This window comes from Fibrisoma montanum (genome assembly GCF_003583365.1).
GTDB lineage: Bacteria > Bacteroidota > Bacteroidia > Cytophagales > Spirosomataceae > Fibrisoma > Fibrisoma montanum.
Window position 1 is genome coordinate 1 of the sequence record NZ_QXED01000013.1, and the last position, 57,671, is coordinate 57,671.

The 57,671-nt window shown below is 55.4% G+C and carries 51 protein-coding genes (1 of these 51 running past the window's edge); 25 read left to right on the top strand and 26 right to left on the bottom strand.

Annotated features, from left to right (window positions below):
- The first annotated feature begins 24 nt into the window (after positions 1 to 24).
- Positions 25 to 753, top strand: coding sequence for a 6-phosphogluconolactonase (gene pgl / locus DYU11_RS29310; protein WP_119671305.1), 729 nt, complete (start codon positions 25 to 27; stop codon positions 751 to 753).
- Positions 754 to 762: 9 nt separating this feature from the next.
- Here pgl and DYU11_RS29315 read toward each other — a convergent pair whose 3' ends face one another.
- From DYU11_RS29315 to DYU11_RS29335, 5 genes are all read right to left on the bottom strand, one after another.
- Complete coding sequence (locus DYU11_RS29315; protein WP_119671407.1) at positions 763 to 1,626, bottom strand: glycosyltransferase family 2 protein; 864 nt, start codon at positions 1,624 to 1,626, stop codon at positions 763 to 765.
- A 108-nt stretch (positions 1,627 to 1,734) separates the two neighbouring features.
- Positions 1,735 to 2,841, bottom strand: coding sequence for a dipeptidase (locus tag DYU11_RS29320; protein ID WP_119671306.1), 1,107 nt, complete (start codon positions 2,839 to 2,841; stop codon positions 1,735 to 1,737).
- Between the two features lie 8 nt (positions 2,842 to 2,849).
- Entirely contained in the window at positions 2,850 to 3,239 is a 390-nt protein-coding gene (locus tag DYU11_RS29325; protein ID WP_119671307.1) for a RidA family protein, read from the bottom strand.
- Positions 3,240 to 3,312: 73 nt separating this feature from the next.
- A complete protein-coding gene (locus DYU11_RS29330) occupies positions 3,313 to 4,929 on the bottom strand; it encodes an FAD-binding protein (protein WP_119671308.1) in 1,617 nt (538 codons plus the stop codon).
- A 31-nt stretch (positions 4,930 to 4,960) separates the two neighbouring features.
- Positions 4,961 to 5,347 (bottom strand): hypothetical protein, encoded by a 387-nt coding sequence (locus DYU11_RS29335; RefSeq protein WP_158600387.1) that lies wholly within the window; start codon positions 5,345 to 5,347, stop codon positions 4,961 to 4,963.
- Positions 5,348 to 5,507: 160 nt separating this feature from the next.
- Between DYU11_RS29335 and DYU11_RS29340 the strand changes: the two genes are divergently transcribed.
- Both DYU11_RS29340 and DYU11_RS29345 read left to right on the top strand, forming a co-directional pair.
- Entirely contained in the window at positions 5,508 to 6,257 is a 750-nt protein-coding gene (locus tag DYU11_RS29340; protein ID WP_158600388.1) for an AraC family transcriptional regulator, read from the top strand.
- A 91-nt stretch (positions 6,258 to 6,348) separates the two neighbouring features.
- Positions 6,349 to 6,699, top strand: coding sequence for a VOC family protein (locus DYU11_RS29345; RefSeq protein ID WP_119671311.1), 351 nt, complete (start codon positions 6,349 to 6,351; stop codon positions 6,697 to 6,699).
- Here the strand turns inward: DYU11_RS29345 and DYU11_RS29350 are convergent, their stop codons facing one another.
- The 7 genes from DYU11_RS29350 to DYU11_RS29380 all read right to left on the bottom strand — a co-directional run bounded on the left by DYU11_RS29350 (position 6,700) and on the right by DYU11_RS29380 (position 15,935).
- Complete coding sequence (locus DYU11_RS29350) at positions 6,700 to 7,689, bottom strand: glycoside hydrolase family 43 protein (RefSeq protein WP_119671312.1); 990 nt, start codon at positions 7,687 to 7,689, stop codon at positions 6,700 to 6,702.
- A gap of 109 nt (positions 7,690 to 7,798) precedes the next feature.
- A complete protein-coding gene (locus DYU11_RS33090; protein WP_147368070.1) occupies positions 7,799 to 8,842 on the bottom strand; it encodes an alpha/beta fold hydrolase in 1,044 nt (347 codons plus the stop codon).
- Between the two features lie 59 nt (positions 8,843 to 8,901).
- Positions 8,902 to 10,011: a hypothetical protein gene (locus DYU11_RS29360; RefSeq protein WP_158600389.1), complete on the bottom strand. Its 1,110-nt coding sequence runs from the start codon at positions 10,009 to 10,011 to the stop codon at positions 8,902 to 8,904.
- A 42-nt stretch (positions 10,012 to 10,053) separates the two neighbouring features.
- On the bottom strand, positions 10,054 to 11,463 hold the full coding sequence (gene glmM / locus DYU11_RS29365) for a phosphoglucosamine mutase (RefSeq protein WP_119671315.1): 1,410 nt from the start codon (positions 11,461 to 11,463) through the stop codon (positions 10,054 to 10,056).
- 151 nt (positions 11,464 to 11,614) lie between these two features.
- Positions 11,615 to 12,472 (bottom strand): transglutaminase family protein, encoded by an 858-nt coding sequence (locus tag DYU11_RS29370; RefSeq protein WP_119671316.1) that lies wholly within the window; start codon positions 12,470 to 12,472, stop codon positions 11,615 to 11,617.
- Between the two features lie 24 nt (positions 12,473 to 12,496).
- The gene (locus tag DYU11_RS29375; RefSeq protein WP_119671317.1) at positions 12,497 to 13,234 is read right to left on the bottom strand and encodes a proteasome-type protease; all 738 of its coding nucleotides are present in this window, start codon (positions 13,232 to 13,234) and stop codon (positions 12,497 to 12,499) included.
- Positions 13,235 to 13,328: 94 nt separating this feature from the next.
- Positions 13,329 to 15,935, bottom strand: a complete 2,607-nt coding sequence (locus DYU11_RS29380; protein WP_119671318.1) for a DUF11 domain-containing protein — start codon at positions 15,933 to 15,935, stop codon at positions 13,329 to 13,331.
- Between the two features lie 511 nt (positions 15,936 to 16,446).
- Here DYU11_RS29380 and DYU11_RS29385 point away from each other — a divergent pair.
- Both DYU11_RS29385 and DYU11_RS29390 read left to right on the top strand, forming a co-directional pair.
- A complete protein-coding gene (locus DYU11_RS29385) occupies positions 16,447 to 16,941 on the top strand; it encodes a hypothetical protein (RefSeq protein ID WP_119671319.1) in 495 nt (164 codons plus the stop codon).
- A 178-nt stretch (positions 16,942 to 17,119) separates the two neighbouring features.
- Positions 17,120 to 19,429, top strand: a complete 2,310-nt coding sequence (locus DYU11_RS29390) for a T9SS type A sorting domain-containing protein (protein WP_119671320.1) — start codon at positions 17,120 to 17,122, stop codon at positions 19,427 to 19,429.
- A gap of 148 nt (positions 19,430 to 19,577) precedes the next feature.
- On the opposite strand, the gene DYU11_RS29395 is transcribed toward DYU11_RS29390, so the two are convergent.
- The 6 genes from DYU11_RS29395 to DYU11_RS29420 all read right to left on the bottom strand — a co-directional run bounded on the left by DYU11_RS29395 (position 19,578) and on the right by DYU11_RS29420 (position 27,001).
- On the bottom strand, positions 19,578 to 22,085 hold the full coding sequence (locus DYU11_RS29395) for an alpha/beta fold hydrolase (protein WP_119671321.1): 2,508 nt from the start codon (positions 22,083 to 22,085) through the stop codon (positions 19,578 to 19,580).
- A 112-nt stretch (positions 22,086 to 22,197) separates the two neighbouring features.
- Positions 22,198 to 22,731: a hypothetical protein gene (locus tag DYU11_RS29400; protein ID WP_119671322.1), complete on the bottom strand. Its 534-nt coding sequence runs from the start codon at positions 22,729 to 22,731 to the stop codon at positions 22,198 to 22,200.
- 34 nt (positions 22,732 to 22,765) lie between these two features.
- Positions 22,766 to 23,338 carry a hypothetical protein gene (locus DYU11_RS29405; RefSeq protein ID WP_119671323.1) on the bottom strand — a complete coding sequence of 191 codons (573 nt, stop codon included), beginning with the start codon at positions 23,336 to 23,338 and terminating at the stop codon, positions 22,766 to 22,768.
- 226 nt (positions 23,339 to 23,564) lie between these two features.
- A complete protein-coding gene (locus tag DYU11_RS29410; protein ID WP_119671324.1) occupies positions 23,565 to 24,683 on the bottom strand; it encodes a sensor histidine kinase in 1,119 nt (372 codons plus the stop codon).
- 63 nt (positions 24,684 to 24,746) lie between these two features.
- Positions 24,747 to 25,571, bottom strand: a complete 825-nt coding sequence (locus tag DYU11_RS29415) for a CPBP family intramembrane glutamic endopeptidase (RefSeq protein WP_158600390.1) — start codon at positions 25,569 to 25,571, stop codon at positions 24,747 to 24,749.
- Positions 25,572 to 25,696: 125 nt separating this feature from the next.
- The gene (locus DYU11_RS29420) at positions 25,697 to 27,001 is read right to left on the bottom strand and encodes a hypothetical protein (protein ID WP_119671326.1); all 1,305 of its coding nucleotides are present in this window, start codon (positions 26,999 to 27,001) and stop codon (positions 25,697 to 25,699) included.
- Between the two features lie 91 nt (positions 27,002 to 27,092).
- On the opposite strand from DYU11_RS29420, the gene DYU11_RS29425 reads away from it, so the two are divergent.
- The 4 genes from DYU11_RS29425 to DYU11_RS29440 all read left to right on the top strand — a co-directional run bounded on the left by DYU11_RS29425 (position 27,093) and on the right by DYU11_RS29440 (position 32,731).
- Positions 27,093 to 27,380 carry a YciI family protein gene (locus DYU11_RS29425; RefSeq protein WP_119671327.1) on the top strand — a complete coding sequence of 96 codons (288 nt, stop codon included), beginning with the start codon at positions 27,093 to 27,095 and terminating at the stop codon, positions 27,378 to 27,380.
- Between the two features lie 68 nt (positions 27,381 to 27,448).
- The gene (gene hxpB, locus DYU11_RS29430) at positions 27,449 to 28,114 is read left to right on the top strand and encodes a hexitol phosphatase HxpB (RefSeq protein ID WP_119671328.1); all 666 of its coding nucleotides are present in this window, start codon (positions 27,449 to 27,451) and stop codon (positions 28,112 to 28,114) included.
- A gap of 10 nt (positions 28,115 to 28,124) precedes the next feature.
- Positions 28,125 to 28,931, top strand: a complete 807-nt coding sequence (locus DYU11_RS29435) for a PhzF family protein (protein WP_119671329.1) — start codon at positions 28,125 to 28,127, stop codon at positions 28,929 to 28,931.
- 422 nt (positions 28,932 to 29,353) lie between these two features.
- A complete protein-coding gene (locus DYU11_RS29440; protein WP_229366111.1) occupies positions 29,354 to 32,731 on the top strand; it encodes an ATP-binding response regulator in 3,378 nt (1,125 codons plus the stop codon).
- 6 nt (positions 32,732 to 32,737) lie between these two features.
- On the opposite strand, the gene DYU11_RS29445 is transcribed toward DYU11_RS29440, so the two are convergent.
- The 4 genes from DYU11_RS29445 to DYU11_RS29460 form a co-directional block, all read right to left on the bottom strand.
- Positions 32,738 to 34,003, bottom strand: a complete 1,266-nt coding sequence (locus DYU11_RS29445; RefSeq protein WP_119671331.1) for an N-acetylmuramoyl-L-alanine amidase — start codon at positions 34,001 to 34,003, stop codon at positions 32,738 to 32,740.
- Complete coding sequence (locus DYU11_RS29450) at positions 33,990 to 34,400, bottom strand: DoxX family protein (RefSeq protein ID WP_119671332.1); 411 nt, start codon at positions 34,398 to 34,400, stop codon at positions 33,990 to 33,992. The genes DYU11_RS29445 and DYU11_RS29450 overlap by 14 nt, the downstream gene beginning before the upstream one ends.
- The gene (locus tag DYU11_RS29455; protein ID WP_229366112.1) at positions 34,397 to 35,200 is read right to left on the bottom strand and encodes a DUF4198 domain-containing protein; all 804 of its coding nucleotides are present in this window, start codon (positions 35,198 to 35,200) and stop codon (positions 34,397 to 34,399) included. Before DYU11_RS29455 ends, DYU11_RS29450 begins: the two co-directional genes overlap by 4 nt.
- A 211-nt stretch (positions 35,201 to 35,411) precedes the next feature.
- Positions 35,412 to 36,797: a hypothetical protein gene (locus tag DYU11_RS29460; RefSeq protein WP_229366114.1), complete on the bottom strand. Its 1,386-nt coding sequence runs from the start codon at positions 36,795 to 36,797 to the stop codon at positions 35,412 to 35,414.
- Between the two features lie 53 nt (positions 36,798 to 36,850).
- Between DYU11_RS29460 and DYU11_RS29465 the strand changes: the two genes are divergently transcribed.
- From DYU11_RS29465 to DYU11_RS29500, 8 genes are all read left to right on the top strand, one after another.
- Positions 36,851 to 37,303, top strand: coding sequence for a GNAT family N-acetyltransferase (locus DYU11_RS29465; RefSeq protein WP_119671335.1), 453 nt, complete (start codon positions 36,851 to 36,853; stop codon positions 37,301 to 37,303).
- Positions 37,304 to 37,407: 104 nt separating this feature from the next.
- The gene (locus tag DYU11_RS29470; protein ID WP_147368071.1) at positions 37,408 to 37,794 is read left to right on the top strand and encodes a hypothetical protein; all 387 of its coding nucleotides are present in this window, start codon (positions 37,408 to 37,410) and stop codon (positions 37,792 to 37,794) included.
- A gap of 242 nt (positions 37,795 to 38,036) precedes the next feature.
- Positions 38,037 to 38,927 (top strand): YitT family protein, encoded by an 891-nt coding sequence (locus DYU11_RS29475; protein ID WP_119671408.1) that lies wholly within the window; start codon positions 38,037 to 38,039, stop codon positions 38,925 to 38,927.
- Between the two features lie 22 nt (positions 38,928 to 38,949).
- The gene (locus tag DYU11_RS29480; protein WP_119671337.1) at positions 38,950 to 39,489 is read left to right on the top strand and encodes a hypothetical protein; all 540 of its coding nucleotides are present in this window, start codon (positions 38,950 to 38,952) and stop codon (positions 39,487 to 39,489) included.
- Positions 39,490 to 39,592: 103 nt separating this feature from the next.
- On the top strand, positions 39,593 to 40,846 hold the full coding sequence (locus DYU11_RS29485; protein WP_119671338.1) for a cation:proton antiporter: 1,254 nt from the start codon (positions 39,593 to 39,595) through the stop codon (positions 40,844 to 40,846).
- A gap of 37 nt (positions 40,847 to 40,883) precedes the next feature.
- Complete coding sequence (hemW, locus tag DYU11_RS29490; protein ID WP_119671339.1) at positions 40,884 to 42,020, top strand: radical SAM family heme chaperone HemW; 1,137 nt, start codon at positions 40,884 to 40,886, stop codon at positions 42,018 to 42,020.
- 104 nt (positions 42,021 to 42,124) lie between these two features.
- Positions 42,125 to 42,946 (top strand): monofunctional biosynthetic peptidoglycan transglycosylase, encoded by an 822-nt coding sequence (gene mtgA, locus DYU11_RS29495; protein WP_199736828.1) that lies wholly within the window; start codon positions 42,125 to 42,127, stop codon positions 42,944 to 42,946.
- Positions 42,947 to 43,203: 257 nt separating this feature from the next.
- Positions 43,204 to 43,800, top strand: coding sequence for a YceI family protein (locus tag DYU11_RS29500; RefSeq protein ID WP_119671340.1), 597 nt, complete (start codon positions 43,204 to 43,206; stop codon positions 43,798 to 43,800).
- Positions 43,801 to 43,891: 91 nt separating this feature from the next.
- Here DYU11_RS29500 and DYU11_RS29505 read toward each other — a convergent pair whose 3' ends face one another.
- Positions 43,892 to 45,418, bottom strand: a complete 1,527-nt coding sequence (locus tag DYU11_RS29505) for a PKD domain-containing protein (RefSeq protein ID WP_119671341.1) — start codon at positions 45,416 to 45,418, stop codon at positions 43,892 to 43,894.
- A gap of 265 nt (positions 45,419 to 45,683) precedes the next feature.
- Between DYU11_RS29505 and DYU11_RS29510 the strand changes: the two genes are divergently transcribed.
- Complete coding sequence (locus DYU11_RS29510) at positions 45,684 to 46,445, top strand: M48 family metallopeptidase (RefSeq protein WP_119671342.1); 762 nt, start codon at positions 45,684 to 45,686, stop codon at positions 46,443 to 46,445.
- Between the two features lie 81 nt (positions 46,446 to 46,526).
- Here the strand turns inward: DYU11_RS29510 and DYU11_RS29515 are convergent, their stop codons facing one another.
- Together DYU11_RS29515 and DYU11_RS33390 are read right to left on the bottom strand one after the other, a co-directional pair.
- Entirely contained in the window at positions 46,527 to 46,730 is a 204-nt protein-coding gene (locus DYU11_RS29515; RefSeq protein WP_119671343.1) for a hypothetical protein, read from the bottom strand.
- 74 nt (positions 46,731 to 46,804) lie between these two features.
- On the bottom strand, positions 46,805 to 46,960 hold the full coding sequence (locus DYU11_RS33390) for a hypothetical protein (RefSeq protein ID WP_158600391.1): 156 nt from the start codon (positions 46,958 to 46,960) through the stop codon (positions 46,805 to 46,807).
- A 309-nt stretch (positions 46,961 to 47,269) separates the two neighbouring features.
- Here DYU11_RS33390 and DYU11_RS29525 point away from each other — a divergent pair, with 309 nt between their 5' ends.
- The 5 genes from DYU11_RS29525 (at position 47,270) to DYU11_RS29545 (ending at position 55,298) form a co-directional block, all read left to right on the top strand.
- The gene (locus DYU11_RS29525; protein ID WP_119671345.1) at positions 47,270 to 49,255 is read left to right on the top strand and encodes a hybrid sensor histidine kinase/response regulator transcription factor; all 1,986 of its coding nucleotides are present in this window, start codon (positions 47,270 to 47,272) and stop codon (positions 49,253 to 49,255) included.
- A 161-nt stretch (positions 49,256 to 49,416) separates the two neighbouring features.
- Complete coding sequence (locus DYU11_RS29530; protein WP_147368073.1) at positions 49,417 to 50,466, top strand: DUF6089 family protein; 1,050 nt, start codon at positions 49,417 to 49,419, stop codon at positions 50,464 to 50,466.
- A 17-nt stretch (positions 50,467 to 50,483) separates the two neighbouring features.
- On the top strand, positions 50,484 to 51,887 hold the full coding sequence (locus DYU11_RS29535; protein WP_119671347.1) for an SIR2 family protein: 1,404 nt from the start codon (positions 50,484 to 50,486) through the stop codon (positions 51,885 to 51,887).
- A 1-nt stretch (position 51,888) separates the two neighbouring features.
- Complete coding sequence (locus DYU11_RS29540) at positions 51,889 to 53,835, top strand: nSTAND1 domain-containing NTPase (RefSeq protein WP_119671348.1); 1,947 nt, start codon at positions 51,889 to 51,891, stop codon at positions 53,833 to 53,835.
- 2 nt (positions 53,836 to 53,837) lie between these two features.
- Positions 53,838 to 55,298, top strand: coding sequence for a hypothetical protein (locus DYU11_RS29545; RefSeq protein ID WP_119671349.1), 1,461 nt, complete (start codon positions 53,838 to 53,840; stop codon positions 55,296 to 55,298).
- 2 nt (positions 55,299 to 55,300) lie between these two features.
- On the opposite strand, the gene DYU11_RS29550 is transcribed toward DYU11_RS29545, so the two are convergent.
- Positions 55,301 to 56,488, bottom strand: coding sequence for a CHAT domain-containing protein (locus tag DYU11_RS29550; RefSeq protein WP_119671350.1), 1,188 nt, complete (start codon positions 56,486 to 56,488; stop codon positions 55,301 to 55,303).
- Between the two features lie 203 nt (positions 56,489 to 56,691).
- Between DYU11_RS29550 and DYU11_RS29555 the strand changes: the two genes are divergently transcribed.
- Together DYU11_RS29555 and DYU11_RS29560 are read left to right on the top strand one after the other, a co-directional pair.
- The gene (locus DYU11_RS29555) at positions 56,692 to 57,303 is read left to right on the top strand and encodes a glycoside hydrolase family 19 protein (protein ID WP_119671351.1); all 612 of its coding nucleotides are present in this window, start codon (positions 56,692 to 56,694) and stop codon (positions 57,301 to 57,303) included.
- 44 nt (positions 57,304 to 57,347) lie between these two features.
- A protein-coding gene (locus DYU11_RS29560) for a gasdermin (protein ID WP_119671352.1) crosses the window boundary here: on the top strand, positions 57,348 to 57,671 show its start. Its footprint extends 522 nt past the window's final position; the window shows 324 of its 846 coding nt (coding positions 1-324); its start codon is at positions 57,348 to 57,350; its stop codon lies off the right edge, out of view.

Sequence of the window (57,671 nt, forward strand, 5' to 3'; positions counted from 1 at the left end):
CCACGCCCCCAACCCCCTGCCCCTATGCAGTTAATCATCAAAAAAGACTCCGACGAACTCGCTCGGGCCGTAGCCGACTGGCTCGTTACGTACATCAATGACGTGTTGCAGCGTCAGGAGCGGTTCACCATTGCCCTGTCGGGTGGCAGCACGCCCGAAGCCCTGTTCAAACTCCTGGCCGAATTGCCGTACCGGGAAGTGATTCCCTGGGATAAACTGCATATCTTCTGGGGGGATGAACGGTACGTGCCCCTCGACGACGACCGCAGCAACGCCCGCATGGCGTACCAGACCCTGCTGAATCATGTACCGGTCGAACCGACGCAGGTGTTTGTCTGGCCCACCAATCAGGAACCCGACGTAGCGGCCGACCGATATGCTAACATCCTGCATACTTACTTTGATGGCTACAACCGGACGTTCGATCTGGTGATGCTCGGCATGGGCGATGATGGTCATACGCTTTCGCTTTTCCCCGGTACGGAGGTCGTCCACGAAGACAAGGCCTGGACAAACGCGTATTTTCTGAAAGCGCAGAATATGTACCGCCTGACGCTGACCGCGCCGGTGGTGAACAAGGCCGCTGCCGTGGCGTTTTTGGTGGCTGGACCCAAAAAAGCGGCCCCCCTCAACGAAGTGATCAACGGCGATTACCGCCCCGATGTGTACCCGTCGCAGGTGATCCGGCCAACCGACGGCGAACTGTACTGGTTCGTCGACGAAGCCGCGGCCGCGCAGGTACAACCGTCGTAGGCCGGGGTGTCAGTAAAAACTTTCAATTTTCAGAATCTGCCGTTCTACGTGGACCGGCACTACCCGGCGTTTGGAGAGCAGCAACAGCAACACGCGTACGGCTTCCTGATAGCCCTTGCGGACGTTCTCGTCGGAACGACTTCGCTGGTAAATGTGCAGCGTATGCCGAAGGGCGTAGTACCACGGCCGGCGAAGCCAGTAGTACCAGAGCGTGTCGCGGGTCAGGAGCTGGATGCGGTGCGAACAGTCCCGAACGGGCGAGGGGTAATGGTGGCACACCATATCGTCGGCGTAGGATAAACTCCATCCGCTGGCCAGCATATCCACCGAGAAAAGACGTTCTTCGCCCGCGATGGCAAACTGCTGATTGAAACCGCCCATCGCCAGAAACGCCTGTCGGCGGATGACGACCGCACAGCACACGAAGCCCAGAATAGCCGGACCCGGCAGTGGTAACTGACTGCTGAGGGGGCTGTTGCGCATGGCTTCGCAGACCGGTTCCAGGCGGTTGTCGTCGCCCAGCAGCACTTTACCCGCCAGAACGCCCAGATGGGTGTATTGCCGGAAGTACTGCACAGCTTTGGTCAAGGCGCCGGGCTCCCAGAACGAATCATCGTCGCAGAACGCAACCAGGGGTGTTCGGGCCGCCTGAACGCCGATGTTTCGGGCGTTCAAACCCTGGTTAGTGGGCAGTGCCACTACGTTCACGGCCGGGAACGCGGCCCGAACGCGCTCCGGCGTCCCGTCGGTAGAGGCATTGTCGACAACGATGATGGGCGGCTTTTCGGGTAACTGTGCCAGATGCCCCAGGGTCCAGAGTAATGTGTCAACCCGGTTACGGGTCACAATCAGCACGGAAATGTCGGAAGTCATGATCAGGTTGCTCAAATGCCTTGTCAACCGGGCGGCTGAATGAATGTTGACAAAGAAGAGCAACGGCACGGTAGATTTAGCGTACAGCCCACCCCCGACGACGGACCGCTACGTTTTCCACGCGTTTTGCAGGAAACGCAGCCAGTTTTTAAAGAAAATATTCTCGATGTCCCCGGCCGAATACCCTCGTCTGGTCAGCAGCCCCTGAAGGTTCTGCAAATCGCTGATGGTATCCAGATCGGTCGGTGACTGCTCGCGGCCAAACGTACCGTCGAGATCGGAGCCGATGGCACAATGCAGGGAGTTGCCCGCCATCTGGCAGATGTGGTCGAAGTGGTCGATTACCGTGTCGAGGGTAATGCCAAAATCGGCCGGATTGCTTTTCCGCTGCGTAAAGCCCGGTTTCAGCATCCACGCGTCGAAGCACCCGCCGATCACCGACCCCCGCTCAATCAGACGTTTGATCTGGTCGTCAGCAAGCTGGCGCTGGTGCGGTACCAGCGCCCGGCAATTGTGGTGACTGGCCCATACCGGTCCCTGGTACGAGTCCATCGCTTCGGTAAACCCCTCGTCGGTTAGGTGCGTTACGTCCAGAATCAGATTCAGCCGGTCCATTTCGCGCAGCAGGTCGCGGCCCAGGGCGGTCAGCGGCCCCGCCAACCCCGTGCCCGGAGCGTAGCGGCCGGTGCTGTAATGAGCCGGTCCGGTGGCCCTGAGCCCGTAGGCGTAGGCGGTTTCCAGATACGACAGATCGACCAGCGAGTCGGCCCCTTCGAGACTGAGAATGTACCCCACCGGTTTAGTTTCATTCGGCAGGCTGTCGTCGAGCCAGAGCGCTACGTGCCGGTCGAGCGATGCCCGGTCGGTGATCTGCACCAGCTCGGCAACGCCATCCGGCCCGGGTTGGGTCATGGCTTCGTACCACGCCCGCTGGGCCTGGGTCATGGCCCAGGCCTGATGCGGGGAGTTCCAGCCGGCACCGGGTAAAATGCCGCCTGATCCGGTAGGTTGATTAAACCGGGCGATCTGCGTAGCTACCACCAGCCCGATGTTGCCCCGGCGGAGTTCCGGCAGTGATACGGTGCCCTTCGCCCGGTCGATCCTGTCCGTCATCCCCGCTTCCGATGCCCGGATGGCACTGACCGGCTGCCGGTAATCGCGGTTCCATTCGATGGCGTTGAGCGCCATGTCGAGGTGAGCATCAATCAGGAACATAGCAACGGCTACGGTAATTTGGCGACTACGTCGATCTCTACCTTGATGCCATTACCCAGCACCGACTGCACAGTTGTCCGGGCCGGTTTGATTCCGGGGAAGTAGCTGGCGTAGATTTGGTTATAAACCGCGAAATCGTTGATATCGGCCAGGTGAACGGTGCTCTTCACAACGTCGTCGAACGTACAGCCGGCCGCTTCCAGAATTCGCCCGACGTTTTGCAGAGTCAGGTGGGTTTCGGACTCGATGGTGCCCAGCACGAATTCGCCCTTGGCGTAATCGACCGGACCCTGACCGGATACGTACAGCCAGCCGTCGATGAGTACGCCGGACGAATACGCGCCGGTTGAAAAGCCTTCTTTTACGTCGGGATGGTGTATCTGAATTTTTGTCGCCATGTCTGTTTTGGTTTTGCGTCCGCTAAAGTAGATGCTTTCTTGACATGACGCTTCGGTTACCCCAAAAATAGGGTCAGACAATTGGCTCATTGAGCACAACGGCCTTATCCAGCCCGCAGCGCTCCATAAACTCGTTGGTAAACACCTTCCGGGTGTCGTTGTCGAGCAGTTGGTTCCGGGCCAGCAACCACGCATCCACGCTGGCGTCGCCGTACATGTTCCGCACCCGTTGGGCATCCAGGTTGAAGTTGACTTTACCCCAGTGCAGGGTGTACGGAATGCCGAGCGTTTCCAGGCGATTCCAGGTTTTCTGCAGGAACTGCCGGGTTGGGGTTGATTCGATGCCGTCCAGTTCCAGCACGCACGTTACGGGAAAGCGCGTAAATCCCAACGTAGCGGGTGTCTGCCTCACCCACCGCAAGCCAAGTACGCCCGGAAACGCCGATTGTTTGTTGAGTTCGATAATCTCCTCCAGCACCCGGGGGCTGTCGGTGGCGTCGATCCCAATGGCCGCGCTGGAGGCCTTGCCCCGGATGTTGGTGTAGCCAAAAAAATCGGCCATGGTACCGACCCAGCCGTCGGTATTCTCCAGCGCCTGCGGATACAATGCGTTGACCATAGCCGGTACCAGCCTGGCCGAGAACGGCCTCAGCTTGTCGAGCAGCGTCTGGATCAGGCCCATCGTATCGTCGCCGTAAACGAATCCCGGCTTTGGCGGGGGCGGCACGGCCCCGGCCGGCTTGACGGTATGTTTGTTCAGGATGCGGATAAACGCCCCGTGTGCCGGGTTGGTCCCCGTTACGTCGAACTGGTGCGGATTGACAATCATCTGGAAATGATACGGCTCACCCCCGTCCGGTTGCGTAGGTAGTCGGAGTGCCGTTTGTAAACCCGAAAAATCGAGCTGGGTCATGGCTCGTTTCAGGTCGTCGTTGTAAACAACCCGGTCGTTGCTATAAGCTTTCAGCCAGAACAGCGGCTCGGTCTGGAGCATGACGCCATGAATAAACCCAAAACTGCCGAAACTGACTACGGCCGCGTTGAACAGATCGTCGTCGCGCAAGACGTCGGTCACGCCAAGCCAGTCGGTAAACGCCGGGGAAGCTACCGGAAACGACGCCCGTTCGAGCCATACGTGGCGGTCGGCACCCGTAACCAGGTGCAGGCCGACGACCGTGTCGTGCACCGCCCCCAGGTTAAAGGCTGCGCCATGGGTACCGGTCGAAAAGGCCCCGGCGATGGTCTGGCCGTTGCTGGCTCCCGACGCCCGCATCGATTTGCCGTTGGCTTCCAGCATTTCTTCGATGATGTGGATGGTCGTGCCGCATTCGGTGAAGAACAGGTCGCCGGCCGAATGCCCGGCGTTCAGGTACGCCGGGGCGACCATCGAGTTGCCCAGCGGGAAGGTCTGCATCAGGGCATTGGCGTCGATCAGTCCACCGTTGGTAACCCCTACCTTCGTGAACGACCAGTTTTTGCCGATTGCCCGCAGGCGCAGGTTATGGCTGATGGCGTGCTGAATCAGCCACTGAAAGTTGGCCGTTGTCTGGCGATATTGCGCCTGACTCCCCGATACGGTCGGGATACGTAGTTTGAAGGACGCGCCCGGCGTCAGGGGCTGCGTAAAGTTCTGGTGCCGGTTGGTGAGTTCCGTCACCGACAGGCGTTCAAGTCCGTTTGGCAGGCTCATGGGAAAGGGGGGGAGGAGGGTTAGGAAACACTTAGCGGGAACCTATTGGCTGAGGAGCCGGAACGTAGGGTGCGCAGCACCACCGAACGCGTCGTTTGGTAACGATGCCGAGCGTAAGGGTCGTGAGTACGTAGTGACCAAACGACGATCTGACCGTTACGCCGTTGAGGTGGTTGAACCGTTTATCGCAGGGCGGATGGATGTCGGCCGGTTGTTTCAGCCCCCAGAAATAAGCCGTCACGACCGTATCGGTGTACGTAACGTTGGCGGGGGTGTCGCAGTCGGTTTCGGTAACCACGCGCGTGGTCATGCAGCCGGGCAGCGCAGGCAGCAGCAGAAACAGGAGCACCGCCATCCGGCCACGCAGCCGGCCGGAATGGTATCGGGGTTTAGAATCGGAAAAACGGGTCAGGAGCATGGTGTCGGGACGTTGGATGATCGGTTGGTCGGAGTATACAAAATCCGGCAAACACAACGGTCGGCCAATTGAGGAAACGGTCGGGCATTTGAGAAAGCGGCCGTTTCGTACGTGCCTGAAAACCTGTTATTTTAGCGGATGTACTGGCGACCTCCCGACAATGAACTACTCTGAAGTATTACCGGCCATGCCGCTGCAGCCCTACGTTGAATGCTACTGGATTCGGCGGGGGCGGCCGGTGGCGCAAGCCGCCCGAATCCTCCCCGATGGCTGCACGGATATCCTCTACGTATTTGGTAGCAAGGCGGCCGTTTCGGATGGGGCGTTGCTGGTTGGTACCATGACCCGGGCCGTGCTGAGTTCGGTAGCGCCGGAAGCTGACGTACTGGGGGTTCGTTTCAGGCCCGGCGGTCTGTTTCCCTTTGTGCAGACGCCCCTGCACCTCTTCACGGATGGGCTGGTCGAACTGGCCGGTGTGCAGAAGCAGTTAGGCGATTCGGTTTTTTCTGCACTTGGCGATACCGATGCGTGGGCCGTGCGTATTGACCGACTGGATCGGGCGCTGCTGAAACGATTGTCTGCCGGACAGCTTCCCCCGCCCTCCGTGCTGGCCAGCGTCCGGCACCTGGAAGGCCAGCACGGCCAGTTTTCCATTGAACGGCTGGCCGATCAGGGCGGAATCAGCCGCCGACAACTGGAGCGGCAGTTTCAGCAGTACGTCGGGGTTTCACCCAAGCTGCTGGCCCGAATCCTGCGTTTTCGGCGGATGCAGGCTCTCCTGCGAACTCAGCCGGCCGATTCGCTCATGGGGCTGGCTTTCGATAACGGCTACACCGATCACGCGCACCTGACGAAAGAATTCAGGGCGTTTGCAGGTATTACGCCCAGTACGTACTGGGGGGAGGGGTAGCCCTAATCAGGCAATTTTAAGCGGTGTCGCATTTTTACAAACGAGTTGGCGGGTCGGTAATGCATCTTTGCCGGGACAAATCAACGCAGCCATGAACGCAACCGAACAGAACCTTCGTATTGACTACATTGAATTTCCGGCGGCTGACCTACCCGCCACCCAGCGTTTCTACCAGACGGTTTTCGGCTGGCAGTTTGAAGAGTATGGGCCGGAGTACACCAGCTTTTCCGACGGCCGCATGACCGGTGGTTTCTACCAGGCAGACGGGCTGCGGGCCGCACAGCCATTGGTTGTCATGTACGCAACCGACCTTGAAGCCGTTGAATCGGCCGTACGGGCTGCGGGCGGAGCCATCACCAAAGCGATTTTTTCCTTTCCCGGTGGCCGGCGGTTTCACTTCACCGACCCGAACGGCAACGAACTGGCGGTCTGGTCGGAGTAGTTACTTCAGGGGGCGTCTTTTCACCCCTTCTACGGTCAGTTTAACGGGTTTGATAGCGCCGTTCTCGTCAAAATACATACGTTCGATGCAGGTTTCCCGGTGATTACCGTCGGTTTCCGTCAGCGGGCGACGGTGGTAAACTATGTACCACTCGTCGGTGCCCGGAACCTGTATCACCGAGTGGTGTCCTGCCCCGGTCGCTACGGTGGGGTCCTGCTGCAGAATCTTCCCTACACGCTCAAAAGGGCCGAAGGGAGAGTCAGCCACCGCATAAGCCACTGAATAATTGGGGCCGGTCCAGCCGCCTTCCGACCACATGAAATAATACTTGCCGTTCCGGATGAACATAATCGGACCTTCCACATAGCCCTGTGGGGTGATTTCCTTGAACGTGGTACCATCCGGAAACGGCACGACACCCGTAAAGTCGTCTTTCAGCCGGGCGATGTTGCAGTGCCGCCAGCCACCGTAGATGAGGTAATACTGCCCGTCTTTGTCGTGAAATACAAACTGATCAATGGGTTGCGCGCCGTTGTGAAACTGGCCGATGAGAGGTTTGCCCAGCAGATCTTTGAACGGTCCGGCGGGGTTGTTGGCCACGGCGACCCCAATACCACCGGCTTCGTTGTTGTTCTGGATGTCGTTGGCACCGAAGAAAAGGTAATACTTACCGCCTTTTTCCAATGCGGCCGGTGCCCACATGGCGCGTTTGGCCCACTTCACCGCCGACGTATCGATAATACGTTGGTGTTTGGTCCAGTTAATCAGGTCGGGCGACGAAAACGCGTCCATAAACACCTGCTGGTTATACGGTGCCGAGTAGGTTGGATACACCCAGTACGTTTTGTTGAAGATGGTGCCTTCCGGATCGGCGTACCAGCCGGGAAAAATAGGGTTGCCGGAGGTCGCTTTCGACGCGGTTGATTGAGCGGATACGAAGCAGGGTAGCAGAACAGCGAGCAGGCAGAAGGTGAAAAAGGAGCGAGTCATGCGGTTGATTCAATAAATATTACGAATAACGTCTTCTTTTCGTGCAATTTGGTACGTTATGAGAAGAAGTATCCTGATATGGCTAAGAAAGGAGCACTACGTAGCAGTTCTAATGAGTTTGAAGCCACTGAAAATATTCTTTCTCGACCGTTACTCCATTATAAATTTTGTTAATAACCTTACGGTCAGCCCCGTAAACGAGTTTATGGTAGGTGTGGTCATGGTCGGGATACGCTTTCAGAGTAAGGTTTGTTTTACCGCGCCGTGCAAACTCAAGAGGTAATATGTCGTTTGACGTAGCGGCTATATCGGCCGTGCCATAAATAACGAGAATTGGGATACTTAGCGACAGCAGATAGTCTTTATTATAAGGATGAGAAAATGAATACGTTGTGCGGGGTGGGTCACCTACTTTGGCTGAAGAGCTCAGTGAATCTCGACATATTTCAAGCCACTGGTTTTGCCGAGCTTCTACGTTGCGTTGTGCATCTTCCTGACTAATCTCACCAGTTAGGCCTCTGAACCGCTCCTGCCGAATAAGGCCTTGCTGCCGGCCGTCCAGAAAACCCGACGAAACGATCAGGTGGGTGACTTTGGGATTAGTATAAGCCGTCTTAATGGCCACAAAATAACCTTCCGAGCCACCTGCTACAACCACTCGTTTGACATCGGCCCACGGTTGGCTTAGGACAAAGCTAAGCACAACATTGGTTTGCCGAACGTAATAATCGAGGTAATTGTGGGTTTGATAAACAGCTGGGTACATGGACGGTTTTGGACGACTTCGCGTACTAAACAATGTATCCAGATATGCAGCATTAGAGATTAATGGAACACCGGGCTTCGCAATCATGATGGAATAAAAATCCTGTTCATGATCATAGCAGGTGATAGGTAGTTCGGTGAGTGAGGGCCGATTGCTTCCGGGATTAGTTGTGAAGAGTGGAATAGGTAGAGAACCTTGTCGGAAGAGAAAGATAGGTTTGGGTTTAGTCAGTTCTCCCTGTTTAGCTACTACTGCAAATGTGATAGAATCGTCTTCAAACGGTATACTGAATACTGTGTATCCACCAATAAACCGTTGAGAATATTGTCCGCATGCTACTGTACTGGTTGTAGCAACTATAAGCATAAAGATGGATAGGTGTTTCATGAGTACGAGATATAAGATCTCTACCGTAAATATGAAAATACCTTACTGACCTCTCCAAGTTAATGTTTGTTAAAAGGTACTCGGGCTGCAGATACCCGTTTCCGTTTTCGCGGGTTCAGGGTAAGCCAGACGCCAAGCAGAAGTATCCCCCAGAAGAGCAGTGGAATGATGTAGACCTCAGGAGGCAGTACGTAATGGACCGACATCAGGTCATTCAGGGCGCTGGAGTACAGTACTTGTAAACGATCTCCTTTCGTTCGTGTGCCATACTCCGCTTCGGTGATCGCGATCTCCCGCTTCTGCTGCCGGAACTGGACGGTAGCCTGGTAGGCGTAGGTGCTGAATGACCGGTTCCGTCGACTGGTCGAGTGCGTTTTGTTGGTACTGAGTACAATCGCTTCGTCGGGTTGGCTGGTGGCTCGCAGCCGATTCCAGTATTGGTACCGACCGGCCGCATCGTACGTGATAAACGCGGCTACGCCAAAAAGCGTGGCAAAGAGTACCAGTTTGCTGAGCCATTGGAGAGTAGGGACGGGAATGAGGTAGTTAATCAACCCCGACACCAGAAAAAACAAGACAACAGCCAATACCACCAGAACGCTCAGGAGTTTGTTTGCACCGCTCAGGTCGTCGGCAATTGTCCACCTGACCAGGCGGGATACGGTAAGCTGGGCACTGGGCCGGCTCAAGGCGGGTTGGCGAAAGGCATCCAGCGAAGGATGGTATACTACGTTCACCGTCTGCCCTTTGTCGACAGCGACTGTGTCGGTCAGAAAACGGGTGGTGTACGGCCGGGCGCCATGCCGGAACGTAATGTAGACCGCGTTCTGAAAGGCATCCAGCCAGGTGCGCTGTTCAAAATTGACCTCGTCGATCCGGACCCGAACAATCCGGCCTTCCTGATCGAAACGGCGTTGCAGGGCGGCTTCTTCATAAACAGGCCACAAAAACCACAGAATCCCCCCCACAACCGCTATTTGCAGGAGCAGCACAAGGACTGTGAACACTCGTTTCAGTACGTCGAGAAGTTGCTGGAGCATGGATTCCGAATGGCCTGAGCGCCTGATGGGTAAAGGAAGATACGGGTTTCTGGCGCTGCACTCGGAAAGCTTTGAGGAAACGGTAACACCGTCGGCCTCAACGCTGCTGAACAAAAAAAGCCAGTTCATACGTATGAACTGGCCCTGATGAATCGAAATGCCGGGAGACTTTTACCGATTTTCGGAGATGACTTCCTTGATGTCAGCGATGATCTTACCGGCCAGGTGCTCGGCTGTAGCCAGCGTATCCGACTCGGAATAGATCCGGATGATCGGCTCGGTATTGGACTTACGCAGATGCACCCACTCCTTATCGAACTCGATCTTGACGCCGTCGATGGTATTGATCGGGTTGCGGGCATACCGCGCCTGAATCCGTTCCAGCACGGTATCCACGTTGATGTCGGGGGTCAGTTCAATCTTATTTTTCGAGATATAGTAGTTCGGATACGTCCGGCGCAGCATCGAGGCCGACTTGCCGAAGCGGGCCAGGTGGCTCAGAAACAACGCAATACCGACCAGGGCGTCGCGGCCGTAGTGCAATTCGGGATAGATGATACCACCGTTGCCTTCGCCACCGATCACCGCCTGCTGTTCCTTCATCATTTCCACCACGTTCACTTCGCCCACTGCCGACGCAGAGTGCTTGCCGCCGTATTTCTGGGTGACGTCACGCAGGGCCACCGTTGAGGACAGATTCGATACGGTGTTGCCCGGCTGACTGCCCTGCGGCCGATTACGAAGTACGTAGTCAGCTACGCCGACTAACGTATATTCCTCACCGAACGGAGATCCGTCTTCGCAGATCAGGGCCAGCCGATCGACGTCGGGGTCGACAACAATACCCAGATCGAAACCTCCTTTTTCAATCTCCTTGATGATGTCGCGGAGGTTTTCGGGGAGGGGTTCCGGATTGTGGGCAAACTGCCCGGTTGGTTCGCAGTGCAGTTTCGTAATCTGCTCAACGCCGAGGGCTTCCAGCAGCATCGGTACGGCCAGACCGCCCGTGGAGTTGACCGCATCAACTACCACCCGGAAGTTACGCGCGGCAATGGCGTTGCGGTCTACCAGCGGCAGGGCCAGAATCTGGTCAATGTGCTTTTGAAGCCAGGTTGTATCCTGCCGGTAACTCCCCAGCTTCCGGACTTCCGCAAACTCAAATGACTCGGCTTCGGCAATAGCCAGCAGTTCGGCCCCGTCGTCGGCCGAAATAAACTCACCCTGTTCATTCAGCAGTTTGAGCGCGTTCCATTGAATAGGGTTATGGCTGGCGGTCAGGATGATCCCCCCCGCAGCCCCTTCGCCCGGAACGGCCAGTTCGACCGTGGGGGTTGTCGACAGGCCCAGGTCAATCACGTCAAAGCCAAGCCCCTGCAGCGTAGCCGACACGAGCCGGGAAATCATATCGCCCGACAACCGTCCGTCGCGGCCGATCACAACCGTTTTACTCTGGGCGTTTCGCTGCCGGAGCCATTGCCCGAAAGCCGCCGTAAATTTGACCGCATCCAAGGGCGTCAATGCTTCTCCGCTGCGCCCTCCAATCGTTCCTCGAATCCCGGAAATAGACTTAATTAATGCCACGCTGATGGGTTCAGAAAGTGTACCAGATGTTAGCCTGCAAAGATAGGTGTCTGTTGTCAGTCGACAGTAGACCATTCAGAAAAAAGATGCCGACGGCCGCAGTAGGTTAAACGCAGCCCCCGCCGGTATATAAACAAAAACGTAGCTACGTTTAGTGGCTTAAGTTAGGCACCTGTCCGTTATTGATAAATAACTCGGCCCGGAAGGTAGACTGCGCCTGCCCCGTAAACGTGCCGCTGATGGGTGCGGCCAGTTCGGGCCTGGCGGTTGAGGTCAGAAAAATATGCCGGTTGCTGATCACTTCATTTTCGGTTGGGTCAAAACCCCGCCAGCCGGCTCCCGGCAGGTACACTTCGGCCCAGGCATGAAGCTGGTGTTCCTGCTGCGGATTGCCCGACAGATAGCCGCTCACGAACCGGGCGGCAATCCCCAGACTTCGGCAGGCCGCCATGAACAGCGTTGTATAATCCCGGCAGGACCCGGCCCGGTCAATAAGGGTTTGTTCGGGCGCAAACGGTGGCCCCTCGGGACGGACTTCGTAGCGGAACTGGCGGATGCTCCGGTTCAGCCGCAGCAGGAAGTCGACGGTATCGCCGTTGGCTTCCTCAACCAGACTCCGCGCCCACTCATTGACCATCGAACTGGGATTGGTGCCGCTTAGGTAGGGCGACAGCAATTCCCGAATGGATTCAGGATAGACAAACGGCAGCTTGTTGGCTTCGTAGGGATAAAAGATGAAGTTGAGCGAGTTGAATTCGTTCGATTCGATCTCCAGCTCCATCGTTACGTGCAGCTGCCGGGTCTGGCCCGCAAAATAAACGACCTGCTGCACATTACTTTCCACGTCTACGTTTCGCACGATCTGCGTAGGAGCCGGATCGATCGTCAGATCGTAGCGCAGCAGCCGCTGGTGTGGGTAGGGGCGTGGGTAGAGATACAGGGTATGAGGCTTCAATACAACCGCCTGGTCGTAGGTATAGTCAGAAGTATGCCGAACGTAGAGTTGCATATGAATTGCCTGAGAAAGCAGACGTTACTCCTTGACCGAACGCATTTTCTCGAAGATTGGGTCCATCCAGTACGTCGGAAGTTTCCGAACGGAGTTACTCAGCAGGGCGCTCCACTGGTGCGATACTTCGTCCATGTCGTCTTTTTCCAGCCGGTACTCGGTCATGTGGAAGCTGTTTTTCGGGTAGACAACCACGTCGAGCGGGTAGTCCACGTCGTTGGCACTAACCCGGGTAGCATCGAAGGCCAGAAACCCGATTTTAAGCGCTTCCTGCAAACTGGTTTCGTACGATAGGTTTCTGAAAAGCAGGGGTTTACCGTAGCCTGAGTTGCCGATTATCTTGAACGGTGCCCCATGGTCTACCTCTACCCAGTTGCCTTCCGGATACAGCAGATACAGCTTGTGTTCGGTGTCGTCTTCGAGCTGCCCGCCAACGATGGCGTTCAGGTTGAAATTGAGCCCGCTGGCAGTAAGCGATTCTTTATCTTCCTGCGCTACCCGCTTGACCTGCTCACCAAAGGCATTAACGGCTTTATACAGCTTATTGAACGAGCGGTCCTGTTCGGCAATAACTTCCCGGAAGTACGTGATGGCCTTGTCGCGTACGGACCGCAGGCCCGAGGTCATAATAAACAGGGAGTGATTTTCGACTTCATGAACCGAAATCTTGCGATTTGAGGACACCTCGGTGCCGGAAGTAAGGCGCGTGTCGGCGATGGCGACTAAGCCCGACGCTACCTTGATGCCTAAACAATACGTCATCCTGTACAGTGGGAATGCAGGTTGTATGCCGAACAAATATACGGTTTGCAGCCGTCTTTGTTTGGCAATATGCATCCTTTTCTGGAAAACAGGCTTATTTATTTGGCTTCTGGCCCGTAAACCGATGCTGGGTGGAGGCCGACGGTTTTGGCGAAGTGGCTGGTTGCGTGGTGCTTTCGGTAGCTGCCAGCCGCCCGCCCGATGCCGCTCCGTTCACCCGCAGACTGACCTGGGCCGTGTCGTCTTCTCCGTTGGTCGTGCCGTTGCCGGGCTGACTGTCCGGGTCGGGTTGCCCGGCTGCGCTGATCTGGGCGGCATTGACGAGCGTACTGCCTCCGGTTACGTTGGCCACGAACGACAGGCTGACTTCCTGACCGGCAGCGAGCTGTGCGATGGACCCGGTCACGACCGTACCATTGGCCATCATCCCCGATGCCGACGACGCAAACTGCAGTCCGGCGGGTAGTTCGTCGCGGACGGTGATGTTGGTGGCCGTCTGGCCTCCCCGGTTGCGGATGGTCAGGGTAAACGTAACGGGCTGCCCAATCCGGACCGATGGCCGGCTGGCCTGCATCACCAGGCTCAGATCAGCTTTAGCGGGGTCGGGAGCGGGCTGGTTACTCTGCACGGCCGGGAGCGGGGTCTGGTTGGGGTTAGGCGAATTAAAGGAGCCGGCGGTTTCCGTGCTGAGGGTCCGCACCTGGGTAGAGGCTGCGTCGTCCTGTCCGTCCCCGGTACCGGAGTTCGGCTGGCTGTCGGGATCAGGGCCGGATGACGCCGTCAGTTCAGCCGCGTTGACGTAGTTGCCCGCTGCGGTTAGCCGGGCCACGTAGCGCTGAACAACCGAATTGCCGGCCGACAGACTGGCAATGGTGCCACTGACTATGCCGTTGGCGGCTGTCATGTTGCCCGACGAAACAAAGGCAAGGTTGGCCGGCAGCCGGTTCTGTACCGTTATGTTGCCTGCATCGCATCCGCCTTCATTCCGGACGGTCAGGAAAAACGTAACGGTATCGCCGACGGCGGGTGTTCGGCGGCTGGCCCGCAGAGACAGCGCGAGGTCCGTTCCGCCGGTGTTCACCGTTCTGGTTGTAGCATCAGACAGACAGCCGTATGCCGGATTACGGGCTTTGAGCGTGTAGGTTCCAGCCGACGGGATCGTGATGGACTGCGTGGTGGCCCCGGTGCTCCAGAGATTCGGGCCGTTGTAGTTGGATGTCAGCGTAACGCTGCCCGCCTTGCAGAATGTTTCGGAGCCACTGGTGCTGATACTCGGCGTGGCCGGGCGCACTTCTGCGGGTACCGTTACCGCCGGCGGAAACAGAATGCGTTTCTGCGGACTGCGCAGCCGGGCCGAATACGTTCCGGCCCCTACCGTCTGGCTGCGGTCGGTACTGCCGTTGCTCCACGAGTATTCGTAGCCGTCGGGCTGGGTCAGAACGAGCTGGTTACCCGTTGGCGCACACGCGATGCTGGCTATGGGCTGTGCCTGCGGCAGAATAGGCTGGATGCGCTGGAGTATATCGTCGGTGATGGCATTGGCCCAGAGTTCACCCGCTCGGGCCTGTCCGGCCGGGGAAAAATGCAGACCGTCCGGACGATCTTCGCGGGAGGTGATCTGGTCAATGTCCGGGCCCGGGTACGTATTGTAATTGGCCCGGTTGATAACCTGCGTCTGCGCCTGCCGGACGTTGTCGAACGGGCCATACACAAACGACGACTTGGCGACGATGAACCCCAGATTGGGCTGGTTAAATTCCTGGCGGGTCTTGTCGATAACGCCGAAATGGTGCGTAACGATCAGGTCGGTGGGGTTGCCGCGGTCGTTTTCGCCGTGGTGAATCAGCACCGCCCGCAAACCCGTTGACGGTACGTAGAGGTTCATCAGGTTGCGAATGTTCACAAACGGCATCCGGAGGTCGTACCGGATAAACCCGTGTTCAAACGGAATGTCGTAGGCCGATTTGTAGACGTGCTCCATGTTGGAGCCGCCAAACCCGGCATTGTAGATGAGTACGGGTACGTTGATGCGCTGGGTCAGTACATCCCCCATGCGGCCCCAGAGCCAGGCCACTTTCGAAAACGGCGAAGGGCCGTTGTATTGAAGCATCTTTTCGAACGCCAGACCGGGCAGGTAGCGCGTGTCGGCCGTGAGTTCGTACTGGTAGAAAGTAGCCGCACCGTCCGGCGTGTCGGTGTGCAGTGGCACAACCGTTACGCGGTCGTCGTTTGCTCCTTCGCGGGTGGGGCAATAGTCAACCCCGTCGATGTAGCAGCTACTGCCCTGTGCGTTGGAGTGCCCCAGGATGGCAAACACCTCGCCGACGCCAAACCGCTCAACTACGTCTGTACCGACCACCTGACCATTGCGCAGGCCGCGCACTTCGAGCTGATACCAACCGCCTTTAATTACCAGGTTGCCATTGAACTGACCGTTGATCGGGTTGAGCTGGATGGCTGTCCAGTCGGTGTTGGTGCCCTGCCCGGCTGCCCGGGCTACCACGCGGGCTTCGACCCGGTCAATGCCCTGCGAAAAACTACCCGCCACCTGAACGGTCGCCTGGTTGTTGTTGTCGCGCTGCACAACCATCCGGTTCGTGGGATACGTGACGTCGATCTGAGCCAGTGCCTGAACGGCAGTCAGGCAGGTTACTACGGTTGCTACAAACGCTGTAAGCAGTCGGTTCGTACAAGTTCTCATGACAGATAAAGCTGGCCTACCCTGAACGGTGGCGGGTCTTGTAGCCAAATATAATTGGATATTGAGTAAACGGTTACCATTTTGTATTATTTATTAATTATTTAATTTGTATCGTCTATGTAGTTGGAATATCAGGACGGTAACGAAAAGGCCTCCGAACTAGTGGTTGATGGCTTGTTTTTCCAGGTCGCTCCCTTTGATCTGAAGCCCAGGACGGGCAATTTTTGTAACCGATCGCGTCACTACAGCACCTATGTTGCAGGGGCTGATCTGAACCGGTGGTAACCGTTTTTAGTTGCCCGATCAGGTACGCTCAGGGTTTGTCCGGACAGGGTCGGAAACCAGTTGGTAACTGTGATCAGCGAGTTGAAAACAGGTGAGAAAAAGAAGGCAGACCGGCTAACGATCAGCTTTGTAACCGGCATATTTTCAGTGTCAAACGTTTGTTTTTGCCAAAGGTTTGTGTTGATTTGTATTGCTTAAGGCCAAAACCCCTTTCGACCAATTGCCGATGAACTTTGACGACGACGATGACGACGACAGTTACATGGACTGGGACGGGTTCGATGAGGACTATGACCCGGAAGAGGCTCGTCGGGAGATGGAGGCCGAAAACCGGCGGATCAATAATCTGCCTATTCTGCGGAAAGCCAAAGAGTTGATGGAGCTGACTCAGGCCATTGTCGATACCTTCAACAAGGAAGACGATGTGCTGATGATGCATGAACAGATGCTGGCAAACGCCATGATGCTGGCCCCGAAGATCGTTGGTGCCGAGGGGGGCGATTTGTATACCCTTCGGATGGAAAACGCGGTGATTATCAAGATGCACGCCCGGGAGCTACTGGCCCAGACGTCGTACTGCAAGGCCGAGAAACTGGCTAATCCGGCGTATCTGAACCTGCTGCGCGACGAAATTGAGCAGTTCCGCGTCCTGTTTGTGGATTGGGTGAACAGCTTCGATAAGGATAACGATGCACCCGACGACTGGGGGCTCTTTTACTAGAATTTCTTCACCAGAGATGCCGCAAAAGGTCTGCATAACCATGCAGACCTTTTGCGTTTTCAGGCTATACAATAATAAAAGTAGATGTATGACGAAAATTTAAAGCTGCCGTAACCTGAAGCTATAGCATACATGATGTAAACCAATAACTTTGCTTGCATATCTTATCACCAGATTCATGAGAAAGTATTTACCCTTTTCTTTTCAGTCGAGGAGTTGGTCCGTGTGTTTTTTTCTGCTTATCGGGGTGTTTTCTGGAGGTTCTTTTCAGCCGGTACAGGCTGCCACCGACCCTGCCGACAACCTATTGGTCCCACCCGTAATCACCGTAGCACCAAGATCTACTTCTGCCTGCGAGGGCTCCACTGTATCGCTCTCTGTAACTGCAACCGGTACGAACGTAACGTATGCGTGGTTTCGCAATGGCCAGCCAATCCCGTCAGCAACCGCCAGCTCACTGGTGTTCGCTAACGTAACAACGGCCAATGCCGGTGACTACACCGTTCAGGTTACCAACCCTGAAGGAACGGCCAATACCAATGCATCGCCGGCCCGGCTGACCGTAAATCCCCGGGTTACCGTGACGGCAACGACCACGCCCGTGACCTGCGCCGGTGGAGCCAATGGTATTGCCGTGTTGACAGCCGCCGGAGGCACCGCACCCTACCAGTATCAGTTGGGCAGCAGCGCGTTTCAGGCATCACCAACGTTTACGGGCCTGCGCGATGGCGTGTATCCTGGTGTTGTTCGTGATGCCGTCGGGTGCACGGCCCAGGCGAACGTACAGATCTCGCAGCCCGAATCCATTTCCCTGGCCCTGCAGGCCGTAGCGGCCAAATGCCCCGGCGGTTCAGACGGGGGGATCGTCAGTACAGCTACCGGCGGAAACGGGGGATTCCGCTATCAGATCAATGGCGGCCCTTACCAGGAAAGCGGGGTGTTTTTCGACCTGACAGCCAATACCAATTACTTCGTTACGGCAACGGACCGGATTGGTTGTACGGTTAGCCTGAATGCGTTTATCGGGGGACCGGCGCCCTTCGACGTAAAGCCGGGGGTAAAGCTGGCCAGTTGTGTAGGCTCCACCGATGGAACCGTCAGCCTGACCGTTACGGGCGGAACCGGCCCGTATCAGTATCAGCTCGGCAACGGGGCTTTCCAGACCAGCAATACGTTTACCAGCCTGGGGGCTAATACCTATGAGTTCACCATCCGGGATGCCATCGGCTGTATCAGCCCCAGAACATCCGTACGGATCGAACAGCCTGCCCCGATCGTCGTGCGGGCTACCTCGATTCCGACCAACTGCTTCGGTACGACCAGTGGTTCGATCAGCGTATCGACCACGGGCGGAACCACTCCGTTCCAGTATCAGCTCAATACCGCGCCGACGTTCCAGAGTGAGAATACGTTCCGGAATATAGGCGCAGGCTCCTATACCGTAACGGCCCGGGATGCGAACGGCTGTACGGCCACGACGCCGGTCTCGGTCAGTAGTTCTCCGTCGCTGCGGGCGCGGGCGGCCACTGTTCCGGCGGCCTGCTGTAACTGCCCGACCGGTTCGGTGATTCTGGGCAGTGAAGGTGGAGCCGGTACGCTCCGACAATATAATCTGCCCGGACGGCCGATCCAGGCCAGCAGCCAGTTTACCGGCCTGGGACCCGGTACATACAAGTTCAGGGTCATTGATGAAGCCGGTTGCGCCGACTCGCTCGACGTAACCGTAGGCAATGCATCGCCGGTAACGGTCGCGCCCAGCCGAACACGAGACGTAACCTGCCCGGGTCGGCGCGATGGCGAAGCGGTTGTAGCACCGACCGGTGGCCGGGGGCCCTACACCTTCTTCTGGCAGACCGAACGGCGGGATACGCTCGCCAGCCGCACCGGATCGCAGACGGGGCTGGCCGAAGGAGTATATACCATCACGGCCGTGGACAGCAACCGCTGCCCGTCGACCGCAACGACGGTGACGATCCGGTCTATTTTTCCGCAACCGCCAAAACCAACGGTTACGCTCACCGGCAGTTCGCTGACGGTTAATGATACGACCGGTATCCAGTGGTATTTCCGGACCGACACCTCGGCCGCCCGCCCGCTGCCGGCTGCTACGTTGCCAACGTTGACGCCTTTTGCCAGCGGTCTGTACTATGTGATCGTAACCCGGAATGGTTGTCCGTCGCCCCAGTCAGATCCATTCCAGTTTGTGCTGACAGCGGCCCCTGAGCCGGTTACTGAACTGGCCATCCGGGTGTATCCCAACCCGATAACGTCGGAACGGGTGCAGGTAGAGATCAATCAGGCACGGCGCTCAGCGGTTACATTGCAGATGGTCGATCTGTCGGGGCGCAGTGTCAGTCAGAAGAACGTACCCGCCTTCAGCGGCAAACAGCAGGTTGACTGGGCCCTGCCGAACCTGCCCGCCGGCCTGTATCTGATCAAAGCCCAGGCCGGACAACGGAAGTCGGTTCTCCGCGTGATGGTGCAGTAGAAGAGGGAGGAAAGGAGGAAGGGGAGGAAAGGAGGAAGGGGAGGAAAGGAAGAAAGGGGAGGAAAGGAGGAAGGGGAGGAAGGGAGAAGAGGGATAGTAGTTGCCCCCTTTTCTCCTTTCCTCCCCTTCCTTCTTTCCTCCTTCTCCTTTATAACTTCTCTTCAAACAGTTTCAGGATTCGCTTGTATTCGTCCATCCAGCTCGTTGGTTCAACGAAGCCGTGGTCTTCGACGGGGTAGGAGGCCAGTTCCCAGTTTTCTTTCCGGAGTTCGATCAGCCGCTGCGCCAGCCGTACGACGTCCTGGTAATGGACATTGACATCCACCATGCCGTGGCAGATCAGCAGGTGACCTTTCAGGCCGTCGGCAAAATAAATAGGCGATGACCGGCGGTAGGCCAGCGAATCGGACTGGGGTTCGTTGAGGATGTTGGCCGTATACGGGTGATTGTAGGCGGCCCAGTCCGTAACGGGGCGCAGGGCCGCGCCGGCTTTGAATACGTCCGGCTGAGTAAACAGGGCCATCAGCGTGATGAAACCGCCGTACGAACCGCCGTAGATGCCAATCCGCTTTGCATCGACGCCGTGGTTCTGAACCAGCCAGCGGGCTGCATCTACGTGGTCGTCGAGGTCTTTGCCGCCCATGTGCCGGTAGATGCCCGTGCGCCAGTCGCGGCCGTAGCCGGCGCTGGCCCGGTAGTCGATATCCAGTACCGTATAGCCTTTGTCGGCCAGCAGGTTGTGGAACATATACTCGCGGAAGTACTGGCTCCACCACTTATGGGCATTTTGCAGATAACCGGCTCCGTGAACAAACACCACCGCCTTACCGTTGGGGTTGGCCGGCTTGTAGATCCGCCCGTAGATCGTCTGACCATCGCGGGCGGGAATCGTGACCAGTGCAGGGTCACGCCAGGCATACGCTTTAAATTCGTCGGTGAGGGAGTTCGTCAGCTTAACCGCCGGACGGGCACTCACCAGCGGAACGGCTTCGGATTTCCGGCTGGCCAATAACGTCGGGTTTACTTCCGACAGGTAAAGCTCCCAGGGCTGGTTGCCGGACGAGTACCGAATCGCGAGCCTGGTTTCGTCGGGCGACAGGGTTACGTCGTTCGCGCCGGTCATGGTCGTGAGCCGGACACGGGGTCCGCCCGTAACGGCCATCCGGTAAAAATGCTGCTCGCCGGGGTGTACCTCGTTGGTTTGCAGGAAGAAATGGGTTTTATCCTTCGAGAGGATTACCTGCTGAACCTCAAATCTTCCTTTGGTCAGTTGCTTCTTTTCGCCCGTCAGTACGTTGACGGTGTAGATGTGCGAATACCCATCGGCCTCCGACTGGTACCAGAGCGTCTGGTTATCGCTCAGGAAATTCATGTTGCCGGTAGCGTACGTAAAGCCCATGCCCGGCCCACCAATCCAGGCTTCGTCGCGCTGGCGGTCAAGGAGCGTCAGCTTCAGGGTTTCGGGGTCAAGGCGCATCAGCCAGCGGTCTTTGTTGTCGAGCGACCGGACGACCACAACGCACAGCTTACCGTCGTCAGACCAGACCGGCCCGTTGACGACCACCGGCCGCGTCGTATTTTTCTTCGTCGTATCGGCTTTGGCGACTCCGGCCCTGGTAGAATCCCGTTTGGTACCCACCGCCGGCTGACCGGCACTGGTGCTGGCGGTGGCCCGGAGGTAGTCGGGTTTGTCGCTGATGCCCGGAATGTCCTTCACACTGACCGCCCGAACGGTATCCTTCTGGGTGTCGTACACAAAAAACTCCTGGGCCGCCAGCGGAACGCCCACTTTCGTACGGGCTGCAATGTCCTCCGTATACCCACTCTCCGTTACGTAGTTCGGTACCTGCGCGGTTTTGGCGGCTGTTGGGTTTTTCGCCAGCCGGTACGTCACAAAGCGGCCGTTGGGGCTGAGCTGCGGGTTGAATAACTGCCGGTCTTCGAGGTAGATTTCTTTCGGGCGTTTTGGGCGGTCGGCTTTGCTGATACGCTCGGCTTCGTCGCGCTTGTCTTTGCGCTCTTTTAGGACCTCGAACATCCGGAGCTGGTCCTGTTTCAGGAATTTCTCCTCATCATTGGCTTTAGGCTCCGCTTTCTTGTTGCCCTGCCGGAAATCGGTGAGCTGGCTCAGTTCGCCGGTTGGCAGATGCATCCGAAACAGATTGGAACCACCCCGCCGGAACACGACGCTCTGCTCATCGCCCGAGAACTGAGGATCCGTTTCGGTGTCGACCGTATTGGTCAGTCGCCGGACGCGGCTGGTTTTGACATCGATCAGAAACAGGTCGCCCTGTTTTTCGAACAGCCGTTGCGTACGGGCGCGGTTATACGCTCCGGCTGCCGGCGGAACGGCCCGGCGCTCGGCGGGAGCAACCTTAACCGGCTGACCCGGCTTCCCGTCCCTGGCGAGCGTGATCTTGTAAAGGGAATCGCCTTTCGCTTTTTCGGGGTTCCAGTTGAAGTAGAGCGTTTGTGAATCGTCGGACCAGAACGGGTTGGAGGGCGAGGTGCCAATCCAGCGTTTCGGGTCCTGCATGATTTTTTCGATGGTAAGCGTGGGCGGCAGATCGGCCGGTTTTCGCACGGACGGGGGCGAGGGCTGGGCGAGTACCCGACCGACCAGCAGAACCGTCAACAGGGGTGACAGGTAGTTCATTACGGCTTGGATGAGACAAAACAAACCATAAAAATAGCGATAAAAATGAAAGGGTTGATGAGCGTACTGGTAGATACGCCCGTCAACCCTGGTTTATGGATAACCAATCAGGTTAGTTCGACCACTTCATCGTCATACCCTGGGCATCGTTCGGGCTGTCGCGCAGCACCATCTGTTTCTGCCCCTGGCTCGTCACGATGTCGTAGTAGAACGTCGCCGTCTTTAATTCACCCGCTTTGGCATCGCGCTTGAAATTGTTCTTTGGGTAGCACGAATAAAAGCCCCGGTAGTTGCCGCTCTGGGGAGTGAGCGTAAACGACTGCTGGTCCTCATTGAATTTCACTTTGCCCTTAAAGTACGTGAAGGCTTCCGTCCGGCAATTATAGCTGCTGGCCGAGTTGATCACATATTCCTCAAATTCGCCGTTGGGCTTGAAATCCAGGACAAAGGCCTGCTCGAACGGCTTGCCCTGGTAGCTACCGTCGTACCCCCAGAAATTGCTCAGCGAGAACGTGCCCCACATCCACTTACCGGTCACGTCGGTTGGTACGTTACTTTGAATGGCTGGGTCGATTTTATCCGAATCGGTTGTACAGGCGATGGACAACGACAGCAGGGCGAACACGGTAAACAGGTGTTTCTTCATGATTTTATAGTTTTTGTTGGTAAAAAATTGAGGTTCATACGTGTGAAAGAGGTGCGGCAGCGTGCCCGGACCGGTGGTTTGTCAGGATCACCAGGGCCAGCAGAGACCAGGCGACGGCGCTGTAGGCCGTAACCAGGCTGAAGCCCAGTTCGGATGGTAACCAGAACTTACTGGTCAGCGCCATCGGCAGCCAGAGACCACACAGCAGCGGAACGAAGCGCTGCCAGCCGGGCAGCCGGTTGGCTACTATAACTGTAATGCCGTAGATCAGCATCAGGACATTGCTCAGCGGCCAGCACATATCCAGCGCCCAGAACAGCGTCGGCTTAAAGGTTGGTGCTACCAGTTGCCAGCCGTTCGATACATTGGCGATGGCCAGCGTACCGAGCATAATCAGAGGCAGCGTTCGGCCGAACCGGCTGCTACCGGTGGCACCGATGCGGTTGAGGGCAACCATGCTGCCCATCCAGGCGGTGATGTAAACGATGCCCCACACTCCCGTCCACCAGGAGTTGGCGAGGGGTTTGAACTGGTCTTCGACGTATATGCCGATGGCCATAGAGGGTGCGCCCAGCAGGGCCAGCACGCCCAGCGTTTTGTTGTTCATTCGCGTATGTGTTGTTTGATTACTTAATAACCGGGCAGGGGTTGGTGCTGCGTCGGTGTTGATAATGCAAAGCAACAGCACCGGACAGCCGCTGCAAACGGACTACCGACCGACTCGTAGCATAGACCGCGTGAGTTGGTAAATCGAAAGCCTGAGTCGCGAATTGACCGGACCGAATGAGAAGGGGGAGAGCCGCCGGCAAAAGCGGTCAGAAGGCGTGGAGAGCCTATAAATCGATTGTGAGCTGTACGTCAAACACGCCATGCTGGTCGTGAATCACCAGCTTGTGCCGGTTCGGGTAGATCAGAGCCAGCCGCTGCCGAACGTTATTGATACCGGTACCGGTGCTGCTTTCGAGCCGGTTCTGAGAAATGATACTATTCCGGCAGCGGAACAGAACATGACCATGCCGGACTGTTAGCTGGATGTCGACAAAACAGGGCTGATCCATGCTGATGCCGTACTTGAAGGCGTTTTCGATGAACGAAACCAGCAGCAGCGGGGCAATCTCGGCCGGGCGGCCACTGGGGGTTGGTTCTTCGTCCCATTCCAGTACCGAACTGACCCGAATGGTATCGCGCTGGGGCAGCCGCATCCGGTGCAGGTCAACGGTATTTTCGAGAAAGCGGAGTTCTTTCTGGATGGGTGTGCGGTCGTGGCGCGATTCTTCGACCATGTGGCGCATCACGCTCGAAAGCTGCTCAATGCCGGCGGCTGTCCGCTCACTGTCGCCGGAGAGGGCCGTTCCGTACAGGTTGTTCAGGGCGTTGAACAGGAAATGCGGATTCACCTGCGCTTTCAGGGCGGCCAGTTCGGCTTCCATTTTCTGCTGGTGGAGTAGCCGCTGGTTTCGGCGGGAAGCCCGGTAGGCCCGAACGCCCACAAAAAACAGGGCGTACAGCCAGCAGAACACGATCACGGAAAAGACAACGCCATTGTCCAGCTTCAGACCGGTATACCCGTAGTAAAAGCCCGTCATGACCGCCAGCAGGAAGAAATAAACAAATTCGATCCCAACCAAGGCAATGATGGCCCCGATGCTGTCTCGACGAAGCAGGCGCCTGAAGATGAAGTAGTTGCCGTGGACGGTGAGCAGATAAACCGTGCTGGCAACGAGGGTAATCCGGGCGTGGGTCCACAGGTCGTTGCGGTATTTGTAAATCGGAATCAGTTCGGCCCGCTGCGGATCGATGGGCAGCCAGTATAGCAATACGTACGACTGGACGAGGTCATAAACCAACCAGATAGCCAGGTGTAGCCCAAACAGCCGCACCTCCCGGTTGAGGAGCCGCTGTCTGACGGTGGGCCAGAAGGTGGTTTTTGCGACAGGCAGACTGACGTTCATGGAGTAGCAGACTGGATTCCGAAAGATAGAGCGGTTTGGTATGAATAAGCTGATCAGGGGCGCTTACTCCGGTTGAGGGGCCGGCGTCCGGGCGGGCAGCAGTCGGTTCAGGAGCAGGTAACAGCCGAACGTAATCAGGGCCGCTCCGATCAGTACCCCGATGTAGAGCGGGTCGCTGCCCACCCACTGCCGGGTGTAGTTGCGGCTCATGTCCAGATTCTCCTCAAACAGCAGGCCCAGCGAACCCACCGAGTTATTGACGAAGTGCAGAAAGATACACAGCCACAGCGACCGCGTCCGGTAGTATAGCCAGCCCAAAGCCAGCCCCAGGATGAAGGCCCCGACGGACTGAACCGGGTTCAGGTGCATGATGCCGAAAATAGCCGCCGACCAGACAATGGCCTTGGTGGGGCTATAGCGCTTCAGGAAACCGTCGAGGATGATGCCGCGAAGCAGAATTTCTTCGACGATGGGAGCGGCCAGCACCGCCGACCAGATCAGGTCTTTCGTGAATATATCCTCCAGTAACCGCTGCATCCAGGAGGGTGTGGGCAGGATCGAGGTCAGCGGTTCGATCAGCAGGCCGAGCGTAACCGTACCGATCGCCACCACCGGAAAAGCAGCGGCATTGACCGGTGCCAGGGCCAGTTGCGAGCTGCCGCGTTTGCGGAGACCATACCGGATGGTCAGAACGAAAGCCACTACGTAGATTACCAGTTCGGGCAGGCCGTACAGCGTCCAGTCGTTTTCCTTTGAAAAATAAGTCAGCGCCCCGATGGGAATGGACAGCGGAATCTGCCACAGAAACAGGACAATAATCAGCCACCAGGCCTGCCGCAGCGACGGATAACTGGAAGGGGCGAGTTCACTAGGTTGCGTGGTTGTCATCGAAGGTGAAGTAAGTTCCATGAGGCCGGTTCGTTCAAAAGGTTAGAAACAGACCAAAACTAACGGCTTCCGGGGGTGGGATCAACAAAGTGGGATCAAGGTCGGGCGGTTTGTGACAAATGGGTCTATTCCTGGGATATGGGTTCCGGTCGGCGGACTACGTTCAGTTCGGTAAGCCGTTTATAAGCCAGCCAGACCATACCACCTACGCAGCCCACCGTAGCGGCTTCGAGTGCATAAACCAGCAGGTTTACGGGACTGGCCAGCTGACCGGGTGAGTTGAACAGGGGCTGGCCGTAATACACCGACACGAACGGTTGCACCACCACCAGCCAGTTAATCACGACCAGCCAGGCAATGCGCCGGCGGTTTGACAGCGGAACCAGTTCGAAGACAAACGCCACCAGAAAAATAAAGATATAGTAGGCCATGGCACTGGCCTGCAACAGCATAAACCAGCCAAAGGTAATGATCCAGATGGCCGGAAAGGCCTGTTGGTAGGGCAGGTGCCGGAAGCTTAAACCCGTAGCTATCAGCAGCGCCAGTGTCAGGCAGAGGCCAATCCAGTTCAGGGTCTTGAGCGGTACGTCTGCCATCCAGAACCCCAGGAACGGCCGCAGTACCGTTGACAGATTAGGGGAGAAGGGCAGGTCGCCGTGCTGCATCGGCATCAGAAAGGCCGTGCCCATGATGATGTAAAGACCAAGCAGGGCCGGAATGCCCACCAGGGCCAACGCCCTCACAAACCGTACTTTGTCGCGTACCAGAAAGAACACCGGAAACAGAATCATCGCGAACGTAACTTTCAGGCACAGCAGCGCAGCGGCCATAACCAGACCGACCCGAAACCAGCCCTGACCAGCCGGCTGTTGGCCGCGATTAAGGACCAGAACAGACAGCAGGCCGAACAGCCAGAGCCAGATATCCTCCTGGCCGCCCAGCAGGCAGATGACCAGCGGAGCAGGCTGCAGCCAGTAGAGCAGCGCCGACAGGGCCGACTCATCGGCTGATTTTCCGGAGCGGGCTGCGTATAAGCGGAACGTCAGATGCACCGTCAGCCATTCGCCCAGCAGCATCAGCAGAACAATAGCTTTGGCGCTGTGCCAGATCAGGAGCGGCAAGGCCAGGATGTACGCAAAACCAGGCGCGTGAAACGACCAGAAATCCACATAAACCAGACCGCCCTGTAACGCGTTGGCACCTTTTTCGTAGAAGAACGGTACGTCGCCCCGCGGGGATTCGTCCAGGATCAGATACACCACCACGAACGGAACAAGCCGGAATACGACGAAAGCACCCGTCAGCCAGCGGGTTTCCTGACCAGCCAGACGGTGCCGGAAGCGATCGGCCCGGGTGCTCACAAAGAAAATGAGGCCGGTGAGGAAAAAACAGAGTAAAAGTTTGCCAATGAAGACGAGTTCGACGGACATTGGATACGAAAAAAGATGGTATCTTGGCGACTTTCGAGTACAAAATAACAGAGCTTGCTGTAAACAGCTTATTTTCAGGATTACATTTTTTATGCAATACGTTGTTCACGCCTACGACCATACCGACGCCGGGGCGTATGACCGGCGCATGGCGGTGCGGCCGGCGCATTTTGAGCTGGTTCGGGACCTCAAAGCGAAGGGACAGTTCATCATCGGCGGAGCGCTGCTGGATCCCGATGGAAAAATGATCGGCTCTATGCTGGTGGTTGACTTTGACACCGACGAAGCGCTTCAGGAGTGGCTTCAGCGCGAACCATACCTCACCGGCAACGTATGGGATAAAGTCGATATTAAACCGTTTCGCAAAGCAGACGTTTAAGAGTGTAGTTTGTGCGATGAGCACACCCGGCCGTACGGACCGGCTTTTAAGGAATACAACCGATACGTATGATTCAAGCTGCCATTTTTGATATGGACGGTCTGCTGGTGGACTCTGAGCCTCACTGGCGGATCGTTGAAATAGACGTGTTCCGAACCGTTGGGCTGGAACTGACCGACGAAGACTGCATGCGGACCACCGGCCTGCCGACCCGCGCCGTTGTCGATTATTGGTACGAGCGCTCTCCCTGGACCGGGCGCGACCCCGACGAACTCAGTGATGCAATCCTGGCCGGTGCCTACGACCGGATCGGGCGGCTGGCCGGACCGATGCCGGGCGCCCTGGCGCTGCTGCAATTCTTCAAAGAAAAGTCAATTCCGATGGCCATTGCCTCGGCGTCGCCCATGGAACTGATCGAACTGGTAATCGATCGGCTGGGCATTCGGGACTATTTTACCGTCTGGCATTCCGCCACGCTCGAAGCCCATAACAAACCCGCACCCGACGTTTACCTCGGAACCGCCCGCAAACTGAACGTATCACCCGCCGATTGTCTGGCTTTTGAGGATTCGGGCAACGGACTGAAATCGGCCCACGCAGCCGGGATGCGAACCGTTGCGGTGCCGGCGGAGTACGAACGGGATGATCCTAAATTTGCCATTGCCGACTATATCATTCCTTCATTGACCGCTTTTGACGCCGAATTATTCCTAAAACTTGAAACCGTAAACTGACCCTCGTTACATGCGCCTTTATCAACTTGATGCGTTCGCCGATCGGTTATTCGCTGGTAACCCGGCCGCCGTCTGCCCACTCGATCAATGGTTGCCCGACGAAACCATGCAGCGGATTGCGGCCGAAAATAACCTGGCCGAAACCGCTTTCTACGTCAGAACCGACGAGCCGAATCATTACCACATCCGGTGGTTCACGCCTACCGTCGAAGTCGATCTCTGTGGCCATGCAACGCTGGCAACGGCCTATGTCGTTTACTTCCTGGAAGACCGCCCGGATGTTGACGAAATTCAGTTCGATTCGCGCAGCGGTACCCTGAAGGTGTGCCGGAGTGAAGACGGCTGGCTGACGCTGGATTTTCCCGTTGATGTCATACAGAAACCCAACGTACAGCCACCGGCGCTTCAGAACAGCTTCCACGAACGGCCCACTACCATTCTGAAAGGTCGCTCGGATTATCTGCTGGTGTTTGAGCGGCAGGAGCAGATTGAAGCGCTGGACCCCGATTTTCGGGAGTTGAGTACGGTGCCCGCCCGGGGGATCATCGTTACGGCGCCGGGTAATCCCGACAGCGGAATCGATTTTGTGTCGCGGTTTTTCGGGCCGCAGTCCGGTATCGACGAAGACCCGGTAACAGGTTCGGCCCACACGACGCTCGTACCGTACTGGGCTGAGAAACTGGGTAAAAATGAACTGACCGCCCGCCAGCTTTCCAAACGGGGAGGGTACCTCCGCTGTAAGCTCCACGACGATCGGGTCGATATTACAGGGCAGGTTCAGCTCTACCTCAGAGGTGAAATTGTGCTGGGGGATTGACGACCGATCCGGAAAGTAAGAACGTAGCCATAGAGTAAAATTGTCTCAGACTGGTACAATAAGAGCCTCGGGTGCCAGTCTGAGTAAAAAATTTATTAAGTTTAGTAAATGGTTTCATTATGAGCTAAATAGGTTGCTTCTGACATTGAAAGAAGTTGCCGGGAAAGCTGTACATGGATAAGAAAATAGATCGCCCTCTTTTTTGACTATATTGATATTCCTATTTTTTCATCAAAATAAGTAATTCTGACAGTGTCCTAATGTGTCAGTGGCGGTTCGGCCGTGGGTTTGGCGGGCGTTGCCGAAGCCGTTAAGTAGCGTTCATATCAGTTTGTTGCGATAGTATGTCAATGTTGAGTGCGACCGAGTCTACCGCGCAGTTTCTGGCTGGTGGGGGAGAGATGGGGAAGCTAATCCGATCCATGGATTGGTCAAAGACTCCGCTGGGCCCAATCGACGAGTGGCCCCAGAGTTTACGCACCTCGGTGAGCCTTTGTCTTTCGTCTACCTTCCCAATTCTGATTGCCTGGGGGCCTGAAACCATCCAGTTGTATAACGACAGCTACCGGCCTATCTGCGGAGCCAAGCATCCGGAATCCATGGGCCAGAACTTCCGCATCTGCTGGGAAACTGCGCTACCGGTAGTCGGCGATGCGTTTACCCGGGGTCAGCAGGGCGAGGGCACCTACATTCATGACCAGCGGATGTTTCTCGACCGGAATGGGTACCTCGAAGAAGCGTTCATGACGTTTTCATTTGCGCCCATCCGCGCCGAATCGGGCGAAGTAGGGGGCATCTTTCACCCCATTACGGAAACAACCGATAAGATGCTGAGCGCCCGCCGAACGCAGGTGCTGCGGGACATAGCCGCCCTGACGGGACCGGCTAAGACAAATACCGAAATCTACGAAGGCCTGACCGGTAAACAGGCGGATTTTGCCCTTGATTTGCCTTTTCTGCTGGTGTATGAGCTTGATTCTGACGGACAAACAGCCCGGCTTGTGCACACCACGGGACTGGCGTCGGCGGCTCCGGTTCCGGCTGGGTTATCAGCAATTAACGTAACCCATACCCGCTGGATCGGCAGCCTGACAAAGACGCAGGTAGTCGAACACCTGGCCGAAGCCGTAGGGCCGCTGGTCGGTGGCCCTTACCCGGAGTCTCCCCACACGGCCGTATGCCTGCCCATTCAGCTGTCGACCAGGAACCAGCCCGTTGGCTTTCTGCTTGCCGGGGTAAGTCCCCGCCGGGCGCTCGACGCCGACTACCTGACGTTTTATGACCTGCTGGGCAACACGATCAGCACCGCTTTCTCAAACGTATATGCCTATCAGGAAGAGCAGAAACGGGCCGAAGCGCTGGCGGCCATCGATCGGGCCAAAACCGCTTTTTTCAGCAACATCAGTCATGAGTTCCGCACCCCGCTTACCCTGATGCTCGGTCCGCTGGAGGAGCTTATTCACACCCGCGAGGCCCAGGTGCCGGCGCTGGCAGAGCCCCTTCAGATTACGCACCGCAATGCCCTGCGGTTGCTCAAACTGGTGAACAACCTGCTTGATTTCAGCCGGATTGAAGCGGGACGTGTGCAGGCAACGTACCGCCCCGTCGACCTGGCCGGGCTCACGACCGATCTGGTCAGCAGCTTCCGGTCGCTCGTCGAAAAGGCCGGGTTGCAGTTGATCGTACATTGTCAGCCGCTCGATGCTCCCGTGTACGTAGATGTCGATATGTGGGAGAAAATTGTGCTCAATCTGCTTTCCAATGCCTTCAAATACACCCTGCGGGGCACTATTGGCGTTGAGCTGATCACTGAAGCGGACATGGTCGTTCTGCGCGTTTCCGATACCGGTGTCGGCATTCCGGAACGCGAACTGCCGCATATGTTTGAGCGGTTTCACCGGGTCGAGAACGCCGGGGGCCGTACGCACGAGGGAACCGGCATCGGGCTTTCGCTGGTCAGTGAACTGGCGCGGCTGCATCAGGGCCGTGTCGACGTAGTCAGCCGGGAGGGGGTGGGCAGTACGTTCTCGGTTCGTATTCCGCTCGGAAAACACCATCTGCCGGCCGGTCAGGTGGTAGAGGAGGAACGTCGCGACGGTATCAGCCAACTGGCCGATAGTTTTCTCCAGGAAGCCAGTACGCTGCTTGCGGGTGAACCGTCGGCAGTAGCCGCGTCTGACCTGCCGGTGGAGCAGAGCCGCCCCGACAAGGTCACCACGATTCTGATTGTTGACGATAATGCCGATATGCGGGCGTATCTGACCCGCCTGCTGGAGCCGCACTTTTCCATTCGTACGGCCGACAACGGAGCCGACGCCCTGCAACAGGTTACGGTCGACCCTCCGCAGTTAATTCTGAGCGACGTCATGATGCCGGTCATGGATGGGCGGGCGTTTCTGCGGCACATCAAAGATAATCCGGCAACGGCGCGCATTCCGCTGATCTTTTTGTCGGCCCGGGCAGGTCAGGATGCCCGGATCGACGGACTGGAAGCCGGGGCCGACGATTATCTGGTGAAGCCGTTCTCCGCGCAGGAGCTTCTGACCAAGGTACGTGCGCTTGTCGAATTATCGCGCTCCCGGCAGCAGGCCGAAACCCGGCTGCGTCAGCTGGTGCAGCAGGCGCCCGTGGCCATGCTGCTGGTCAAGGGCGAGGAGTTGATTATTGAACTGGCCAACCAGGCGGTACTGAACGCGCTGGAGTGGCGCCCGGAGGTGCTGGGTACGTCGCTCCTGACAGTGATGCCGGAACTGATCGGACAGGACGTTGTGGAGCAGTGCCGGCGGGTGTATCAAACGGGGCAGCCCTATCATGGCTGGGGCGTATCGATGCCGGTGTACCGCAGCGGGCGGCTGGAAACGGCGTATTTCAACGTATCCTGCACCCCATACTACGAAGGCGACGATCGTACGGGCGTTCTACAGGTCATGACGGAAGTAACCGAGCAGATTCGGGCGGCCCGGCAAACCGAAGAAAGTGAAGCGAAGTATCGGCAGCTATCGGCTGAACTGGATCGGCTCGTTCAGCAACGTACTCAGGAACTTCAGACCTCAGTGCAGGATTTGCTGCGTTCAAACGAAAACCTGCAGCAGTTTGCCTACGTAGCGTCGCATGATCTTCAGGAGCCGCTGCGTAAAATTCAGTCGTTCGGTACGATTCTGGAAACCCAATACGGGGATGTCATAGACGATTCGGGCCGGGACATGATTCACCGGATGCAATCGGCGTCTGGCCGGATGTCGGTGCTGATCAAAGACTTGCTTACCTTCTCCCGCATCTCAACCCGGCAGGCGCCCCCCGCACCTGTGTCGCTGCGGGAGGTGGTTAATCAGGTGCTCGATACGCTGTCGATCGTTATCGACGAATCGGGGGCCCATATCCGGGTTGGGGAGTTGCCCAGCGTACCGGGCGATGCCTCGCAACTGGGGCAGCTCTTCCAGAACCTGCTGAGTAACGCCCTGAAGTTTCAACGGGTAGGCGTGGTGCCGGAGATCCGGATAACCGTCGACGAACTGGCGGCCGGAGAGCTACCCGCTACCGTGAAGCCCGCGCGGGAGGCTACCACGTATTACCGGATCAATGTCAGCGACAATGGTATCGGCTTCGAGGATAAGTACGTCGACCGCATCTTTGGGGTCTTCCAGCGACTGCACGGCCGAAACGAATTTGCCGGTACGGGTGTGGGTCTGGCCATCTGCCGCAAAGTAGTGCAGAACCACGGGGGCGTTATCACGGCCACCAGCCAGCCTGGTCAGGGGGCCACGTTCAGCGTGTATCTGCCGGCCGGGTTCTTGGACTAACGGCGCTTATCGGGGCTTCTGCCGAACAAACCGCCTGATGCCGCGTCGGATGGCGGTGGCCATCTGCTCCCGGTACGCTTCCGACGTAATCAGCGCTTCGTCGGCCGAGTTGCTCAGGAACGGCCCCTCGACCAGCACATTCGGATAGTCGGTTGGGCCATTGAAAAAGAAGTTGAAATGGCCAATGTTTCCGAAGGCGCCCGTGGCCGACCGGCCGACCCTGGCCCGAACCAGTTCATTCAGCACAGTCTCACTTAGCCGCCGGAAACCGACGTGTTTGTAATACGTACTGACGCCCCGCACCGCTTTGTTGCCCGATGCATTGAAGTGAATGCTGACCAGCAAATCCGGCAGCGCCCGGCGCATGGCCCGGATCCGATCGCTGGGGCCGATGTTGGTATCCGACTGGCGCGTCATCAGGACAATAGCGCCGGCCCGTTCCAGCCGCGTCTGCAGCCGACGGGCTACGTCGAGCGTCAGGTTTTTCTCCAGCTGCCCCGATTGCAGGCCCCGCGCCCCCGTATTGGAACCGCCATGCCCGGCATCTACGGCGATGGTCAGCCCCCGGAGCGAACGCCGGACCTGGGGCCGCCGAACCCGGACAATCAGCGTGGTTTTCTGATAATACACCGAATACCCCCACGACTGCGCCTGCTTCAGGTCGATGTAAATCCGGAACATGTCGTCGGCCATCTGTTCAAACCAAACGGCCCGGATTGCCTGCACCGACCGGAGTTGGGTAATCCAGTTGGTGTTGGCCGTCGCGCCAAAAACATCGATCAGGATGCGGCTGGGGTCCACCTGCTGCTGGCTGCGGTACGGCAGTCGGGCGGGCAGGCGAATTGCTACGTAGTCGAAGCGGGCGGGGCGGGACGTATCACCGTAAACGGTCCAGTTGCCGGTCAGCAAACCCGTTGTTCCGACCGTCAACGTATCGGTAGTGACCTGGGTATCGGGAACGAAGCCCGTCAGCGATCCGGCCAGCCGAACGCGCCAGAGTCGCTGCGTGGTATCCGGGCCACGATCCATCCGCCCCGTAATGGTGAGCACCACGCCCGAGTCAAGGGTTTCCATCCGGGCTCCCCCGAGCCGGTCGCTGCCGAGGCCGTAGTACAGCGGGGTCAGGGACGAGGTCGTGTAGCCGGTCAGGACCGTATCCTGAATCGCGGGGTTAGGGGCTTCGATCACCGTTGTCTGGGCAAAGGCTGGGAGGGTAATCAGCAGCCCAAACGCCGGCAGGCGCAGGAAACGTAACCAATTAAAGTCCTTCATCAATCGAGGGTTTGCCGGGGCCGTTGAGCAGGAGAAAAACGCTCATGGCGAACAAGTTAATGGCCGGCATGGCGTTTTTGTACGTATCGCCGATGGCTACGTGGCCGACGAGGATAGCCAGCGAAAAATTAATCAGCAGCACCACGGCGGCCCACCGGGTTTTATAGCCCAGCACCATCAGGATGGCGCCAATGAACTCGGCGTAGGCCGACAGTGCGGCACTGACCAGCGGGAAGGGAAATCCCAGGCTTTTGAGCCATTCGGCATAGCCCGGTACGCCTTCGGCCGGATGCAGGGCCGTGTGTCCGGCCGCGTCGTACAGTTCGTAGGCGAACGCCAGCCGAAGCAGGAGGGGTGCGTAGGGGCGAAGGGTCTGGATTGTGGACTGGACGTTCATCGGCAACCAAAGGTTAAACTGCCCCAGTAACTCTGCCAGTCGGCGGCTGCCTTGTCGGTGTGAGGGACCATTTTCACCAGGCTGACCATGTTGCTGCCCGCCCGCAGCCGGAACCGGACGTGTCCCTGCGCGTCGGAACGCTGCTGTTCTTCGGTGAGGTGGTTGGCTGCGTCGCGGTTCCAGTAGCGGACCAGCGCACCGGCCAGCGGCTGGCTGTTGAACAGAATTCGGAACTCGGCCGGCTGGCCGGGTTTCTGGCTATAGGGGTTCTGAGTGGGAATGATCTCAAGCGGCATCCCCGTGTTTCGGGCATACGTATCATCCGGTTGATTGCCCGCCTGAATCAGGGTTTTGACGCACCGGCGATACAGCTCGCGGCTGCGTCTGCTGGTTTCGCCCCGCTGCTCACGGGCGCTGATGACATCGTCGAGGCCGTCTTCCTTTAGGTACAGCAGGAAGCTGTCGGCCCGCATTTCAAGGTATCGGTTGGTAGTGAACAGCGAAATGAGGTGCGTTCCGGGCTGGGCGAGGGTCAGTTCGGCGTCGGTTAGTTCCTCGGCTGCGTCGGCCGGTACCAGCGACGACGAACCCCTGGCCGAGAGGTGCTGATACGTAACGATCCGACTTTTTCGAATGCCCCACCGGTCACCGTTGAAGTGTTCGCCAACTCGTACGGTCAGCCGGACCGCATCGCCGGCGTTGGCAAAAAAGCGATCCGGCTGAATCCAGAACTCATGCGCAATCGCCAGCAGCGACATCGTAACGAGCAGTCCGGTAGTGATGCAAAATTTTTTAAGCACGTTGTTTGTATTTATTCTAAATAAGCTTGACATTTGTGTCGTAAACGACAGTTAAAGTATGTTCGCTGAGTCTGAGCAGGTTGGAGTTAAGTTCAATGCAGTAGCCAAATCGTTTGGCGATAACCCTTTTGTTGGTCAGGAGTGCGTTTTGAAAAAGTGCTGCAAGAAATACAAGAAGGGGAAGCGCTGCAAGAAGTGCCCCGATGATTGATTACTTCTCCGGTACGTACCAGAACGGAATCTGGTAATACATTTTTGGTTTGCTTGCCGAGTCAGGTACGGTAAGTTTCAGCACGTTTTTTCCAACGGGCAGATTATCCACCGGCAGTACGGTAGTCAGGCCGAGCTGATCGTTGTCGGGGCGCTGGGTAAACAGATAGTCCGGCTGCCGATACAGCGAATCGTTCAGTTCTATCTGAAAATACGTCGCAAACGTTTGCAGGTACCAGTTTGCCCGTTCTTTCCGTTTTTCTTCCTTCGTCAGCGTATCGGACCAGGTCGGTTCTGTGAACCGCTTGCTGATGTCCGCATCCAGCGTTTTCGGGTACGCGATAAAAAGCCGGATATACGGCTCCCGAATCACATCCGACTGAATACTGGCCTTCTGAATTAATTCACTGGCTGGCCGCAGGTTATCGAACGAGTTGGCATCGGCCGTTCGGCCCGGGTCACGAAGGGTAACGAACGAGCGGCCGTCGAACGCACTCATTGCGCCACTATACTGCGTAATCTCAACAAACATTGACACAATCAGCACACCGGTAAAACACAGCATAAACGTCAGCAGACGTCGTTGCAGAATCGCTTTGGGAATCTGGCTGTAAAACGTGAACAGGATATAGACGGCCGGGCGGTACAGACCAAAGAACATAAAGCTGCTGGCCTGATTTAAACGGAAGGCTATAGCGGCTATTTTGGGATCGTCGCGGTATCTGGGCAGGCTCATAACAAGAATCGCCACCATGTAAACGACAAAAAGCACCGTGAAAACAGGTCCGGCAATACGTTCGAACGTTGCATAAGCAGCTGAGGGAAGCAGCCACTGAATAAGCGTAACGGAAATGACCAGGATAACGTAAAAAAAGGCGACGCCGAGCAGTGTGATCGTCAGCATGAAGGCTAAGGCGAAAATAACGTTGCAGCGCTGGTCGAGCCGAATAGCGTAGTCAGACAGCCGACCCATCCGCCGGGCGTATTCGTTTTGGGCGTATTGACCAAGTCTGTAAATTTGATTGTATTTGATGCCATCGGGGTAAACGGCCAGCAGGCCAACCAGCCCGACCCAGAATGCCCGCATGATGAAGTTGGCCAGAAACGCTACAAACAGGACGTAACAGGCCCCTTTGCTCAGTCCAATTACCTGAATAGGCAGGATATCATGGAAATAGTCGTTGTTGAGCATGAGGTTGTAGCGGTAGTAACCCAGGGCATTGTCCAGCAGCTCAGGGAGACTGAGGGTAGCGTACAGGGCTGCGCCGGAGATCAGCAACTCCAGATTCCAGCTCTGGCTGGCAAGTTCGCGCAGTTGTTCGTGCCGTTCAGTAACAGCAGGCTCGTGAACGTCGGGAAGCGGGGTTTCATTAGCTTGTTCAATCATAGCGACGGGTACGGGATCATCCATCAAAAATACCTTTTTTGCCAGTTTTGCTCATGACCATTCAGTACAATTCGCTAATCGGCCTGCCTCAGGAGCCACTGTATTCGTCGTTGGTTACGTTGCTGGCCGGGGTGTTCGTCAACCAGTCGCCGGAGGAGATTGCCGCCGACCTGACGTACCACCAGCACCGAACTCCGCTCGTCCTGCTGTTCGCAACTGATCACGAACGGCTAGTCGGCTGTAAAATTGGCTACGAACGTCAGCCAGGGCATTTTTATAGTTGGCTGGGTTGCGTCGATCCGGCGTATCGGGGGCGGGGAATTGCGTCGGAGCTGATGCGCCGACAGCACGACTGGTGCTGCCAGAACGGCTACCACACGGTTCGGACGCACACGTACAATGCATGGCGGGAGATGCTCCTGCTGAACCTCCGCCACGGCTTCGACATCATCGGAACCATGCAGGGCAAATACGGCCTGACTATTATGCTGGAGAAAAAAAATTAATTCAAACAAGCTGGTTATCAGTAACGTTTTAACGAAAGTTGCCGCTGGCTGGAACCCGGTTGGCTACGTTGCACGTTCGAAAAATTAGGTGGAACTTTGTTGGGATGAAGCAGACGACGTTGGACATACGGCAACAGATCAAGTGGTTGGGGGGCCTGCTGGCCATCTGGCTGCTGGTTTGGCTGTCCGTCCGGCCGGAAGTCGCTACAGCCCCCACGAGTAAACAAGCCTATCTATCGTGCGATGTGCCGCGCACGGCTGCCGATGAGTCGCGCTGCCTTCCGGAAATCCACGGAACCGCTCCGCTGGCCCTGATTAGCCCGCGGGCCGGTTTCTCGTTCACATCGCCACCGGAACTACTGCCGGCCTGGACCAATCAATTCTGCCGCCTGGCGGTGGTCTTCTCACCGAAGCAGTCGTATCGCTCCTACTATTCCTTTGGTTTTCTGCGGTCTATCTTCGAACACCAGATTACCATCAATGCGCCCTGAGCCATTGTCTCCTTATAATTTGCTGCCTCTTCGTTCATCCAGCCAGCTGGTTTAGATGTCATCCGTAGTTCGGTCGTCGGTCATTGGTCTGTCGGTCAACGTACTGCCTGGCACCTGCCTGACCTGACCCGCCCGTGTCTATCGGTACTGTGGGGCGGCTTCACCTTGCCCGGACGGTTCAGCGGGCGGACCTGCCCGATGCGCGCCGGTATGTTGTTTTACACACTCAATCATTTTTTGGTATGGTATCATCTACAACCCATATAACATCAACACAAACGCAGCTCCGGTGGTTGAAAGACCTCGGCTTTCTGAGTGCCGGCGTACTTTGCGCCGGCATGGGCCTGAAAGGGTTTTTGCTGCCCAATAATTTTCTCGACGGGGGGGCCATGGGCATCTCGCTGCTTCTTGAACTGGTCACGGGCGTTGAACTCGCTTTTCTGGTTATACTGGTCAATATCCCGTTTATCTGGATGGGGTTCCGGCAGATTTCACCCGGTTTTGCCATGCGGACCGTTGTAGCCATCGGGCTGCTGGCCATTTGTCTGGTAACCGTTCCCTACCCGGTCGTGACCAGTGACAAGCTGCTGATTTCCGTATTCGGAGGCTTTTTTCTAGGGGCCGGGATCGGGCTGGCTATCCGGGGTGGGGGCGTCCTCGACGGAACCGAAGTGCTGGCCATTTACGTGAGCCGCCGGTCGGCCCTGACCGTGGGCGACGTGATCATGGTCATCAATATTCTGGTGTTTGGGGCGGCTGCAATGCTGACCAACATCGAAACGGCACTGTATGCCATGCTTACCTACCTCGCGGCTTCCAAAACGATCGACTTTCTTATTCACGGTATCGAAGAGTACACGGCCGTGCTGATCATTTCGGATGAGCACGAGGCCATCCGCCAGATGATTACCGAAGACATGGGGCGCGGGGTTACGGTGTTCAAAGGCGAGAAAGGCTACGGCAAACGCGGCCACCGCAACCAGGACACGAACATTATTTACGCGGTGGTGACCCGCCTTGAACTGACGCGGCTGAAAGACCGGATCGGTACTATCGACGATCAGGCGTTCATCGTCAACCACGGTGTCGATGATGCCAAGGGAGGGATGGTCAAGGGAAGGCCACTCCATTAGCCAGGTCAACATCGAAAAGGCTATGGAGGAACATATTGCACCAACCGTACTGGGTGCCTGGGCCGGCTGCTGTGGAATCTGGGCGTGGAGTCAGTTCCGGCAGGCGCACTGGGAGCATCTGCGGCCATTGGCTCAGCCGTCGAAGCACGTAAAATACAGCCGGCGAGCCTTGTCCGGAATCCTGCTGATCGCGTCGGGCGTGATTGTCCTGTACTGGCCCACGGTAGCCCTGCGGTCGTGGTTATTGCCCATTGAGCTGATGAACCGGCCGGTCATTAATCAGGCCGGGTTGTTTGTCATCAAGCTGGCCCTGCTCTGGACCGTGGTGATGACCATGCAGCGGGAGCGGTGGTATGGGCTGTGGTGGCGCGACCGTACGCTGTCGCTCAAACGCTGGCGTGACTGGGAGCCTTACTACGCCGGACACGCTGCCCTTGCTGCCGGCGGGCTGCTGCTGGGCTTGTTCATTACGTTGTCGAGTGGTGCCACGGCCCTGCTTTGCCTGATCGGCTGGTGGCTTTGCTGGCGTATGTGGCGATACAGCGTGCTTTCCTATACGTAGTGGCGAGGGTCAGGAGGCAGGCCCATAGGCTCAGATAGTGAGGAGTTGCAAATCAAATGACCCGCTGTGCTGGTAATAGAAGGTTAGTGTTTCAACAATTAATATGACATCATATAATCTGTTGCTGGTGGTTCTGGGAGTGGCCATACTGGCGGTTTCCTGGCTGCCGTCGCTCCTTAAGAATCACCCGCTTTCGTACCCGACCCTGGTGGTCGGGTTTGGTTTGCTGCTGTACGCCCTGCCGTTTCCGCTGCCCGATGCCGACCCCATTCGATACAAGACCCTGACGACTCACCTGAGTGAACTGTGCGTTATTGTGGCCCTGACGGGTACGGGGCTTAAAATTGACCGGCCCTTTTCGGTTCGCACCTGGCGAATGCCCATCCGGCTGGTATTGTACACGATGATCCTGACCATTGCGGGTATTGCGTTGTCGGGGTGGCTGGGGCTGGGGCTGCATCCGGCGTCGGCGATGTTGCTGGCGGCTTCGCTGGCCCCGACTGATCCGGTGCTGGCCAGTGATGTGCAGGTAGGCGACCCGGGGGAGGGTGGGGAAGATAACGTCCGCTTTGCCCTGACCGGCGAAGCGGGGCTGAACGATGGGCTGGCCTTTCCGTTTGTGTACGGAGCGATTGCCCTGCTGCCTTCCGCTGCGTCGCCGGAGTCGCGACTGATCGACTGGCTGACTATGGACGTATTGTACCGGGTATCGGTCGGGTTGCTGGCGGGGTGGCTGTCGGGGCGGTTGCTGTCGGCCCTGATTTTTGGGCTCCCTCAACGGATCAGTATCAAGACTACGGCTTACAGTTTTGTTATTCTGGCCGTTACGCTCACGACATACGGGCTCACGGAACTGGTGAAGGGCTACGGCTTTCTGGCTGTATTCATTGCCGCCATTACGTTGCGGGGCTACGAACGGTCGCACGAATACCACCAGCACATGCACGATTTCTCCGATCAGATCGAGCGGGTGTTTATTGTCATACTCTTGCTTTTGTTCGGCGGGGCCATCGGGCAGGGGCTGCTGGCTCCGCTGCGCTGGTCTGACGTAGCGCTGGGGCTGGGGCTGCTGTTTATCATCCGTCCGCTGGCAGGGTTTATACCCATGGCGGGCACCCGGGCCACCCTGAGCGAACGCTGGGTGATCGCCGGTTTTGGCATTCGCGGTATCGGCTCGTTTTTTTACCTGTCATTTGGTCTGGAAAAGGGCAACTTTCCGGAACCTGAGCGATTGTGGGCTATTCTGGGTTTTGTGGTGCTGGTTTCGATCGTGATGCACGGCATGCTGGCCACACCGGTGATGAACTGGCTCGACCGGCGGCACAACCGGCTAGAAACGAAAGAATCGGTAAGCTGACGGGAACCTGCGCCGGCCGTTCGTTGTCATCTGTTTAATGCACCTGTATCTTCACATACCGTTTTGTAAGCAAGCCTGTCATTACTGTGATTTTCACTTCAGCACCAGTCTGAAACAGAAGGGGCCGCTGGTAGATGCGCTGTGTCGGGAGATTCGGCTGCAGCGGGAATACCTGCCGTCCCGAACCCTGGAAACGATCTATTTTGGCGGTGGTACGCCCTCGCTGCTGACCGAGTCCGAACTAGCTCAGCTCTTCGGGACAATTTACGACCTGTATACCGTAGCCCCCGGTGCCGAAATTACTCTTGAAGCCAATCCGGATGATCTGGCAGCCAGCAAACTGGCCACCCTCCGGCGGTATGTAAACCGACTAAGCATCGGTATCCAGACCTTCGATGAAGCGACGCTCCGCTGGATGAACCGGGCCCACTCGGCCACTGAAGCCGAAGCCTGCGTCTGGCTGGCCCGCGACGCCGGTTTCGACAACCTGAGTATCGATCTGATTTATGGCATTCCCAACCGCCCGACCGACCGCTGGGCGTACGACCTCGACCGGGCGCTGTCCCTCGACGTACCGCACCTGTCGGCCTACGCCCTGACCATCGAGCCGGACACGGCGTTTGGTCGCTGGGAGAAAACCGGCAGGCTTACCCCCGCCGACGATGCGCTGGCCGCCGAACAGTTTTCAGAATTGACCCAGGCGCTGAAACAGGCCGGCTACGAACACTACGAAATCTCAAATTTTGCGAAAAAAGGCAACGGCTCAGCGGCCCACTACGCCCGACACAACACCGCGTACTGGCAGCGTCGGCCGTACCTGGGGATAGGTCCCAGCGCCCATTCGTATAATGGTCAGAGTCGGCAATACAACATAGCGAACAATTCACGTTATATGAAGGCAATTGAACAGGGTGAACTGCCGGCAACGGTTGAAAATCTGACGATTGCGGATCAGGTGAATGATTACTTGCTGACGGGCTTGCGGACCCAGTGGGGCTGCTCACTAACCGAACTGTCGGCGTTACTGGGCGCTGATTTTACGCGCCAACAGGCCAGCGACCTCGCCGACATGCAACGGGCGGGCTGGTTGATTATGGAGAATGATACCCTGCGACTAACCGAAGCGGGCAAGCTTTTTGCCGACCGGGTGGCGGCTACGTTATTTGTCGAGTAACAAAAGGCAACAATTAGTTGCTTTGGTGAGTACAGTAAAAAAGGGCAACCCGCTGGTCGGCCCTACGGCAAAATTTCTCCATTTTCGCAGCTTAGACCAACCGAATGAATACGCAGCGCCCGTCCAACACCTTTCGTCAGCCGCCCCGGCCTCGTCAGCCCCACCCGTCGTCCTATCGGTCGCAGCCGCCGGGCCGATGGCGTCAGTTCCGTTCCTATGTGCAGCAGCGCCCGTTGCTTGAGCGCGTTTACCGGTTCCTGCTCAAAACGTTTCTGGTGCTGTTCCTCGGGTCGATCGGCTACGTGATCCTGCTGAAATACGTACCCGTTTGGGTAACGCCCCTGATGGTGTCGCGGTGGGTCGATTCGCTGAGAACCGACGAGCCCAGTAAACTCTACAAGGACTGGCGGCCGTACGACGAAATCAGCAAGGAAGCCGCTCTGGCGGTGGTGGCATCTGAAGATCAGCAGTTTCCGACCCACTGGGGTTTCGACTTTGAGGGAATTCAGGAGGCCATCCGGGAAAATCAGCACCGGAAACGACCACGCGGAGCCAGCACGATCTCGCAGCAGGTCGCCAAAAACGTATTTCTCTGGAACGGCCGCAGCTACATCCGGAAGGGGCTGGAGGTGTATTTCACCGTGCTGATTGAGCTGATCTGGGGGAAGAAACGCATTCTGGAAGTGTACCTGAACGTAGCGGAAACCGGCCCCATGACCTTCGGGGTCGAAGCTGCCAGCCAGCGTTTCTACAGGCATCCGGCCAACTCACTGACCCGCGACGAAGCCGCCCGGATTGCGGCCGTGCTGCCCAATCCGCGCCTTTTCTCCATCAAGAACCCGTCCAGCTACATCCAACGGCGTACCCGCTGGATCAGTCGGCAGATGCGCCGGCTGGGTGGGCAGCGCTACATCCGGAATCTGTAAATCAATACTGATACTGCGCTTTACCCCAAGCCCCTTCGGGGGTTTGGGGTGGGGGAAGGCAAGAGCTATCCTGAAGTAGTACCAATACATTAGTAGGTAATTGAGCGGGGGCGGTTCGTCGGTTGAAACGCTCCATCTGCCGATGTTTCTGGTCTATCCCGTCTATTGCATAGGTATTTCTGCTTGGCTTTCGGGCTGAATTCGCGTAGTTTTAACTAGAAACTAAACCGGATTTATCCAGAAAACCCCAGACCCTTATGAAAACAGGACTCCTTTCTGTTGCCGCCTTGCTGACGATATCAGCGGCCAACGCGCAAACCTGGATGGTTGACAAATCGCACGCTAAAGTGGGCTTTACCGTGACGCACCTGATGCTGTCGGAGGTAGACGGGAACTTCAAAACCTACGATGCCAAGATTACGGCCGGCAAGCCCGATCTGTCTGATGCGGTGGTGGAACTAACGGTCGATGCCAATAGCGTCGACACCGACAACGAACGCCGGGACAACGACCTGCGGGGCGACCGGTTTTTCAACGTAGCGCAGTACCCCACGATCACGTTCAAGAGTACGTCGTTTCAGAAAGTAGAGGGTAAAAAATACAAACTGAACGGCAACCTGACCATGCACGGCGTTACGAAGCCCGTGACGCTGGATGCCGTACTGACCGGGCCGGTTACGATGGATAGCCCGCGGGGCAAGCAGGAGAAAGCCGGTCTGAAAGTGACGGGCACCATCAAGCGCTCCGATTTCAGTCTGGGTACCATCCCGGTAGCGGTTGTGAGCGATGAGGTAGAACTAAAGGCGGCCGGAGAGTTTGCCAAGCAGGACGCGTCCATGGCTGAAAAGAAATAACGCTTTGCTTCCATCCACACCATACAGTCAGAAAGGCGCCAGTGATGACGCCTTTCTGGGTATGTAGCCTTAGCTGTCTGAATCAGTGCGTTTATTTTTCAATCTGGATGTTTGCCTGAGCGTTGGATTCGAACGTATTGACCGTCGATGCGTCGCTGTTCAGAACGGAGTTGTAGCTCACGAAAATACCGTGACCGGCGCTGCCGCTGATTTTTGTGTTTTTGATCGTCATCGTGGCCTTAGCACCGTACAGGGCGATGTTCGTTTTCTTGCCCGATACGATGGCATTGCTGCCGCCGTAGCTAACCTCGGCATTTTCGATGACGTTCTGCGGACTGGTTGTGTAGCAGATCAGTCCGCGCCAGTAGCCGGGGGTGCGGGTAGCGCCCGTGATGGTGATTTTCTGCGTTGGGGTGCCCTTTGCCGACAGGTAGGCGTCGTCGCTGATGCGGATGGCAACGTCGCGGCCCATCTCAATCGTTACGCCGGGGTTCAGTTTCCAGCCGTTGCTGACCGTCAGATCGGCCGTGATGCGATACGCTGAGTTGTCGGTGAAGTTCGTCCAGACGATCTCGTCCACGTTGCCTTTCCGAATGGCTGATCCGAATATCTCTACGACGTTGCGCCCGTTACCCCCGGTGAACGACGAGGCCGCGTCCAGCCTGGCTACGTTGGCCGCATCCATCAGCATACCGGCTTCGGTATTGTTGCGGAACGTATTGACCGCAAACTCGCGGAGAATGGCGCCGTCCTGTACGTACAGACCGTAGCCGTCGTTGTCGGAGAATAGGCTGTTTTTCAGGGCAATCTGTGCCTTGTTGCCCCCGAACATAGCCATACTGGCTTTTACGCCACTCAGCATCACGCGGCTACCGGCGTGCAGTACGTCGACGTGCTCGAATACGTTGGCGTTGCTGCCCGAGTAAACCATGATACCGACCCAGTAGCCTTTGGTTTTTTCAACCCCAACGAAACGAATTTTCTTGCCGGCTTCCCCTTTCGCCATGATCACCCCGCCGTCATTAATATCAAAGCGGGTGTCCCGTTCAAACGCTACAACTACGCCCGGATTGATCGTCAGTTCCGACGTCAGCACGATGCTCTTCGTAACAATGTAGTCGGGCAGATCCGGATTCGCCACGCGGTCGTTCAGGACCGTTTTGACCGTAATGTTTGAGGTCAGCGCCAGTGGCTGCGCCACCGAAGCGGCTATCAGAACCTTGTCGGTACTGCGGCCGTTGGCGTTCGAAACGGTCAGCTCCAGCTCATATTCACCCGTTTCGTCGGGGGTAAACGTTGGCTTGGCCGTAGCCGGGCTGCTCAGCGATACCGTACTTTTAGCCGGTTTGCGGGTAATGGCCCACTGAAACGAAAGCGGAGCCGCTTTGCTGTCGGTCGATGCGCTGCCGTCGAGTGTAACAACCTGACCCACTTGTACGTTTTGATCAGGGCCGGCCACCGCCGTCAGCGTGTTGGTAGGAGTTGGTTCGACATCGGGGTCTTTCTTACAGCCCGTTACGAGGAACGTCGCGGAAAGAAGAAAAACAAAAAGCTGTTTGGTTAAGGCCAGGGACCGTTGGCCGCGCTGGACCGGAGAAGAGGAAGAAGTTAGTTGCATGAGCCGTATTTGTTGTGTGTTAGCTACGCCAAAATTGGGCGTAACTCACGCGCCGGCCCAGTATAACCCCTTTGAAGTGGTCAAAAACCTGAATGAATTGACATACGAGTAAGACGAAGCGGTGAAGCTGCCGGATGGCCCAGTCAGAGTTCGGTCGGGCTACTGGCTCGATTCGCCAAACCGATTAAACGTTTGCCTGGTTAGCGAATCAAAGACATACATTCGCGTAGGAGTGGATGTACATGTTTAACAGAAGACTCGACCTATGAAACGCATAGCAATCATATTCTTCCTGCTGACGTCGGTACCGATGGTATCGTCGGCGCAGATCGATCCCAGTCTCCTGCAGGCTGGGCTGGACGCCCTGAATTCGGCTACACTGACCAATGCGCAGGTGGCGGCTTACTCGCGGCAGGCGGTGCAGCAAATGGATGCGCAGAATCCGGTGGCTGGCCCCAGCGACCCCTACACGCTCCGGCTGAATCGCATTGTACAGCGGCATCGTACCGTTGCCGGGCTACCCATCAACTACAAGGTTTATAAAGTCGGGCAGGTAAACGCGTTTGCCACCGCCGACGGTAGTGTGCGGGTGTTTAAGGGCCTGATGGACATCATGACCGACAGCGAGATTCTGGCCATTATCGGGCACGAGATTGGCCACGTGGTGAACAAAGACTCCCACGATGCGATGAAAAGTGCGCTCCGGCGCTCGGCCGTCCGGAATCTGGCGGCTTCCAATTCCGGAGTAATTGGTCGGTTGTCGCGGTCGCAGATCGGGGGCGTTGCGGATTATCTGCTGGGGGCCTCGTTCAGCCGTCGGCAGGAGACCGAGGCCGATGATTACAGCTATACCTTCCTGCGAAAAAATGGGTACAACGTGCTGGCCCTGGCTACGTCGTTTGAGAAACTGGCAAAACAGGGCGGGGGCGGTGGCCGGCTGACGCAGTTCGTGTCCACCCACCCCGACAGCAAGGCCCGCGCCGACCGGATTCGGGCCCGGGCCCGCAAAGATGGGCTGATCCGGTAAAACCGCTTAGTCCGAATTACTTTGACGCCCCCGTATACCGTCTGACGTATCGTCAGAACGGTAATACGGGGGCGTCGTTCATTACGGCCTCTCCAGCGCAATTTCCACCGGAACGTTCAGCTTCGAGGAGTCAATCTCAATAATGCCGTAGTTTGGTGGAGCAATGTGTACCGGAATTGGGTCAACCAGCGGTGGAACATCAGGTTGTTCGCTGCAACTGGTCAGGGTTACCAGAAAGCCGATTGTCAAAGCGGCAAAAGAAAGGTGGTGTGGATAGCGTTTCATGATGTGCGGATAGTAAAAGGTTGATACTGAATTAGTCGTCCAATTTTCAGATCTGGCAAACAGCCAGGTTATGGCTAAAACGTTTTTTCGTCGCGGATTGCCGGGCATTCGGTATAGCGGGCTTTAGCACTGGTCGAGTCAGCGTATGTAGCCGCCAGGCGGGGTAGTGCCAGCCGACCTTTGCTTAGCTGAGGCTTAACTTCGATGGTCTCGGTGCAGCCGGTGACCATATGGGAACCGGCCAGCAGAACCACAAAGAGCAGGAGGTGTCGATACGTTTTAATGGCCTTTGAGTGGATGTGTGTTTGACTGCGTTTGTATGGTTCAAAGGTCGGGTGCAGCCGGCAAAACGACTTTCGGATTCAGGACAGCTATGTTCGGACTTGAGACAGGCTGATAAAAATCGACCGACGAACACAAAGAGGCCAGGTTGCAGAGCCAGAGCCCCTCAAAGGACCAGCCACCGCTTACTAAAAATACAAATCAGGATGTAACGATTATTGTACCTTTTACGACAGTACACTCGCCCTGCCTTTCCTATGATTACGATCCTGGTCGTTGACGACGAGCTAGATCTGGAGCCGTTGATGCTGAAGTGGTTTCGGCGCAGGATTCAGCAGTCGCACTACGCATTTCGGTTTGCCTATTCCGGCCGCGAAGCCCTGGCGCTGTTGCAGAGCGATCCCAGTATCGACCTGGTGCTGCTGGATATCAACATGCCCGAAATGGATGGGATGACCCTGCTCAACGAACTGCCCACGGTGAACCCGCTGCTGCGGGCGGTGATGGTATCGGCTTACGGGGATATGAACAACATCCGAATGGCCATGAACCGGGGGGCGTTCGATTTCGTCTGCAAGCCCATTGATTTCAGGGATCTGGACGTTACAATCGAGAAAACGGCGGAACACATCCGGCAACTTCACGAATCGCGTCAGCTCAAAGTGATCGACGAACTGAAAACCCGCTTCTTCGACAACATCACCCACGAGTTCCGCACCCCGCTGACGCTGATCCTGTCGCCGGTTGAAAAACTGCTGCAGCGCCATAGCGAGCCACCCGACCTGCACAATGGCCTGCTGATGGTCGAACGAAATGCGTATCAGCTGCTTCAGCTAATCAACCAGTTGCTCGATCTGGCCAAACTGGAATCCGGTCACCTGACTCTTTCGCCAATGGCGGGTAACCTGAGCGACTTTATCAGCCAGATTGTCCGTCGGTTCGAGCCGCTGGCGCAGGAAAAAAAGCTGGCCCTGAGCTATGAGAGCGATTTGGCGGAGATTGTGGTCTTTGATGCCGAGAAAGTGGAGCAGATCGTGTATAATCTGCTGGCTAATGCCCTGAAGTTCACGAACGCGGGGGGCGTTACCGTCCGGCTGACTGGTGGACCGCCGGTGCAGCTGACCGTAACCGATACGGGCATCGGGATTGTTGCCGAAAAGCTGCCGTTCATCTTCAACCGGTTTTATCAGGTACAGCGGCAGGCCACCAATGGGGCAGCCCTTAGCTTTACAAACCCGGGCACGGGCATCGGACTAGCCCTGGTAAAGGAATTGACTGAGCTGATGGGCGGCACGGTTTCGGTTCGTAGCGTATCAACCCGTGATTCGACCGGGAAGCCACCGGGTACTACGTTTACCATCACTTTGCCACTGGAACGGGTGGGCAGCAAGGAGTCCGTTCAGCTTAACCCGCAGCCCGCCCTGCGGGTCGCTTCGGTGGTGCCTCTGCTGGCGTCTGCCACACAGACTACCAATGGGCACACGAGCGACTCCGCCGAAAAACCGCTCGTGCTGGTCGTGGAGGATAATACCGAACTGGCGGCCTTCGTAGCGGGCGAACTGACCAGCCAGTACCGGGTTCTAACCGCCTTCGACGGCGACGAAGGCTGGCAACTGGCCCAGACCGAACTCCCTGATGTGGTGCTGACGGATGTTATGATGCCGGGTCTCGACGGCTACGAACTGACGCACCGGCTGAAGACCGACCCGGCCACCGACCACATTGCGGTGGTGATGCTGACGGCCAAAACCGCCCAGACAAGCCGCATTGAGGGTTTGCAGCAGGGCGCCGACGACTACGTCAGTAAGCCATTTCACGTCGACGAACTGCGGCTGCGGATTCACAACCTGCTGGTTCGGCAGCAGACCCTGCGGGCGCACTACCACACCCTGTTCAGTCGACCCGAAACCCCGCTGGCTCCCGAAGCACTCGACCCGTTTTTGCAGAAACTGCACACGATTATCGAAGAACACCTCGACGACAGTACGTTCCGGGTGGATGAATTAGCCCACGAAATAGGCATGAGTCGCCGGACGCTGCACCGCAAGCTAACGGCCGTGGCCAATCTGACCATCAACGACTTTGTCCGTCAGTATCGCCTGAAGCGAGGGGCAATGATGCTGCACGAAGGACGTAACGTGTCTGAAACGGCGTATCTGGTGGGCTACGAAAGCCCGGCTCACTCCAGTACGGTGTTCAAGGAGTTTTTCGGAAAAACGCCCTCGGAGTACATGGTCAGTTAAGTCTGTCCCAAACTCAAAGAAAGTTGGCCGAAAATCCAAAGTAAGTTTTGGCCGATGTGCTGAATTTGGGCGGGTTGGCAGGTGGTTGCTTTGAACGGTTTAGTACACCCGACGATAAAGCCATATCCGTGGTTTGACAATATCTATCCTTCCTCTTTATTATGAAACGTGCCACACTCTCAATTTTGCTGATGCTGACGCTGATCAAGGCTATGGCCCAGACTGAACCAAGCGGTCTTCAGCGGTATGAGGTAGGGGGAGCACTGGGGCGAAATCAATATTTCGGCGATATGCATTGCAGCAGCCCGTATGTGTCGTCCGGGCTGAACATGAGCATCAACGCCATGGTCCGGCGACAACTAAACCCGTTTATCAGCCTGCGGGGTAATCTTGTTTTCGGTGCACTTTCGGGCAAGGATGTAGACAACCCGGCTGGACGCTGGGACTACCGCCAGATGAATTTTTCGACACCATTGATTGAATTATCGGCTTTGCTGGAGATGTACCCACTAAAAAAGCCGGTTCCTACAGGGTCAATTTTAAGACGATTTGCCCCCTATGCCTTCATTGGACTAGGCCAGGTGTATACAAACCCGGCACTAAGTGGAGCGGCTGATCGAACATCGCCCGAAACCCTGGAGAAAATAGCCCTTGATGCTGAGCTTAAAAAACGGCTCGCCCCTGTTGTGCCTGTAGGGGTCGGGATTGCGTATGCAATCAAGCAGAAATTAGCTGCTCATGTCGAAGTCGGTTACCGATTTACAACGTCCGACTATCTGGATGGATTCAGGGAGGCTGGCTATGGGTATTCACAGTACAAAGACAGCTACCTCATTGCCAGCGTAGGGATAACGTATCGACTGGGAAAAACAAAACCTAACACAGGTGCAATGAAGACTATTGAAATAACGCCTGATGCCGACGGCGATGGCATTGTTGACCCCGACGATAACTGCCCCGATGAATTTGGTGACCCGGCTACATGCGGCTGCCCCGATGATGATGGCGACGGTGTGCCGAATGCCTGCGACTGCTGCCCCAATGAACCCGGCGAACGGGCGTACCACGGTTGTAGTAAGGCACATAACATTGAATACAACCACATTCGGGTTCCAGTCCAGATGCGTTATTGCCCACTTTGCCCTCCTGACCAACCGAACGCCAGCCGCACCCGGAAGGAGAAGAAAACGACATTAATCATATCACGCTAATCTAACCCACCTACCGTATGAATCTCACCAATACAAGTTTATTAAACCTTAATGATCAGCAGCGTAGATCACTGATTGATTCAATCCGCTGTGGGGAGTGTATACTAGTGCTGGGTCCGTACGCAAATCTGGTTGAGGATGGCCTTGCTCAGCGAGTTCGATTGGCTAATCATCTGGTGAAAGCACTGCCAACGGAACCACCCGTTGACTCACATGAGCAGGATAGTTTCAGTAGTGTGGTTTGCCGACTTTTACTGGACCGAAACTACAAGCGTGGTGATATTCAGAAAGAAATAACTACGTTTTATCGGCAACAAAGGGGCAGGATTTTACCTAATAGCCCTTATGATTTAATTCTAAAGTTAGGTTTTCGGACTATTTTCACAACCGACCCGGATTGTCGGCTTATGAAAGCGTTTGATGACCGAAACCGAAATCCATTGGGCCTATTTTTCACACAGGTTCCTCAGCCTGACATCATTCCTCAACTCAATCCCTCCGATGGTCTTACCGAAGAAACGCCGGTAATCTTAAACTTATTTGGATCCACTGATCGCCCAGATTCTCTTGCGATTGGTCCTGAAGAAGAACTGGCTCAATTATATGCGCTTACTTCCGGTGAAATTGGCAACAAAATAAACCTACGAATTGCTCCTCGGCTTGCAAACTGCCGGTGGTATTTGTTTGTGGGCTACAATTTCAATTCGTGGTCACTGGGGTCCATATTTTACTTTTTCAGTAAGCTAACGGAAAAGATTCGGGATGCCCGCGTGTTCGGGCTGCATAGTAAGCCTCAGGCGCAGCTAACCGACACAACTGTTGTCTATTATAAAAATCTGTTTCCTGTTGAGGGTAATAAGGATGATGTTCGGATTGTGAATTCGGATGCACAAACGTTCTTCACCGAGCTCAATGAACTGGCTGAGCAGTTTCCTCCGCCCCCGCCCCCAAGTAGTCGTGTGGCATTTATAGTATACCATCCTAAGGACCGTGACATCCTTGAGACCTTCAGGCAATCGATAGAAACTAAATGTCAAGAATATGATTTGACCGTGAAGTACAGCCAACCCGTTACGTCGTTCGATCGTCCTTTGTCGGATGATCAGATTCACCAGCATGTTTTGAAGGAAGAGATCGTCCTATACCTGATTTCTACCAACTGGGAGATCGACTTTCAATATGAAGATTTTCTGGATCTAGCTCAGCAGCGGAATATGGATGCAGGCGTAAAAGGTGTTCTGTTAGATAATTACAATCTGTTTGGCGCTAATCGGCAGCGGAAACCGGCCTTTGTTGATGGTTCTATTAAATTGCTAAACAAACAGCGGCCATTTAATTCCCAGACTGACTGTGATAGCCTGATTCAGGAGGTGGATGCTTTTCTGGAAGACATGGAAGACATCGTAAGCACGACCATCTGATATGCGACGCTATCCAGGAATTACGCCGTTTAAGGTTCAGGATGCTCCCGTTTTTAAGGGGCGGGCTACCGAAACGCAGGAGGTTACCAACTTGATTCTGACCCAGAAAACGTTGGTGCTGTTTGCTAAATCGGGAATGGGTAAAACGTCATTGTTAAATGCGGGCGTTGTACCAGCGTTAAAGCGGTACGGATTTTACTCCATTCCCATTCGGTTTAACCAGTTTGCTTCCGGTGGGGGCGATGCAGAACAAACAGGACCCATGGCCCGGTTCATAAGCCAGTACCAGCAGGCTTATGATGCATTCAACCGGACACGCTCCCGTGCCGAAGCCTTCGCACCTCAGGCAACGCTTCGCGAAGTAGTTAGCAATAACCCGTTCATATTGCGCAGACAGCCACTGATTCCACTGCTTGTTTTCGATCAATTTGAGGAGTTTTTTCGTACGTATCCCCAACGAGATCAGCGAGTTGCATTTCTGCAACAACTCGCTGAGTTACTCTCTGATACGATGCAGCACGCCAATGGCTTTTCCGGCGAGCAAGTATTGGATCATGTAGAGAGTAAGCCTGTGAACGTACGAGTCGTGTTCTCCATCCGTTCAGATATGCTTAACCTGATGCAGGAAGTGAGTGATTTTCTGCCGTTTGTACTGCAAACGCGTTATGAATTGCTGCCCATGTTACGAAAGCAGGCTGAACAAGCCATACGAGAGCCGGGACTTGTAGCCGACGGACCATACGAAACAGGGCCTATTACGTTTCCTGATGCGTGCGTAAATGATATTCTGACGGGTGTACAGGATGCGTATTCTGGCGAAATTGAAAGTTTTCAACTCCAGTTGGTGTGTAGCTACCTGGAAGATAAATACATTGCTGAGGCTGGTGGACCCATTCCGTCGAAGGCCATCACCGTAAAACAGACCGACTATGGTGGCCTTACAGGCCTTCAAAACATAAACGAAGCGTACTTCTCAAATACAATTAACGCGATTAACGAGCAGCCAAGAACTGTGATCATGAGCCAGCTTGTTACGTTGCTTAACGATAATGGGAATCGTATCTTAAAAGAGGATAGCGAGTTGGATTTAATGTCTTCTGTAAAGGATAGACTGGTAGATCATCGGATTCTGAAACGTGACAAGATACAGGGTAATACGTATTATGAGATAAGCCACGACAAGATTGCACTGGGCGTAAAGAAAGAAAAAGAAAAGTTTGAAGCCGATCAAAAGCTTGCTCAAGAACGTAGTGAAAGAAACAGGAAAATCAGAAACGCAATTATAGGCTTAGGGATATTAACGCTAGTGCTTTCGTCATTTTTTACTATTGAGATAAACAGCACTAATAAAGAACTTGAAAGAAAGAGCGATTCACTAATCTTGGCCCAAGACTCACTTCAAAAGACGGTTGGGTTTTTACAGGATACCCGAGATTCTTTAAAAGCCAAGTCTGATACGCTGGAAAAGTATAATAATAAATTAAAGCAGGCCAGGCTCAAGAAAGCATGGAGCGATTTTGAAAATGCTAAAACGCTCATGAAGGCAAGATTATTTATGGAAGCGAAGAGAACTTTAGATAGCGTAGATGCAGGTACAAATAATGCGAATTTATCCAGTTACCATCGGCTCAGAAAGTTAACAGATCAGGCACGCAAGATTTGCGAACAGATGATTCCTGTTCAGAAATTGATGGAGAAGGGAGCCTGCCTGGAAGGAATGTATTATCTGCGTTGCGCTAATGAGGCTTATGTAATGGCTAACGGTAAACAGAAAAAATTAAAAGGGCGTTTTAAAGCATACTATTTCTCAGAGAAACAATTAGCTACGCGCCTTCTGCTTACTGATCAGACTACCAGAAGCTACGCTTATTCAGGACTTAATCGAGCTGATTCGCCCATTAAAGACATCAACGTAATCGAGCAGTCGAAACCCTGTAACTGTAAATAGCTATGAAAGCGACTCTTTTCTGCTTACAAGTAGTGTTTGGCATGGCTCCGTTGTTCGGATGGTGTCAGCACAAGCTCATGGGCTCGTTCCAGTCAGATTTTATTGTCCCTAATGGCAAAGAGTCTAACTACCCTAATCTCAATTATAAAAATCGAAATTTATCCTCAAAGGCAAAAAATTATAACTACTTAGATTCATCGAAAGTTGAGGATCGACTTATTCTAAGTATCGGTAATTTTTTTCGGTCAAAAGTTGCTGGAAATGACCTGCTGGATAAATACGATCCCGAAGCAACAGCTATACGAAAGGCCTTACACGAGTTATTAACCGGATATTCAAAATATAAACTGTTGAAAGGCGATTCCACTAATTATATTAAAAAAAGCACTGTGTTTCAAGATGCTACGTACGTAGCTGAGCGGCCGGAACCAAAACCGAAAATTAACTTGTCGTTGAATAAAGGTGCCGGTCAGAATGATCTGCTCACCATACATGAAGTGGGAAAACCGGGATATACCATCAAATTCAGGGGGGACTGTGCATCATCGGTGGATACTTGTCTGACACATTTATTGGCAAAGAATGATAAGTTCATTGCTATTGCGACCCGTGGTCAGCTTCAAGTAAGAAAAAAAGAATCGGGTTGTCTAATTGGAAAAATGGGGACTAATCATAGACCTCTAACGTATGCGTTTTCTGATCGTACATCAATGTTGCATGCCATTCATCAGTCGAATCCAGTTGAACTGTTTCTAATTGATACTGTCGGTAGGCTTACTACTATGAGCCTGCCCGAAAGCCTTATGAGGTCGAATTACCGCATCGATCAAATTTTGCCAGACCACAATCTGTTGGTGACACGACGTATTTTGAACGGGCAGGCAACAGAGATAGTGATCTTTAATTTAAACGAGACACAAATAGAACGGCAGCAACTTCTCATCAAAACCTTACCTTATGTCGTTAGTCAATGCCGATTGGAGCCTTCCCGTTCAGACCAGTGGCTATTGGCCGCATACCATCCTGACCAACAGGGTTATCACTTATTCCGTCACCAACTCGACACGTTAATAAGCCTAACGGAGTCACTTGTTAAAGAATACGAGTTTGATGCAACTCAGGCCCGAATTCTCGCTTTACAGAATGATGGTACATTGATTGCTTTTGATCTGGATAATCCTCAAAAGCTGATTCTTAATGTTAAGAACGCTCGTTTTTTCGACTGGCGCAAACAGGATAATCTGATTGTGTACTGGAAGCAGATCAAGGAAAAAGAATGGGCATTGCACGCGCAAAACATAAACAGTCGGCTGACAAAGCCTAAAAACGGGTTTATCTATGAAACCGATCTTCGGCCTGACGTTCCTCGGATTAGACTGGAAGGAGATACAGTGCGTTTTGTAGATCGTTTTAATAATACTGATAATTCGGTCAGTATCGCGCGTATACGAATCGATCAATAGCGTTACCGTTTTTGCCGCATCAGTCGCATCCATTGGTTGTATAGCTCATTACTGAATTCATCCAGCATGTTGGCAGTAACCGGCTCACCAGAAAGGGGGAATGAATTAAAGGACCCTGCGGCTGAATCTTGCCAATTACACTCGACAGTGGGTAATACAATGGGTGGAGAGCTTAGTTGCCCTGTGTCGAAACGAGCCTTGGTTAGGCTGATCACCTGTTCCAGCAAAGGGTTTGTGAGAAAAGCGTCGTTGACTAACAGAAATACAAAGTCGGCCAGATTTAGATTGTCAGTTAGTTGTGATGTTCGCTGAGTTGCATCGGTTCGTGAATCGTCCTGCCAGATAGAATCCATTTTTCCATAGAGCCGAAAAGCCACTTGAATCTGGTGAACGAGGGTTTGCGCTACTTCTTTATCCGCTATCGTATAGGATAGAAAAAACGAGAACGGACGTCCGGCTGCTGATTTGGGTGTTACCCTGTATAGGGCATTAAGTTCGGTGGATTTACTAAGAACAGGAGCTTTAGGTGGAATTAGCGTCCAGTTTCGCTGCTCGTCGGTGAGGTCGTCGCGCTTGTGCAGCTGCCACGGAAAATCGGCTGACTTCCGCATTGATCCTCCCCGGTGATCATCTGCTAACTGGCCCAGAGGCTGATCAGGATGGTTCTTGAAATAACGTTTTGTAGCTTCAAAGGCGTCTTCTACGGTGGTTGATTGATTAATGTCACCAAGGATTTCATAGAATTTCTTGGCAACCAGTACGGCGGTTTTGTCGCTGATTGCTTTACTGGTACCAACCACGTAGGGAATACCGGCTTGTAGTAAAGCCCGGGCGGTAGTATCCGAACAGCAGCTATTAAGAAAAACGAAGCGCAGTGGTTTGGGTAAGCGTTTAAATAGAGCACTCAGATCATCGTTGGCTAGTTGCATCGTGCCACCGGGCCCCTGCATTAATAAACCTTCTTCCGACGAATGGCCAATGTAATGAAGCATGGTGATAGCTTGACCAGAAGATGTACCGAACAGGTCCCAGAGGGACGGGTAGTCGAGGCTGTTCAGTTCGGATAAGTCAACCAGTTCACCAGCATCATATAAGATCGCTCCTCGAATTTCGCGCCGTTCACGATCGAGTTGTTTTAAAAAATCAGGAGTTAGATTAGCTGTTGTGATGAGTAGTTTTTCGCTTGCCATATAGATGTCAAATAGTACATGCTAAACATAAGTCTAGATTCGATTGCTAAAGCCAATAACTCTGTAAATCTAATTCAACAGTACTTTGGCCAATTTTCGAAGGTTTTTGGCCGGTTTCCATACGTCTGATCCTGCCAAAGACGCTACGTTTGTTACACGCAAATCGCGGGAAGTCAACCGATTCACCATAATCCACAACAGCCATGTTCCAGTTCAACGAAAATAAACTGATCGACACGTATCAAAGTCGGTTTGGACGCCTGCATCTGCCAATGGTCCAGGCGCTGGGTTTCCTGAAAGTGCAGGTAGAGAACGATGTCCGTTTCTCCGGGTCGGTGAAAGATCGGCAGCAACTGGCCTACTGCCTGGCCACGTTCAAATGGGAAACCGCCCACACCATGCTGCCCATCGATGAGTTCGGTTCGGATGATTACTTTAACCGGCGCTACGGGCCACACACCAGGGTAGGCCGGATGTTGGGCAACACGCAGGTAGGCGACGGCGCTCGGTTTCACGGTCGTGGCTACGTGCAGCTAACGGGCTGGGCTAACTACCAGAGGGCTAGTCAGCGATTTAAGGTCGATCTGATTACATCGCCCGATCTGGCCAAAGAGCCTAAGCTGGCTTATGAAATTGCTGTTAATGGTATGCGGGAGGGCTGGTTTACCGGTCGTAAACTCGATCAGTTCATTAAAGAAGGCGTTCCACCCGAATACGAAAAGGCCCGGTCAATCATCAACGGTACCGATAAAGCCCAGACCATTGCCGATATCGCCCGCCGGTACGATGAAGTCCTCACGGCGGCTTTACGTTAGTTTGATTGCTTATCATTGTCGTACACCACAACCCTCCCTTTACCATGAGTTTTCAAATCCGCCTGTGTCGAAACGACACCACGACGTACCTGCGCGATACCTTCAAGGCAACTCCGCTGCTGGTACCCGAAGCCCGGGTTAAACCCCTGATGGTAGTTGCCCGACGTAATGCCGACATTCAGTTTCGGGGCGAGCTACGCTTCCTGCTCGACGATCCGGACTGGGCGTTCGGCCTGCGCGACGAAGCTGTTTCGTCCGCTAGCCTGGACAAAACCCGTAAGGTCGATGCAGGACTGGGCCTCCAGATTTTGCGGGGATTTCTGAAAGGCCTGAACGCGGGTCATGCACCGGTGGAGGCATCGCTGAGT

Bases quoted from the DNA above. Each gene is read 5' to 3' on its own strand.
- DYU11_RS29500 (WP_119671340.1), top strand. From the start codon at position 43,204: ATGAAAACAGGACTCCTTTCTGTTGCCGCCTTGCTGACGATATCAGCG.
- DYU11_RS33090 (WP_147368070.1), bottom strand. From the start codon at position 8,842: ATGAAACACCTATCCATCTTTATGCTTATAGTTGCTACAACCAGTACA.
- DYU11_RS29440 (WP_229366111.1), top strand. From the start codon at position 29,354: ATGGATTGGTCAAAGACTCCGCTGGGCCCAATCGACGAGTGGCCCCAG.
- mtgA (WP_199736828.1), top strand. From the start codon at position 42,125: ATGAATACGCAGCGCCCGTCCAACACCTTTCGTCAGCCGCCCCGGCCT.
- DYU11_RS29475 (WP_119671408.1), top strand. From the start codon at position 38,037: ATGGTATCATCTACAACCCATATAACATCAACACAAACGCAGCTCCGG.
- DYU11_RS29400 (WP_119671322.1), bottom strand. From the start codon at position 22,731: ATGAAGAAACACCTGTTTACCGTGTTCGCCCTGCTGTCGTTGTCCATC.
- DYU11_RS29515 (WP_119671343.1), bottom strand. From the start codon at position 46,730: ATGAAACGCTATCCACACCACCTTTCTTTTGCCGCTTTGACAATCGGC.
- DYU11_RS29325 (WP_119671307.1), bottom strand. From the start codon at position 3,239: ATGGCGACAAAAATTCAGATACACCATCCCGACGTAAAAGAAGGCTTT.
- DYU11_RS29375 (WP_119671317.1), bottom strand. From the start codon at position 13,234: ATGACGTATTGTTTAGGCATCAAGGTAGCGTCGGGCTTAGTCGCCATC.
- DYU11_RS29450 (WP_119671332.1), bottom strand. From the start codon at position 34,400: ATGAACGTCCAGTCCACAATCCAGACCCTTCGCCCCTACGCACCCCTC.
- DYU11_RS29315 (WP_119671407.1), bottom strand. From the start codon at position 1,626: ATGACTTCCGACATTTCCGTGCTGATTGTGACCCGTAACCGGGTTGAC.
- DYU11_RS33390 (WP_158600391.1), bottom strand. From the start codon at position 46,960: ATGGTCACCGGCTGCACCGAGACCATCGAAGTTAAGCCTCAGCTAAGC.
- DYU11_RS29555 (WP_119671351.1), top strand. From the start codon at position 56,692: ATGTTCCAGTTCAACGAAAATAAACTGATCGACACGTATCAAAGTCGG.
- DYU11_RS29460 (WP_229366114.1), bottom strand. From the start codon at position 36,797: ATGATTGAACAAGCTAATGAAACCCCGCTTCCCGACGTTCACGAGCCT.
- pgl (WP_119671305.1), top strand. From the start codon at position 25: ATGCAGTTAATCATCAAAAAAGACTCCGACGAACTCGCTCGGGCCGTA.
- DYU11_RS29435 (WP_119671329.1), top strand. From the start codon at position 28,125: ATGCGCCTTTATCAACTTGATGCGTTCGCCGATCGGTTATTCGCTGGT.
- DYU11_RS29485 (WP_119671338.1), top strand. From the start codon at position 39,593: ATGACATCATATAATCTGTTGCTGGTGGTTCTGGGAGTGGCCATACTG.
- DYU11_RS29350 (WP_119671312.1), bottom strand. From the start codon at position 7,689: ATGACTCGCTCCTTTTTCACCTTCTGCCTGCTCGCTGTTCTGCTACCC.
- DYU11_RS29470 (WP_147368071.1), top strand. From the start codon at position 37,408: ATGAAGCAGACGACGTTGGACATACGGCAACAGATCAAGTGGTTGGGG.
- DYU11_RS29480 (WP_119671337.1), top strand. From the start codon at position 38,950: ATGGAGGAACATATTGCACCAACCGTACTGGGTGCCTGGGCCGGCTGC.
- DYU11_RS29535 (WP_119671347.1), top strand. From the start codon at position 50,484: ATGAATCTCACCAATACAAGTTTATTAAACCTTAATGATCAGCAGCGT.
- DYU11_RS29380 (WP_119671318.1), bottom strand. From the start codon at position 15,935: ATGAGAACTTGTACGAACCGACTGCTTACAGCGTTTGTAGCAACCGTA.
- DYU11_RS29550 (WP_119671350.1), bottom strand. From the start codon at position 56,488: ATGGCAAGCGAAAAACTACTCATCACAACAGCTAATCTAACTCCTGAT.
- DYU11_RS29385 (WP_119671319.1), top strand. From the start codon at position 16,447: ATGAACTTTGACGACGACGATGACGACGACAGTTACATGGACTGGGAC.
- DYU11_RS29540 (WP_119671348.1), top strand. From the start codon at position 51,889: ATGCGACGCTATCCAGGAATTACGCCGTTTAAGGTTCAGGATGCTCCC.
- DYU11_RS29390 (WP_119671320.1), top strand. From the start codon at position 17,120: ATGAGAAAGTATTTACCCTTTTCTTTTCAGTCGAGGAGTTGGTCCGTG.
- DYU11_RS29505 (WP_119671341.1), bottom strand. From the start codon at position 45,418: ATGCAACTAACTTCTTCCTCTTCTCCGGTCCAGCGCGGCCAACGGTCC.
- DYU11_RS29420 (WP_119671326.1), bottom strand. From the start codon at position 27,001: ATGTCCGTCGAACTCGTCTTCATTGGCAAACTTTTACTCTGTTTTTTC.
- DYU11_RS29510 (WP_119671342.1), top strand. From the start codon at position 45,684: ATGAAACGCATAGCAATCATATTCTTCCTGCTGACGTCGGTACCGATG.
- DYU11_RS29530 (WP_147368073.1), top strand. From the start codon at position 49,417: ATGAAACGTGCCACACTCTCAATTTTGCTGATGCTGACGCTGATCAAG.
- DYU11_RS29545 (WP_119671349.1), top strand. From the start codon at position 53,838: ATGAAAGCGACTCTTTTCTGCTTACAAGTAGTGTTTGGCATGGCTCCG.
- DYU11_RS29330 (WP_119671308.1), bottom strand. From the start codon at position 4,929: ATGAGCCTGCCAAACGGACTTGAACGCCTGTCGGTGACGGAACTCACC.
- DYU11_RS29415 (WP_158600390.1), bottom strand. From the start codon at position 25,571: ATGACAACCACGCAACCTAGTGAACTCGCCCCTTCCAGTTATCCGTCG.
- DYU11_RS29370 (WP_119671316.1), bottom strand. From the start codon at position 12,472: ATGCAACTCTACGTTCGGCATACTTCTGACTATACCTACGACCAGGCG.
- DYU11_RS29465 (WP_119671335.1), top strand. From the start codon at position 36,851: ATGACCATTCAGTACAATTCGCTAATCGGCCTGCCTCAGGAGCCACTG.
- DYU11_RS29405 (WP_119671323.1), bottom strand. From the start codon at position 23,338: ATGAACAACAAAACGCTGGGCGTGCTGGCCCTGCTGGGCGCACCCTCT.
- DYU11_RS29410 (WP_119671324.1), bottom strand. From the start codon at position 24,683: ATGAACGTCAGTCTGCCTGTCGCAAAAACCACCTTCTGGCCCACCGTC.
- DYU11_RS29360 (WP_158600389.1), bottom strand. From the start codon at position 10,011: ATGAACTGGCTTTTTTTGTTCAGCAGCGTTGAGGCCGACGGTGTTACC.
- DYU11_RS29445 (WP_119671331.1), bottom strand. From the start codon at position 34,003: ATGAAGGACTTTAATTGGTTACGTTTCCTGCGCCTGCCGGCGTTTGGG.
- DYU11_RS29335 (WP_158600387.1), bottom strand. From the start codon at position 5,347: ATGCTCCTGACCCGTTTTTCCGATTCTAAACCCCGATACCATTCCGGC.
- DYU11_RS29425 (WP_119671327.1), top strand. From the start codon at position 27,093: ATGCAATACGTTGTTCACGCCTACGACCATACCGACGCCGGGGCGTAT.
- hxpB (WP_119671328.1), top strand. From the start codon at position 27,449: ATGATTCAAGCTGCCATTTTTGATATGGACGGTCTGCTGGTGGACTCT.
- DYU11_RS29395 (WP_119671321.1), bottom strand. From the start codon at position 22,085: ATGAACTACCTGTCACCCCTGTTGACGGTTCTGCTGGTCGGTCGGGTA.
- DYU11_RS29340 (WP_158600388.1), top strand. From the start codon at position 5,508: ATGAACTACTCTGAAGTATTACCGGCCATGCCGCTGCAGCCCTACGTT.
- hemW (WP_119671339.1), top strand. From the start codon at position 40,884: ATGCACCTGTATCTTCACATACCGTTTTGTAAGCAAGCCTGTCATTAC.
- DYU11_RS29525 (WP_119671345.1), top strand. From the start codon at position 47,270: ATGATTACGATCCTGGTCGTTGACGACGAGCTAGATCTGGAGCCGTTG.
- DYU11_RS29345 (WP_119671311.1), top strand. From the start codon at position 6,349: ATGAACGCAACCGAACAGAACCTTCGTATTGACTACATTGAATTTCCG.
- DYU11_RS29320 (WP_119671306.1), bottom strand. From the start codon at position 2,841: ATGTTCCTGATTGATGCTCACCTCGACATGGCGCTCAACGCCATCGAA.